Origin of the sequence: Methylosinus trichosporium OB3b, assembly GCF_002752655.1 — a bacterium.
Lineage (GTDB): Bacteria > Pseudomonadota > Alphaproteobacteria > Rhizobiales > Beijerinckiaceae > Methylosinus > Methylosinus trichosporium.
The window spans coordinates 114,955-170,223 of the sequence record NZ_CP023739.1 but is presented as its reverse complement, the minus strand read 5'-3'; the positions used below and the strand labels follow the sequence as shown (position 1 = coordinate 170,223).

Here is a 55,269-nt window from a genome sequence, read left to right as displayed (position 1 = left end):
GGAGGACCTAAACCGGGGTTTGCGATGGCGCTTGACGATTCCGACCTGATGAACGTGGTTCGCTCAGACGCATCCGAAGAACTCTATATGGTTTTCAGCCACATCGGCTTTCCGCGTGGAAAGTTCGCGCAGTCTACTTTGCTGTCGGGAGCGCGCGTCGATAGGCTTTATTTGAACACAATGGACAATGACTGGTATCAGCGCGATATCGATCAGACCGCGGACCGCCTCGCTGAGACCATCTCATCGCTCGGCCCTCGGCGGATCACATGCGCCGGATCGTCTATGGGCGCCTATGCGTCAATGTTGTTCGGATGTCGGCTCGGGGCGCAGCGTGTGATTGCCGTAGCGCCGGAAATCAAGATTGGCGAGCCGTGGCAGCGAAGCTTTTTGCTGAACAGAACTCGCGTTTACGATCCCCGCTACACCAATCTCCACGACACAATAGCCTCGGCGTCCGGTGTCGAAATTTATGTCGCCGCTTACGATCTGATCGATCTCGGCGGCTTCGACGAACGGCTTCTCGATTATGCGGGCGTAAGTGTGAAGTTTCTCTCGGGCGATCATAAGGTCTCCGAGCGCCTAGATTGGCGCCGACTGTATGCTGGCGACGGCGATATCGGCGTTCATCGACTGTCAGAACTTCCGTGCAACATGCATGACTACACGGAAGCGAAGCGCGCCTTACACGATGGTAGAATAGACGACGCTTCGAAACTGCTCCTATCACGCTGCGAATGGAGCGATTTCGCCCCCGATTTTTTTTTCGCTGCGCTCTACATGCCATCGACGAACATTGATGCTGCTATCGTTTTGCTGCAGCACGCTCTCAAACTAGACAGCAATAGCGCCCAATCGCTTCACCAGTTAGGACTCTGTTTGGCGGCGCGAGGGAGGCGCGACGAAGCGGTGGCCCGGTTCAGAGACGCGCTCGCCATTCACGAGGCCGCACCTGCAACCCATTTCCGTCTCGCCGAGACGCTGGCTGTGCTCGGACTAAAAGGAGCCGCCGGCGCCCACTTGGCACGAGCGTTGTCGCTCGATCCGAATAACCCGGCATATCAGGCGTTGGCGGGCAGACTTCGCGATAAGTCGCCCGCGGCCGTACCGTGAATGCACGATTGGTTCATATAGCGCGAGACTCTTCGACGTAGCTGCTTCCACTTTTCCGCAGCTTGATGCAGTCTAGCGATGAAGACAATGTGGCGTCGGCCCCGGTCGTCAGCAAAATGTTGCCTGTGCCATGCTTGACTGTGATAAGAGCGGCGCCAACACGGCAGCGATCGAACGCTACAATGCGGAGCATGAAGCGGACATCGAAATCCACCGCATCAAATATCTCAATAATATCGTTGAGCAGGACCATCGGGCGGTAAAGCGAGTGACGCGGCCGATGTTGGGTTTCAAATCATTTCGATCCGCTGTTGCGACACTCTCGGGGATCGAGCTCATGCATATGATCCGAAAGGACCAGTTGCGGACCAGGGGCAAATTGCGTCCAGCACAGCAATTCTACGCCCTCCCCGCGTGAGCTGAAACACTCTCATACGCTCGTCGCGTCCATAGTCAAAATTTGCGACGGAACCAGATGGTCTTCGGACTCTGCGGGCGTTTCTGGTTCGGTATTGCGCCAGGGAACTAAACGGCTCTCGCGGTAGTTTGCGGCCGGCGTTTCGGGCGGGCTGCGGGTAACGGGTGGTCGGCGAACTGTCTGAAGATCGCGGGGTTAGCAACCTCGCTTCAGACAGGAGCAGCGCATGACAAAGGAGCGCATCACCCCGCTTCGCCAGCGCATGATCGAAGACATGGCCATCCGGCATATGGCCTCGGAGACCCAGCGCAATTACATCCGTGCAGTCAAGACCTTGGCGGGCTTCCTGGGCCGATCGCCGGATACCGCCACGGCCGAAGACCTGCGTCTTTTCCAATTGCACTTGACCGAGACCCACGTCCGCCCGCCGACGATCAACACGACAGTCACCGCGTTGCGGTTCTTTTTCGGCGTGACGCTCGATCGGGCCGACGCCACCCGCCACCTGACCTTCGTTCACGAGCCGCGCAAGCTGCCGGTCGTCCTCAGCCCCGATGAGGTCGCGCGACTGCTGGAGGCGGCGCCCGGCGTCAAATACAAGGCCGCGCTCGGCGTCGCCTATGGCGCCGGCCTGCGCGTCTCCGAGGTGGTCTCGCTGAAAGTCTCGGACATCGACAGCACGCGCATGTTGCTCCGCGTCGAGCGAGGCAAGGGCGGCAAGGATCGCCACGCGATGCTCTCGCCGCGGCTGCTGGAGCTCTTGCGCGACTGGTGGCGCATCGCGCGCCCGCCGGTCTGGCTGTTCCCTGGGCAGGATCCGATCAATCCGATAACGACGCGCCAGCTCGATCGGGCCTGTCACGCGGCGGCCCAAACGGCCGAGATCGCCAAGCGCGTCACCCCCCATACGCTGCGGCACAGCTTTGCAACCCACCTGCTCGAGCAGAATATCGATATCAGGGTGATCCAGGTTCTGCTCGGCCACGCCAAGCTCGACACCACCGCGCTCTATACGCGCGTCGTCGCCAACACCATCCGCGACGTCATGAGCCCGCTGGATCGCCTGACCCCGCTGAGGACAAGAAACACCGAGCCGCCCGCATAGACGCCGGGGTTATGGCGCGATCCGGGTTGGAGGTCGCGGATATTTTCCGCGACCATGGCGCGGCGTGGCGCAGAGCCAACGCCGGTCATTTGAGCCTCGGCCAATCGAAGGTGATGTCGGCGATCGAGAGCTGCCGCACGGCGGCTCTCGGCGGGCATGTCGCGCGCTGCGAGGACTGCGCCCACGAAGTCATCGCGTACAATAGTTGTCGCAATCGGCACTGCCCGATGTGCCAGGGCGCGGCGGCGAAGAGATGGCTGGCCGAGCGCGAGGCCGAGCTGCTGCCCGTCCCCTACTACCATATGGTCTTTACTCTGCCGGCGGCGATCGGCGAGTAATTGCTCAGGCTCGCTCCGCGGTTGCACCGTGAGGCGGATTCTGTGCGGGGATGGAGCTGTTAATTTTTTGGCGGGCGGGACAGATTTCGGCTCGCGGCGCCCCCCTCATGATGGGACGGGCGACGCGAGCGGCATTCCGGCGAGGGTGAGGCGGATCGCCTCGAGGGCGTCGATGGCGCGGCGGCGTCCGGTCTCGATCACCGAGCGGATGTCGGCGTAGAGCTCGGCGCCCCAGCCGCTGCGAAAGCAATAGGTGACCTTGCGGAAGATGACGCAGGGCCGGATCGCCCGCTCGGAGCCGTTGTTGGTCGCCGGCAAATCGCGGTTGGTCAGGAACACGAACAGGAACCGCCGCGTCCGCTTGATCATCGCCGCGAGCTTGACGCCGGCAGGCTGCTTCGGCGCGCGCGCCATCAGGCGATCGAGCCGCGCCTCCAGCCGATATTTGTAGCTTTTCAGCGTCGCGTCCGACAGATCGGCGCGGCGCGCGCCGATCCCGCAAGCCTGCTCGAGCAGGCGGCGCAGATCGGGGCCGAGCACGTCGTCGCCACAATCGATCGCATATTGCACGTCGCGAATGAGATGCGCGAGGCAGACCTGATGATCCTTCATCGCCCATCCCATCTGGCCGGCGTAGCGATCCGAAACCCAATAGTCCGGCCTCACATCGCCGAGAAAATCGGAGACGACAGTCTGCGCGCGCGTGGGCTTTGCGACGAAGACGGCGCTCTCCTCGTGGTGGAACACCCACAGATACCAATTGGCCTTGCCGACGCGCAGGCCGGTCTCGTCCGATTGCGGCACGGTTCCCGCGAGCAGCCGCGCGCGGATCGCCTCGCGCTGCGCGGCGAAAGCCGTGCGAGAGGCGCGCAGCAACTCGACGATCGCGCCCTCGCTGACGTCGAGCCCGAACAGCGTGGAGAGCAGCGTCGACAGCCGCTCCAGCGCGATGTTCTGCGCAAAGCGCAGATAGAGGACGAGCGCGCGCAGATGTCGCCGAAGGGCGACCCCTTGGGCATGTCGGCGGGCGGTGCGGCCTTGAATTTTTTCGCGCAGCTCGGACAGGTCCCGCCGTGCAGATTGATGCGGGTCACGTCGGGCTCGATCGGCGGAATCTCGATATGATCATAGGCCTCGCAGACGCGCTGCGCCGCGCCCGATACGTCGGCGCCGCAATGCTGGCAGGCGCAGGCGGGCATGTCGCGCGTCTTCGTCGGGTTCGGGTGCAGCGGACGATGCGTGCCTTGATGCGATTTTCGCGTCTTGCCGGTCTTGTCGGTGGCCGGCGCCGAGGGCTTCTGGCCCTTGCTCGGCGGCGTGCTGGAATTGTCCGGGGTTTTCTTCGGCAGACCGAGCTTGGCTTCCAGCTCGGCCACGCGCTTCGTCAGACGCTCGATCACCTCCGCCTGCATCAAGATCAGGTGGATCAGAGCTTCCTTGTCGAGCGAATCAAGCGCGGAGCGATCCATTCGCAGCTTGAATCAAGTCGCGATTCCCGTGTCAATCACAAACCGGAAACGTCGCCGAATGCCGGGGCTGAGCAGTTACATCGGCGACATCGCCTATCAGAACAAGGCCGTGATTTACGACCTGCTGTTCAAGGCCTCCGCCGAGACGGCGATCGCCATCGCCGCCGACCCCAAACATCTGGGCGCGCGGATCGGCGTGACCTCCGTGCTGCATACATGGGGGTCCGCGCTCACCCACCATCCGCATGTTCACATGATCGTTCCGGGCGGCGGCGTTTCTTTGGACGGTAGGAGCTGGGTCGCGTGCCGGCCGGGCTTCTTCCTGCCGGTGCGCGTGCTGTCGCGGCTGTTCCGCCGGCTGTTTCTCGAAAAGCTCGTCGCAGCCCACGCCGCCGGGCGTCTACAATTTTTCGGCGCCTCGGCCGCGCTCGCCGACCGCGCCGCCTTCGCGCAATATCTGGCGCCGTCACGCGCCATCGAATGGGTGGTCTACAGCAAGCGTCCTTTCGGCGGCCCCGAGGCCGTGCTGGCCTATCTGTCGCGCTACACCCACCGCGTCGCCATCTCCAACAGCCGCCTGCTGGCCTGCAGCGACGACGGCGTCACCTTCAAATACAAGGATTACCGCGCCGAGGGCCGCGCTCGGCAAAAGGTCATGCGACTCTCGAACGGCGAGTTCATCCGCCGCTTCCTCATCCATGTCCTGCCGACGGGCTTCCATCGCATTCGCCATTACGGCCTGTTCGCCAGCGGCGTTCGCGTCCAAAACATCGCCCGCGCGCGCGAGCTGCTCGACGCCGCGGCGCCGCGTGAGCGTGACGACGAGCGCCGCGAGGAGGCCGCCGGGCCCGAGCCGAGAATCCTCGCAGATCCATGTCCATGCTGCGGCGGCCGCATGATCGTCGTCGAGACCTTCGAAGGCGGACGCGCTTCGCGCGGCTTTTCGTTCTCGAAGATCAGGATCGACAGCTCATGATCGCGATCATGTCACTCCCGGCCTCGCAACCGCGCTCCTTGTCGCCGCAGATCGCTCTGCGGCTGCGACGCCGCTCGCACAAATCTGCGCCGGGCGCCGTCCATCGCCGTCGTCGCCGCGAAAACTCCGATGCCATCGCCGACGAAGACAGTCCCTTCGCGCTGCTCCATCACTCGAGATCGGCCGTGACGATGGCGTCAGTCATTCCGACGCCTCGTCGATGCTCTCCGCCGACGCATAAATCCCCATAGCCCGCGGCGGCGACGGCGCCCTTCCGACTCGCGGTTTCCTTCCTTGGAGGTTTTCGAACGCCGGCCCCACGGCTGCGCAACGGCGCGTGTCCGCGAAGGGCCGGCATCCGAAAACCTTCACACGAGCGGACGTTCGGTGTGTGCGAGGGCATGTCCGCTTTCGATGGCCTTGAGGACATTAACGGCGTTGACGCGGAGCATTGTGTGCAGCAGGCGCGCATTCTCGGCACTGGGCGTCAAATTCCAGTTTACGGGATGATCAGGTAGGGCTGCCCCTTCGTGACCGTGTAGACGATAAGGTATTTGAGCGGCGAGGCGCTATCCGGGTTGCGGAAGATTGTATGTTGGGCTTCGGCTCTGTCCTGATAACTTTCGCCGGCGATAAAGCGCTGAAGCTCCTCGCCCGCGTATTGAGACTCAGCCACGCCTTCCAGGACGTAGTTGTGTGCAACCGAAGGGTGATGGTGCGTCGGGAGACCTACGCCCGCCGGAAAGGTCGTCAGAACCATTCGGAACTCTTCCCCCGCGGCATTGATATAATTCTGAAGCGTCGTGCGGATGATGCCGTCCGGCGAAACGGCGGTATTGCCCGCCGTGTTTAATTGGGCCAGCAGCGGGACGTCGGAAAACGCGAAGGCGGCGCCGGCCATAGCGCCGAGAAACAGGCGCCTTTTGATGTCGGCTTCGATCTTCGGCACTGCCATTTGTGCGGCGTGCGAGAGCTGGGATTGTGGCATTTGGGGCTCCCTTTCTGGCGCGCCAGCGGGATCGTGGGCCGCAGCGCTCGTAAATGGGGAGAGCTTCTTCGCAGTTTGTGGCGAAGAACAGTGACGGAATACGCGCAGATATTTGCTTTCCGGCCCTGGCGTTACCGGGGCGCATCAAGTTTACCTTGTACCTTGGCAATGCCCAACTTCGCGCAGACCTCATCCTCGGCGCTGAGCGGCGCGCCGCTGACCCCAATGGCGCCCACCGGCTGCCCCTGGGCCTTGATCAGCACGCCGATTGACATCCTGACCTCTGCCTCGCAGAACATGTTCATCCTCGCCTCATAGGAGACGGGGGCAATCGCGCACGCAAATTGCGCTTGAAAAAGGTCATAAGAATTTTCGATGCCGATTGACAGCGTGCTTCCGAGAAGGGTTGGACAACCGCCCCTGGACTATCTCATCCGCTGGCGCATGGTGCTCGCGGCTGAACGGCTCAAGCGGACGAACGACAGTGTCGGGGCGATCGGCTTTTCCATCGGCTATGAATCCGAAGCGGCCTTCAGCACGACCTTCCGGCGGATCGTCGGCTGTGCGCCGGGAAAGTTCCGACGAGACGACGCGCCCTGAATCTTCTCTGCCGCGCGCTGCGACTACCGACCGCTCACCGATCAACGGGTCGAAGTCGAACTTGCATGTCATTCCACGGCAGGAATCTCCGCCTCCCGCGCCAAAGCAGCTTGGACGGACGCCCGCGCGACGATCCGCAGCATGTAGCGCGCGGTCGCCGGCCAACGGCCGAGGTCGATCGAAAAGGCCTCCATCCAGCCGAGCACGGTGAAGAGATATGCGTCGGCGACCGTGAAGCCGTCGCCCATCAGATAATCCCGAGATGCGAGGTTCACCTCGATGAAGTCGAGGCGCCGGAATAGCCGATCCCGGAAGATCGCCAGCGCCTCCTCCGGCAAGGCTCGATTGAACAGCGGGCTCGATCCGGCATGGACCTCGCTGGTGATGAAGTTGAGCCATTCCTGGAGCCGAACCCGCGCCAGCGTACCAGCAGCCGGAGCCAATCCCGCTTCCGGCTTCAGGTCGGCCAGATACTGCACGATGGCCGGCCCTTCGGTCAGAACGCCGCCGGTATCGAGTTCGAGCGCCGCGACATAGCCCTTCAAATTGATGGCGAGGAAATCCTCCCCCGTTGATGTGCGCTTCGCCCGATTGTTCACGCGTACGAGCTCGTAGGGCAGTCCGAGCTCCTGAAGCACGATGTGCGGCGAGAGCGAACAGGTGTCGGGCGCGAAATAGAGCTTCATCGTTGGGGCCTCGCTGAGGGGGAAGATAGCCACCAACACTGACAGGCTCCACGACATAATAAAAATTACTCGAACATATTTCTGGTATAATCTTGGCTACTATGAACCTGACCCAGCTCCAGAGCCTGATCGCCGTCGCCGAAGCCGGCAGCTTCACCGCAGCCGCGGACAAGCTGGGCGTCACCCAATCGGGGATGAGCCAAGCCCTGGCCGCGCTCGAAGAGAGCCTGGGAGTGAAACTGCTGATCCGCCAGCCACGGGGTGTCGAATTGACCGCCTTCGGAGAGCGCGCGCTCGACCATGCGCGAACAGCCCTTTCGCATCTGGAGGCGATCGAAAGGGAGGCAATGGCGCTGATCGGTGAGGAGACCGGGGCCATCCGTCTGGCGGGTTTCCCGAGCGTCTTCGTCACGGTCCTTCCGCCCTTGCTTCGGCGTTTTCGCACGCTCCATCCGGGCATCGATCTCGTGCCGCTCGAAACCGACGACATGGAAGTGGAGGCTTGGCTCGCGGCGGGATCGATCGACCTCGGCGTCGTTCTCAACCCGTCTCCTGCCAGAAATGCCGTTCCACTCGGACGGGATGCCTGGGTTCCCATCCTCCCGGCGGCGCATCCCCTGTCACGGCGTAATTCGGTCTCATTGGCCGAACTGGCGGCAGCGCCCTTCGTTCTCGCCACCGGCGGGTGCCATACGAACGCCCGCTCGCTTGCCGAAGCGGCTGGATTGACGCTCCAGAACGTTGAGATCGAGGTGCGCGACTGGTCGAGCGCGATTGCCTTGGTTCGAGAGGGCGCCGGTGTCAGCCTCGTGCCGGAATCCACGTTGCCGGAACAGCACCGCGGCTTCCGGGTTTCGAAGCTCGCTTCGCCGCTGCATCGCGAGTTCGGACTCGTCGCTTCGCCAGTGCGATAGCTCTCCCGGGCCGGAAACCTGTTCGTCGAGGTGGTACGTCGCTCGAACGCGCCGACCTCGGCATAGCGCAAGACACTCGGACGGACCGACCGCCTGGCTCCAACCTCATGACGCGCCATCGACATCTTTCCTCCTCCCGAAGGTGAAGAAGCTGCGTGCGGCGAGCACCCAGACACCAATGGCGCAGTAGAGCATCACCTCACCGAAGCCGCCGGCCAGTGCGGCAGGACCGAGCACCTTCGACACTCCCGGAGCGGCTTGATCGAAAGCACCGACGTTTCCGGCGGCGATCTGCTCGGCGACGTGCCGAAGTTGTGTGGTGTCGAACGATCCGGACACCGCTCTTAGGCGCGGCAAAACACCGTCGACCAAGACAAAGCCCATCGAAATCCGCCGCATCAAATATCTCAATAATATCGTCGAACAGGGCCATTGAGCTGTGAAGCAGGTGACGCGGCCGATGTTGGGTTTCAAATCATTTCGATCCGCTGCTGCGACACTCTCAGGGATCGAGCTCATGCATATGATCTGAAAGGACCAGTTGCAGGGTGATTCGCGCGGGATCGCGGCGATCGGGAAAGCAGCGCGCCAGCCGCTCGGCGACGCCGAGCCGGCGCTCCGCCATGGCGAGCAGCATGACGCCGCCGTCCGAGGAGATGCGGCCGCCATCGAAAGCGGCTGTGACTTTCTTGCCCCGGACGGCTGGAAAGGAGAAGGCAGGAAACGTATCGTCTGTCATGGCGGGCGTCGCAAGTGCAGCGGGAAAGGGGTGGTGTCAGCAACCAAATCCTACGCCGTTTCAGTGAGCTATGCTACGCTCGTCAACCTTCCAAAGCGCCCTGAATAAGACGGGTTAGGCGTCATCAGAAGCTGGGTACGAATTGACGCCGCAGAATACCCCTGTGACCAAAGAGGTTTCGATCAAGGGCATGAGGATCATTTCGGCTGCTCAGTCTTACCTTCAGTATCCGCCGCTTCCAGGATGTGAATCAGATGGGATACTGCCGCCGCCGCTGGAGCACCGCCATGGCTCACGGCCTTTTCATGCAGTCGGTAGAGCCGATGCTTTAATTCATTCCGGTCAATAGCCTTCTTTTCGATAAGCAATTCACAAAGTTCTGAGATCACAGCGGTAATACCAGCAAACATGGACGCGATGTTTTTTTCCTCGCCTGCGGAATATTTGTTATTACTTTGCATCAGACAAGTCTCCTTCTCCGCGTGAAACGGACCGTGGTCCAGAGCAGCTTCGGATCAATCTGTATCATACTCGCAGGCCTTGAAATAGTTCATGCCTCGCGGAGGAAGATGTGCGTCGCATGTTTCGAGGGCGCGCATCAGGCCGGACACGGTTCGCTGGGCGATCTTGCGTAGATAGGCTTTCAGCTTTGAGTAGGCTTTTTCGACCGAATTGAGATCGGGGCTGTAGGGCGGCAGACATCGACGGTGTCCTGCGCCAGCCGCAACACGACCTTGCCGACGACGATCTAGCTAGTGGCGTGATTCAGCCGTTTTGAACGGGGAAGACCGTAGAGGCTTTTGAGCTTGATACGGGCGTCGGCGGTGGTGAACTGCCAGTCCGCCTTCGCCTGATGCGTGTTGCGGTCGGCGACCCAGGCGGCGACTTCGGCGCGCAGGCTCTCGATGTCGCGGATGCGGCGCGCGAGACATTGCGAGGACAGAACGCTGAGCTCGCTCTCGGCCATGTCGAGCCAGCTTCCGTGCTTGGGCGTGTGATGCCACTCGAAACGCTCGGTCAGCCGTCGGGCCTTCTCGGGCGCGAAAGCCTGATAGAGCGAGGCGGATTTGTGCGTGTTCAGATTGTCCTGCACCAGCACGATCTTCGTCGCCTGCGGAAACATCACGTCGGCGACATGCTCGAGCGCATGCGCATAATCGATCGCCGTGTGGCGCTCGGTCACGATCGCTTCGCGCTTTCCTTCGAGCGGCGCGAAAATCATGAAGATGCTGGCGGTTCCGTTGCGTTCATATTCACAGTCGACGCGCTGCGGCTGCCCGGGCTGCATCGACATGGGCGGCCGCGTCTCCTTCATCAGCTGCTTGGTCGCCTCATCGAGACAGACCACGGGCAGCAATGGATCATGCGGACGCCGATAGACTTCGAGCACGTCCTCCATAGCGGCGACGAAGGCCGCGTCCGCATGCGGAGGAATGACCCATTGCTCCTTGCGATGGGGCTGCAAGATGTTTTTTAAAACACGACCGATCGTGCTGTCGCTCGCCGCATCGACGATGGCGAGCTCGACCACTTTTCGTTCCAGCAGCCGCAATGACCAGCGCGCATAGCCTTCCGGCGGCGCCGAGCATGACAGCGCGATCAGCTTGGCTTCCTTCTCGCCGTCGAATATGCGCGGCACGGCGGGGCGCGAGCGCTGCTTGCGCGTCAAGACCGCATCGAAGCCTTCCTCCACCAGCTGCTTGCGCACACGGTAGACCATCGACACGCTCGCCTCCAGCTGCTCGATGATCTCGCCGTCGCTCATCCCTTCGCCGGCCTCGGACACGTCCGCCTTCCGCAGGATCCAAGCCTTCACCAAAGTCTTGGCCGAGTGCTTGTCCTTGCTCAACATGCTTTCGAGCTGCGCGCGCTCCTCGCCGCTCAGCCGCACGACATATTTCTTCTCGCCGGTCTCGTCCTGCGCCATCCTCGCCTCCTCGGGCCGAATCAATGGCGTAAGCGAATCAGAAACTCCGACTCGGGGGAACGCGAAGCCCTTTCAAATTGGCTGAAGCGGCGCACTAGTGCACTGACACGGACGTAGGATTCACAAATGCGGCTCGGCGTGCGAGTCTGGGCTGATGGCCCAGACTGTCAGCATCATCCTTCGGGACGAAGACCGCGAGCGACTGGACGCGATCGCTTCCGATCGCTCGCGTCCGCTCAAACATATCCAGCGCGCAAAGATCGTGCTCTTTTCCGGCGAGCGGCTCCCGGTTCTGGAGATCGCCCGGCGCGCCGCCGTCAGCCGTCAGCCGTCCGGCGGTCCGGCGCTGGCAGCAGCGTTATGCCGAGGAAGGCGTCGATGGCCTGTTGCGCGACAAGACCCGCAAGCCGGGCCGCACGCCGCTCGACGCGAAGCTCGTCGCCAGAGTTCTCGAATTGACCTGCTCGGAACCGCCCAGCGGCCACTCATTGGACGGGCCGCGCCATGGCGAAGATCATGGGGATTTCGCTGCGGGCGGTGCAGCGCTTCTGGGAGAAGCATCGCCTCCAGCAGCATCGCATCCGAACATTCAAGCGGTCGGCCGATCCACAATTCGCCGAGAAGGTCGAGGATGTCGTTGGCCTCTACATGGACCCGCCGGCTCACGCCGTCGTGGTCTCCATCGATGAGAAGAGCCAGATCCAGGCGCTCGACCGCACACAGCCCGGCCTGCCGCTCAAACCCGGAAAATGCGGGACCATGATCCACGATTACAAGAGAAACGGCACGACCACCCTGTTCGCCGCGCTCGATATTCTGCACGGAATCGTCATCGGCCGCTGCATGAAGCAGCATCGCCATCGGGAGTTCATCCGCTTCCTTTCCGCCGTCGAGCGCACCGTGCCGGCAGGCAAGGTCATCCATGCCACCCTCCACAATTACGCGACGCATAAACATCCCGCTGTGATGAAGTGGCTCGCCGATCATCCATGCTGGACCCTCCACTTCACGCCGACCTCCGCTTCGTGGCTGAACGCCGTCTTCGTGCGCCGCGCCCATGTCGGCAGGATTGACGACGAATAGCGGAAACCGTTCCTCGGCGCTCAACGCCCCGCGGTCCCGCGCCTTGGGTTTTTCCACCTCTACCGGCCCAATACCCGTCTGGATCGGGCGAACTGGGTCATGCCCATGCCGAACGACGCGCTGGCGACCGTCCGGCAGCTTCAGATCGCCGTGCGAGGCCAGGAAGGCCGCGAACTCCGCCTCCACGGCTTGCTTGATGAGCCGCCTCGCGCCAGAGCGCAGAATTTCCGTGAGCGAGCCGTCGATTTCGTCTTTCTGATGGAAGGCGACAGCATTATTCTCGGTCATGGCGTAACGCTCCTCCGGGAAGTTCGGGTCGGCCGGACACCAACGCCGCTCGCCTCACGCCGTCATCGCCCAAATTCCGCCATGGCCGATCAGCACCGGCGAGACATGCGATCCTACGCCGTAGCCCGATTCGGCCATCGGCTAGAATCGATTCTTCAAAAGCATGCAACCCAAAAGCTATTGTCAATCGGCTTCAAATGCGGTTCCCTTGTTGTGGTTCAGGAGCTGGGTTGACGGAGCAGGGAGCGGCCCTTAGGCATAGAGGGACAGCCGAAGACCAGCTTGCAAACCGCTGGTTTTCTATGTTCGGCCAAGTTAGGCAGGGTATCGATGAAGCTATCCGAATTGGAGCCGCAAATCGCCAGTCTCCCCGCAACATCGGCAAAGGCGGGCGCTCAACTATACCAGTTCGTGTTAGACAACCCGATCTACGACATAGTCGAAGTCGGGACCTTCCACGGAAAGTCGGCGTGCTATATGGCGGCGGCCCTGCAGGAGAAGGGTCGCGGCTCCGTCACCTCTCTTGACGTGCCCGTTTCGCTGACGTTCCAGCCGAACGCCGAAACCCTGTCGCAGAGCCTCGGCCTGTCCGACTATGTGAAGCCGATGCGCGCCCATTTCGGCAGCCATTGGCTTTTGCGTCATATGATTGCCAACTCCACCGTAGATGGAGCATGCACTCATCGATTCGACCTCGCTTTTATTGACGGGTACCATAGCTGGGAGCAAGCCGGTCTGGACTTCTTTCTGATCGACAAGCTCCTACGACCCGGCGGATGGATCATCTTCGACGATATGCGATGGTGTTTTCGCGATAGCCCGAGTTGGAGCCAGAGGTCCGCATCCTTCCCCGAGGATTATCGCGCGGCTCCTCATGTGCTCGACGTGTTCGATCTCCTGGTTCGGCAGCATCCGGGCTATGAGAATCTGCGCGACGACGGCAGATGGGGATGGGCCCAAAAGGCGCAGGCGCGGTAGCGCCTGGGGGCTCTGGTGCGAACGGCGTGAGCGGACCATAATCGCCCGGACGAGTGCGACCGGACGCTGCGGTGACGGGCGATGCTGAACATGAACGATCTTCGGGGAAATGATGGCCGAACGCCGCTTGTCTTTGGCCCATACGACCATCATGCGCTGGGTCCAGCGCTACGCTCCTGAGTTCGAAAAGCGGTGGAACCGCTTCGCGCGCAAGGGCGGCGGATCGTGGCGCGTGGATGAGGTCTACGTCAAGATCAAGGGTCGGTGGGCCTATCTCTACCGCGCCGTCGACAAGGCGGGAAAAACGGTGGACTTTTTGCTGCGCGCCGAGCGATTTATCGCCGCCGTTAAAGCTTTGTTTCGTCGTGCTTTTGCGAGCCAGGGACGCTTGCCTCAGGCTTTGCATCAGGCGGCGCGTGAACTTCTCGCTCAGCATCGAGGGGCCGCGCGGACTCGAATTCGATCTTCGAAACTTTTTGTTAATCTCGTTGAACAGGATCACCGATCCATAGGCCTCGTTTGGGTCCCATGCTCCGGTTCAAGGGAATCCGACATGCGTCCTTCACTATCGCCAGCGTGGACCTCATGCACCGGATCAGGAAGTGTCAATTCGCGCTCAGCAAATTTAGAGCCGCTGGGGCAAGTGCGCCCGAAATCTGGAGCGCGGTGCTCGCTGCTTGTTCCTAATCAAATAGCGAACCCCATCCCGCGGCCTTCCCCTAAATTTGCAGCTCAACCAGTAACAGCCTCTCCCCGCCTCTTCTCGCGCCGCGCCTGTCTCGTCGCGACGGGCGTCGCCAGCTTCAGCCAGATCGCTGCTCATTCTCAAGCGGCTGGCCCCGTATATCGCCGAGTTGTCGTCGACGACGCCTGGACCGGGGCCGATATCCGGTTCGATGCCGTCATCGTCGACGACATCGTTTATGTCGGCTACCTTAACGCGGAACGGTGCCTCACCCTCGCCGCCGTCGATTTGACGAATAACTTAGTGACTCGCACATCCCTCTCGGGTCCGCTGCCGGGATATGATGCGCATCGGGAAGTGAGGATCTTTGCCGATCGCTTCGGCGTGCTGCACATCTGCGGCGGGATGCACGCCGACCCGCTGATCTATGCGCGTCTTTCAATCGGCGCGCCACTCGGATCTCTGAGCATCGCCAATCGCATGACCGGCTCTGGCGAGGACGCGGTCACCTATCCGCGCTTCGCTACAATGCCGAACGGAGACGTCCTGTTCGGCTATCGCAACGGGCGCTCGGGGGCCGGCGAAACCCGCTTCAAGATTTTCGATGGAGCTTCTTGGCGCGATCCGTCCGACCGACCTGTGCTCGGCGAGCATCACGGCCGCCACCATTCGAGCGCCTATCCCTTCGATCCGCAATTCTCGCCCGACGGCCGACTGAGCCTCGCGTGGAACTGGCGCCGCAACGCCGATGTCGCGACCAATTACTTTATCGGCTTCGCCCAGACGAGCGACCTGCAGACATGGACCGATGTGAATGGCCGCAGTCTGGACCTGCCGATTTCCGAAACATCGACGGCGGTGGTCGATGCGGTGAACGAAGGAAGCGGCTTGATGGGGCCGCCGCGTCTCGGCTTCGATCCCGACGGCCGTCCGCTTTTGACTTATTTGAAATTCGATGAAAACGGCTCGACTGAATTATATCTCGCCGCGCCACAGGCGGGAGAATGGGGAATCGAGAAGCTGACCGCCTGGAATTACAAATGGGCGTTGTCGGGCTATGGAACGACGCGTCCGGAGATATCGACGAACCCGATCACGCCAAATCGGCGCGGCGGCTACGCGCTGCGCTATTACCATGTCGTGCACGGCCAAGGGGAGCTGGAGCTCGATTCGAACTTCGTGATCACCGGCGATCGCAAGCCGACGGCGCCTCGCTCCGCCGATCCTTTCCACGAGGAGGTCCCGAAGGGCTTCAGGCTCCGACAGAGCGCCATTCCTGGAGGCGAGAAGGGCCGCGCCCTGCTCCGATGGATCACCCAATTCGCCGACGGCGACGCCCGGCCGGACTGCACCGATGCGCGGCCACTGGGCTGCGCGCCGCCGAGCCGACCGATCGCGCTGCTGATCCGGGACTGAGCCGTCTTCACAGACGATCAGAGCTCGGCGACTCCGACGAGGCAGCATCCGAAAGTGCGGATGTCCTCGAGGCCGTGCTCGCTCGCGACATAGGGCGGAGTCGTCGTCACGCGCAACGGCGTCGGTTCTGTCAGCGGACCGAACTCGGCCGTGCGAAGGCGGCGGTCGGCGACGTCGAGGCGGGTCTCGCCGCCCGGCCATTGCAGCACCGAGGTCATCGGAAATTCGGCGGTCGCCGGCATCAGGAGACGCAACTGAATCCGCCGTCCGGGCGAGCTCGGCCGCAGCACGAAGCTGGCCTCCGGCATGCACCAGGTCTTCTCGAGCTCGGAGGGAAACACGCCCGACACGAAATCGATCAAATGATAGCTGTCCTTGAGAAAATGCCGGCTGCGGCGCTCACGGATCAGCCGCGTCTGGATATCGCCGAGCACTCTCGCGTAAATGTCGAGCAGGAACGCGCTGCGAAAGGCGGCGACCGCCGCGGGATCGAGCGCCTTACGGGGCTGCGCGCAATAGACCGCATCGGCCGCCGGCAAGCGCGCGCCTCCCCCATAGCGCGGAAGATCGTCGAACACGTCGCGCGCCGGCAGCCTCCGCTCCATGCGCACATCGGCGAAAAAGAATTCGAGCAAGGGGGTCAGCGTATCGGGGCTATATTCGACTAGATGGAAAGGGTTGCGAAACTCGAGAGCGTGAGGACCCTCGTCATGCGTCGGACTCATCAGCAGAAAGACGCCGTCCGGCTGCAGGATTTGGCGCACCCCGTCGATGAAGGCGACCGGATCCATCAAATGCTCGATGGTCTGGCCGGAGGTGACGAAGGCGAAGCTGTCGGGCGCGAAATGGTCCAGCAGTCTTTCGCAATCGCCCCAGAGAAACTGGACACTCGGATAGGTGCGCCGGCACAGGTGCAGACGCCCTTCGTCGAGGTCGAGGCCGACCGTCTCGGCGATGGCCTGCGACTGCGACAGATAGGCCGCGCCATAGCCGCTGCCGCAAGCGACGTCGAGATGCCGGCCGTGTCCACCGGTCGTCTCGAGCGCCCGGCGGAACCAGCGATATTGCAGGATGTGGATGAGTTCATTCAGACTCGCTGCGCGCTCGGGCGTATCCCAGGGGATAGCCCGGGCGTCGGCGAAGTGCATCGCTTCGCCATCGGAGACCGCAATGAACTCAGCCTCTTCCACCGCTTCCTTCCTTCTGATCGCCGCCGCGTCACGACCGGTCTGGTCGGGGCATGATCGTCACGCTACGCCGCCGGGCGCGAACGCTCCACCGAGCATCTCTCCCGGACGATCTCGGATCAGGCGTCGCAGCAGACGAGCCTGATGCCGAGCTCGCGGTTATCCGAGCCGAGGCTGAAAGCGCTCGGAATGAACAGACGCTCGACCCCGAAGGTCAGCTCGATGCGCTCGGCCCCTTGCGCTCCTGCTCGCTTTAGTTCCTCACGGCCGAGCATGATCGTGTGAACGCCCGTCTTGACGCCCTCGGAAAACACGCTGCGGCCGCCGGCCGAGACGGTGAGGCGTTGCGTCTCTCCGTCGGGCACGAACGCCTGCAAAGTGATCGTCAGCGGAGTGGCGGCGCGAGCGACATAGCTCGTCGGCAGCGCGACCTTCGCCTCCCGCCGGATCGACCAGACGCCGCCTTTCTCGGGCATTGCCCATCCCTCTCCGAGCAACGGCGCGCCCGCGCCGCCCTTGCAGAAGTCCACGCGCCCCTCGGGCGCGCCCTCGGCGTCTGAGCCCAGCGGAAAGGCGGCGCGCGGGTCTGCAAAACGCGCGAACAGCGAGGGGCGTCCCGCAAAGACGACGGGATGGAAGGCGCCGAACCGCCGCGCCGGACCCGAAACCAGCATCTGACGATAGGCGGAAGCGACCGCGCTTCGCGCGATGAAGCCCTTGTTGTCGCCATAGACGACCATTTCGAATGTGCCGGCCTTGGACCGAAGCCACTGCAGCACGCCGTCGATGACGCCAGGCCAGCGCGCATTGAACAGGTCGTCGACGATGATGATCCCGCATTCCGCGATCGTCGCGGCCGCGAGCTCGAGATCCGATATCGTATATTCGACCGTATGCGCGCCATCGACGCTGAAGATTGACACGTGCTGACCGCCGAGCGCGGAAATCACTTGTTGCGGCGACACCAATCGGCTGTCGTGGGCGATGATGGTCTGTCGATCCGCCGCGACGTTCAAGCGCGCCATGTTCGAGACGAACGCTTGGCGATTGCCCTTGCCCGAGCCGTCCGGATTGAGATGCTGCGCCTCGAAGACGTCGATAGCGACGCCGCGACTCGACGCTCCCATGGCGAGCGCGAGGCCGAGATAGAAGCGCCCGTGATGAACTCCGATCTCCGCAAAGGTGGCGGGCAGACCGGCGGCGCGCTGGAAGGCGATAAAGCCGGTGATCGCGGTGAGAATGCTGGGCTCCAGCCACCCCTCGACATCCCGATGCCCCCCGGCGCAATAAGCGCCGAACGTTCCGCTCGGCTGAGGGATTGCAAAGTCGGTCGGGTAATCCACCATTCCAGCGTCCTCGTGAACAGCGCGCGCAGCGCTCGCACGACCTCTATCCGGTCATCACGACCTGAGCAAGCGGTGCGGAATGTGGGACAGGGCTCCGAATTCGGGTTAACGGCGGTTAACGGATTGCGCGCGGGGTGATTTCCTGTGGGCGGAGTGATTCTGGAGCCGCCGTCATGAGCCTCGCCTTCGCCGTTTTCAAAGAGAAGTCGCGTCTGAAGGCGCTTCTCGACCATTTCTCGATCATCGACGACCCGCGCGAGCCCTGGCGCGTCGCGCATCCGCTTCGCGAGGTGCTGCTGCTGGCTCTGTCGCAAATTTTGTTTATGGACGCGACGAGCGTATGAGAGTGTTTCAGATCACGCGGCGAGGGCGTAGAACTGCTGTGCTGGACGCAATTTGCCCGTGGTCTGCAACTGGTCCTTTCGGATCATATGCATGAGCTCGATCCCCGAGAGTGTCGCAGCAGCGGATCGAAATGATTTGAAACCCAACATCGGCCGCGTTACTCGCTTCACCGCTCGATGGTCCTGTTCGACGATATTATTGAGATATTTGATGCGGCGGATTTCGATGTCGGCTCCATGCTCCGCATTGTAGCGTTCGATCGCTGCCGTGTTGGCGCCGCTCTTGTCGATCGTGATCTTCTCCGGCTCGCCATGCTGGCCGATCGCCTTGCGCAAAAAGCGCAGCGCGGCTTTGCAGTCCCTCTTGGCCGTCAGCAGGAAATCCACCGTCGCGCCTACCTTGTCGACCGCCCGATATAGATATTTCCAGCAGCCTTTGACTTTCACGTAGGTCTCATCGAGACGCCAGCTGGATCCGATCGCGCGCTTGCGAGCACGGAACTGATTTTCCAGCAAAGGCGCATACTTGACGACCCAGCGGTTGAGCGTGGAATGGTCGACTTCGACGCCGCGCTCTTCCATCATTTCTTCGAGCTGGCGATAGCTCATGGGATACGCCACATACCAGCGGACGCTCCACAGGATCACGTCGCGTTCAAAATGGCTGCCCTTGAAATCGATCATCGCACACGTCCGCCAGCTCCACTGCCACCGATCATAGCCCCAACCGACCCGCGGTAAAAAATTCGCGACAGAACCATTTGCGACAGAGCCGTTCTATGCCCTCGCGGCGTGAGCCGCGTCACTCTCACACGCTCATCGCGTCCATAAACAAAATTTGCGACAGAGCCAAAAGACGCGCAGTCACGAATAGGCGCGGTTCAGTCGCCGCGAAAGCCATTTGGGCTTCCGCGCGACGGTAAGATTCATGGGAAAGCTCCTTCCCCTCGTCAGACGTCATCGAGCGGTCAGCCGTTCCTCAGCACACGTTCCAGGAACACCCGCGTCTGTGCGCCTTCGCGATCCAACGTGTAATTCGCCGACAGTCCTTTGCCATTCGTCCGCAGCCGCTCATAGAGCGGCTCGTCGTCGATGATGCGGCAGATCGAGGTCACGATCTCGCCGACGTCGAACGGATTGATCAGCAGTGCATTGTGCATGTGCTTTGCATAGGAGGTGATGCCGCCGTTCTTGGTGAGAACCGGCGCGACGCCGCAGGCGATGGCCTCGAGGCCGGGGCGCCCGAAGCCCTGAAACGTCGACGCGTCGAGCAGCACTTTCGCACGATTGAGCATTCTCGCGACGCTAGATGCGCTCTCCAAGAGGCCATAGCTCGTGATGCTGGGCGGCAGCTCGCCCGGTTTGAAATTCGAGCCATAGACGCCGAGCGCTATATCGGGACGAATTTCGGCCAATATCCTGAAGGCTTTGAGCGCGGTCGGCCAGTTTCGCCGGGCCGAGGAGGGCCTCGCCATGGTGAGGACGAGGTTTTCGCGCGGCTGCCGATAGTCGGCGAAGATATCCGTGTTGAGGCCGATCGGAATGATCTCGGTGTCGCCGCCATAGGCGTCGAGCTTCTCCTTCAGCCAGCTGGTCTTGCAGATGCGGTCGCTGATCAATTTATAGGTCGCCTCGGCCAGCCGGGCCCGCATCGGATCATCGGTATGAAAATCGGGCTCGTAATCCTGCACGAAATAGGCGGCCCGCTTCGCCTTGCCGACATTGGTCAATTTGATCGCCGAATAGGCGGTCGTCCAATGAGTCGCGACGACGACATCGACCTGCGGACAATTCTGGATCAGCTCGGCCTCGTTCTCGAAGAAGAGTGGATTGAAGTAGCAGGCGCAATAGCGCAGGACCGATTTGTCCCCTGCCTTCGTCACCGCGATATTCGCGCGCACGCCCTGCATGACGAGGCGGTTCACCACCTGAATGACGGAGATGATCCCTCCGTAATGCGCCAATGACGGCAAGATATAGAGAACAGACAATCCGTCTGCGGCGGCGCTTCGCGCATAGACGTTATCGACGGCGCTGTCAGTGCAAGCGAGCTCGTTCTTGAGCCCGCGCAGAGGGTCATTGAATTTGAACCATTTTTCGAGAGCCGAAAATTGCTCACCCCATCGGCTGCGGAAAATGCGTTCGTTCTTCTCCATGTTCATGTTGCGGGCGTCGGCCCCGAATGAGGACCAGCCGTGATGAAAGACGAACAGCCCCGGCGCGCAGACGACGCGCAAGCCGGCGTCCAAAACCTTCATGCAGAAATCGGTTTCTTCCCAATAGCCGGGATCATAGACCGGATCGAACGAGCCCAGGCGCAGCAGCGCCTCGCCGCGAACCGCAAAACAGAAGCCCGACGCGTTCTGGATATCGCGGACGCTGAGACCATTGGCCCGCCACAGTCTGTCCGCCAGCGAAAACACCGTATGCCCGGACGGAAACGGAATGCGTGTCCAATTGGCCCAGACGGACACCGGGTTGATGACTGCGATTTTAGGGTCGGACTGGAACAGAGCTCTGACGATATCGAAAAAATTCTCGAAGATGATCGTGTCCGAGTTCTGGCAGATCACGATATCCGCCTTCGACAGCTCCAACCCTTGATTGATCGCCTTCAGATAGCCTTCGTTCTGCTCCTTGTGAATGATCGTGCAGCGAATCGTGCCGGCGTGTTCGGCGTCGAGCCATTCGCCCACATGCGGATGGCTCGCGTCATTGACGACGATCACATTGACGAGGTCGTCACGGTGGGCGACGACGCTCTTGATGCACTCGCGCACCTGATCGAGAGCATTGTATACGGGTATAATGATGTCGATGGACAGCGGACGCCCGGGCGCGCCGCCGATCGGAGCGGGCGTTTGCTGAACCGCATTCTCATTTTCGGCATCCATGCCCGTTTGCTCCACCTTCAACCCTCCGTCCATGGATGCGGCGCATGGCTCTCGCACGCAGCCTCGTCGACGCGTCGCCATACAATGGCCCTTCGACAGCGCCCGGAGGCCCTGCGGCGAAGCGCCAGCCCGAGCCTATTTGCCCGTGGTCGACCTCAGACTCTCGAACAAGCTCGCATAGCGTTCCTGAAGACGAAACGGGTGCCACTCCTCCGCCAAGCTTCTGTTCATGAATTCCATATGTTGGGTGAGAGAACTCGCGCACATCCGGTTCATCGTGTGGACCAGTCCCTCGACATCGTTGTTCGGGAACACGAAGCCGTTCTCTTCGTCCACGAAGATTTTGCCGAGCCCGGTCTCGGTCGGCACGATGATCGGCTTGCCGAAGCTGATGGCCGTCGCGCAGGCGCCCGAGGCCCAAACGGCCTTATGAGTGAAGACGCAGGCGTCGGCGGCGGCGATGTAGAGAGCGAGCTCTTCATCGTTGAGGAGTCGATCCACCAGCATGAGGTCCGACAATGCGGACGCCTCCCGAAACTCGGCGTCGTGGAGTTTCCACTGACCGGTGATCATGAGGAAGGCGTTCGCGTATCGACTATCGTCCCGGAATCGCCGCCAGGCGCGCAGCAGGAGTCCGATGTTCTTATACGGCTTTATCTCGCCGAAGTGGTGGAAGATGAGAGCGTCTTGCGGCAGCTTCAGGATCTTGCGGGCCACCTGCTTGTCGATGAACGTGTTGAAGTGATGAGTGAGGCCGTGATGCGGCGTGACGTGAATCGGAACCGTCGGGCAGAACTGCCGGATCCAGGGCACGGCGTGCTCGGCATGAGTCACGATGAGGCTCAATATTTCGTCGAGCTTGAAATAGAGCTCATAGTCGGCGTCCAAATGGCGGGCGTCATAAGGTATCTGATTATGCCAGGTATGAACGACCGTGTTGCCAGACTGCCGCATGGCGGACAGGTTTTTGACCAGGCCGACCATGCGGGTTTTTGTCGAGAGGTCGTTTCCCGACACGTGGTAGAAGGGCTCGAGCTGATGAAACCAGAACATCAGGCCTTTGCGCTTCTTTGAAAAATCCGCCATCGCATCGACGTCGGTCGCAAATCGGAAGTCCCATCCCGCTTCCTTGAAAGCGGTAGGCAGCTGCGAATAATAAGGATTGCGCGGCTTTTGCGGGGTCATCTGCACGATGACCGGCGAATTCGCCGTCGCAGCGACGAGCGTGTCCCTCGGCGCGTCGTATTTGCCATTGCCCAACGAGGCTATGCCGTTGCCGCCTTCGGTGAAAAATGAAGTGGACAGGGCTTTTTCCGGATGGGCGGCGAGATAATAGCGCTTTTGAAATTTGGAGCTGGGATTGCCGGCGCCGGTGCGGACATAGTGCTCAAGCGCGGATATTTTTCCGTCCCAAATCTGTGGAAATTGCAGAGCATAATAGTGAGTGTCGAACTGCGGATGTGGATTCGATCGTTCTCTTATATCTGCTGCGAGATAGGCGGCGAGCGGAGCGATGTTTCGCTTTTGGGGAGCGTTCGGCTGATCGGCGAAAAAGGCCGGGTCGAACAAGGGATGCGGGGACTGCCCCCATAACGCCGCGTCGCGCAGATAGGCCAGGAGCGGGCATTCGTTCGCGCTGTCGATTCGTTCGGGACGAAACAGAGGCGACGGCGGAATAGTCCAAGCGTTTTCGTCGGTGAGATAGCAAAGCAGCACGTCCGCGACCTTGCGCGAGCGCGGCGGAATGTTCAGCGCCTTCGCCACATCCATCGTCGAAAACAGGCGATGCGGATCGATGCGAAAATCGTCGCTGGTCGTCAATATCTCGATGGCGCTTCGCGACTCCACTGGAACATCGTACAATAATCGATACTGGAGATTGACGTAATCTTCGTCGATCAGGGGGTGCGGGCTCGATCGGTCCGGCCGCGTCGAATAATCGACGAGGAGATTGCGTAGGCCCGGGAGTCGTTGTCGTCCATCGGCGTCGAGCTGCGTCTCGTACCAGGACGGTGAAAACAGCGGATGCGGAGCGAAGCCCGTATAGCCGGACCGGTCATAGAGAGACCAGGTCGCGGCTTGGATCTCCTGGCGGGAGAGATCTTTCAATTCGCTCGGATCGATGCCGATCTGCGCCAAATAATGCAGACCGTCGAAAATTGCGGGGACGTCGGCGGCCTCGGGTGCGCCGGAGACCTGCGCCTCGACCTTGATTGCGTCCGGTGCGTCTTCGGCCGCCACGCGCACAGTGCAGGAGAAGCGTATCTCGCCGATTCCACGAAACGATTCGAAGTCCAGGACGATGGCGTGTCCGCACAGGCTGTCTTCTGCGCGCGGAAACGAAATGGTGGCGCGGCGGGAGAGAACCAGATTGCGGATGGTCGCCCGTCGCTCGCAGGTGGGGCTGTCGATCGGATGTCCGGCGACATCGACGGGGAGGACGCCGATCTCCGCGTTCACGACGCCCGACGACGTCTCCGCATGATGCGACAGCTCCAGGGTCACGTCGGCGGCGCGCCAGCTCGTCGCGGCCGCGAGCTGCTCGATGGGGATCAGCACCCGCCCGCGGAAATCATCGCCCGGGAGCGGGAAAACGCCGGAAAGCGCGAAGGCGCCGGAGGCCTCGTCGGAAGTCGCCTGCATATTCGACAGGCCGGCAGCGCCCGGAATGTCGAGATAGGCGCAAACGAGATCGGACTCTTGCGCTCGGCAGTATCGCGCCGGCGCACAGGTGTAGTTGCCGGGAGAGGAATCGAATCTCAATGACACAGGGCTGATATAGAAAGGCGGCGTGAAGGGCGGAAACTCAAGCACGATCACGCTCGGAATATCGTCGGGAATGGCGTTCACATCGAGCGCGACAGCGACTTTTTTCCGTACCTCTCCAGTCCAGGTTTGATTTTTCTCGAAATCGACGAGCTTCGTAAAGAACTGCTTCCGCTCCCGATTCACCATGATCGATATATTGACCAAGGAGAGCGAATCGGCGTCACGCAGAGGCCCGATGTAGAAGCTCACTTCGACGACGGCCGCATCCGAGCCGGATACTGTGATCAAATCTTTCAAATCAACGGGAAGCTGGAGCCGCGTATAGTGCGTCGTGCTCGACAGGTCGAGCGACAGATAGGTGCTCTTGATCGGAGCGAACCCTCGTTCCGTCGGCTTGATGACGACGCTCTTGCTGTCGATTTTTTCTCTAAAAAAGATGCTGTAAGTGTTGTCGATCGATTTATAATGGCCCGTTGAGCCTTCTTCGGCTTGCGCGACACGCTGGCTGATCCGGAACGGATAAGTGACCACTTTCATCGACCTTCTGCATCATTACTGGGTCTCCGGCCTGACTAAAGCTTATGAGTTTGCCTGTCAACGCAGGCTTTTGGCCACTCGGGAGGGACGGCGTCTCTCTTGCGCGCATTCGGCGAGCCGCGCTGCGCTGCGATCGATCGCGTCCCACATTCCAGGGCTCCGAATCCGGGTTAACGGGCTGAGGCTCCCAAGGCGATGGCGAGATAATCCTCCTGCCAGCTCGCGATTTTTCTGCGGAGCTTGATGCTGGTGCGTGTGGGCTTTGTGGCCTTTCGTTGCGGCTTCATGGGCTTGCTCTCGGGCTCTGGCGCCGTGCGGATCATGTTGACCGCGAAATGCCTGACGACGGCCATGTTCCGCGCGCCATGGCCTTTGCGCAAGCGGGATTGGTCCTCGGCGAAGACGACGTCGAGAACCCAGTGCAGCTGGTTCTCTATGCCCCAATGGCCGCGCACGGCCTCGCCCGCCCGCTTCGCCGGGAGAAGGGCCGAGGAGATGTAGTAGCGCGTCTCGAAGCGGCCGCGGTCGGAAAGCTCGGCCTGCGATTTGACGCGAATGATCGTCGCGGCGTTCGGCAGACGCAACTCGCCCGGAAAGCGGCGCTCGCCGTTCAGCCAATCGACCTCGGTGATGACGCTCACGCTGCGCTGCTCGATGCGGCCATGGCCCTTGTCGAAATCGACGCATGTGTCGATCCGCGTCGCGGCGGAAAAAGCGCTCTCGATCTCGGCGCGCAGGGTCGGCTGATTGGCTTTGACGGCCAGCAGATAATCGGCGCCCTTGTCCACGATCGCCTGGGCGATCCTGGCGTTGGTGGCGATGGCGTCGATGGAGACGAGCGCGCCCTTCAGCGAGCCGCCTTCGGAAAGGCGATCGAGCAGGACGGGAATGGCCGATAGTGGTTCTGTCGCGAATTTTTTACCGCGGGTCGGTTGGGGCTATGATCGGTGGCAGTGGAGCTGGCGGACGTGTGCGATGATCGATTTCAAGGGCAGCCATTTTGAACGCGACGTGATCCTGTGGAGCGTCCGCTGGTATGTGGCGTATCCCATGAGCTATCGCCAGCTCGAAGAAATGATGGAAGAGCGCGGCGTCGAAGTCGACCATTCCACGCTCAACCGCTGGGTCGTCAAGTATGCGCCTTTGCTGGAAAATCAGTTCCGTGCTCGCAAGCGCGCGATCGGATCCAGCTGGCGTCTCGATGAGACCTACGTGAAAGTCAAAGGCTGCTGGAAATATCTATATCGGGCGGTCGACAAGGTAGGCGCGACGGTGGATTTCCTGCTGACGGCCAAGAGGGACTGCAAAGGCGCGCTGCGCTTTTTGCGCAAGGCGATCGGCCAGCATGGCGAGCCGGAGAAGATCACGATCGACAAGAGCGGCGCCAACACGGCAGCGATCGAACGCTACAATGCGGAGCATGGAGCCGACATCGAAATCCGCCGCATCAAATATCTCAATAATATCGTCGAACAGGACCATCGAGCGGTGAAGCGAGTAACGCGGCCGATGTTGGGTTTCAAATCATTTCGATCCGCTGCTGCGACACTCTCGGGGATCGAGCTCATGCATATGATCCGAAAGGACCAGTTGCAGACCACGGGCAAATTGCGTCCAGCACAGCAGTTCTACGCCCTCGCCGCGTGATCTGAAACACTCTCATACGCTCGTCGCGTCCATAAACAAAATTTGCGACAGAGCCAGAAACTGTGACCGGCGACGAAAGTCTCCCGAGCGTGGTCAGGTTGCGGCGGCGCGAGCAAGGGCGAGCACAGCGTCAGGGTAGACACCCAGGGCGCGGCGCCGGCGACGAGATCGAAGCCCCCGCGTCGTGGCAGGTCGAGTTTTCGACGCAAGCGCTGCAAGGGTTTCATCCATAGCTGAATGAAAGCGCCGAAAACCTTGCCGATGATGCGGTTGTATGCCCGCGCGAGCGCGGTCTTCGGCGTCGATATGAATGACCCGCCGACCGGTGACGAGGGGGTGAGAAATGCGGGTTAGCGCCCATGGCCGCCTTTGACCGTCGCGGCAATCGAAATCTTGCCGACGGCCTATCATGTCCGGATCAGCGTCGCCGGCGATTCCTCCAGTACCCGAACTCGTCCTCATGAATCTCGACATCCAGCTCCGCTACGCGGGCTTGCAGCCTGCTCTGCACATCCGCGACCGCCTTGTTGTAGATAATTGGACCGATCTCCTCGACGAGGAATCGGAGCAGGCCCTCTGCTGCTAGATTTCCGATCTCATTGTCCATGTTCTCTTCGAAGTAGCGTCGAATCGACAAGACCGCTTCCTTCGTAGACTCTTTCGGTATCTCGATCGCCACCGCGCGTTCCTTTCACGCATAGAGCTTCGCTACTTCCGAGCCGATCGACGCGTCGCCCCGGTCGACACCGTTTGGCGTGTAAGACTCGGCGATGACAGGTGCCTTTCTCACATCGCGCGAGAAAACGTCCGGCCCGTCGATTGGAGACCCGTCCTCGGCTGCCGGACGCTCTGAGCGCCAGAATCACCAATCCGCCGATTGATGTCCATCCCCGTCGGCGAAGTTGGCGGCGTCCTCGTCCGTCTGCCGCTCGTCGTCGGGGAGGTCGACGTAGGCTGGCGAGGTCGAAGGCCTCCAGAAATTTCCGCGTCGTGACATAGGCAAAAGGCGCGCCGGGCTCGGGCGCGCGCAACGCCCCGTCGATGAGTTGGAGACCCTTCAGCCGGCTGATGACATCGCGGCTGATCTCTCGGCCGGCGAGCCGCGAGAGCTTCGCCCGGGTCACGGGCTGCAGGAGGCGATGGCGGTCAGGGCCAGCAATTCGGTGGGCGTCAATTCGGGCGCGCCGCTGTCGCGCAGCACGCCCGCGGCTGCCACGCGGATCGGGCCGGCGAAACGCGAGAACGTGCGAAACTGCCCGCCGCCGGCGACGAGGACGATGTCGTAGGGGGCCCCGCGCAGCTCGTTGAGATTGGACCCCTGCCCGACCAGCCGTGCCAGGGTCTCGCGCGGCGCCGGATCGCGCGCGGAAAAAATTGCCGCCTCGACACGGCCCATCTATTCGCGCCAGCGCCCCGGCTCGGGCAGGTCGGCGAGATCCGCGTCGAAAGACACATCCGGGCGGCTTTCTGGGATCGGGTCCCTGGTGTCCTCCGAGTCGGTAAGGGCGAAAAGCCGGGCGGCCCGACAATTCGCGCACGGTGCCGAGTTGGAAGAGCCGATCGAACACCCGGCGCGGAGCGCGGTCCGAGAGCCGCGCCGACCGCGCCGCGCGGGCCAGCGAAACGGCGTCGTCGGCGAGCAGCAGCTCGACGACGCGGCCGGCGCCCTTGGCGTGGAGTTTCGGCGGGACCGCCAACAGCCTGTTCAGCGGCGAGCGCCAACGCGTCCCGCGCCGCCAACGCGACGGTGCCGGCCAGCGCGTCCGGCCAATCCGGATCGCTCGGCCGCGGGCGTCGGCTCGGAGCGCTACGCAGCTCCGGCCGCATACGCGTTGCGGCGGCGGCGACCGGCCGCTCATCAGGCGAGGATTTCCGCCTCGGAGCGCCGTGTCGTCGGCACCTTCGCGCCAGCACGACGCCAGCCGTCGCCGCCGCGGCGAGTGGCTGATCGTGACCCGCGAGAGCGCTTTGGAGCGCGCCGGCGAGCGCCGGCCACCAGAGATTGGGGGGCAATCGACGATCGCGGCGGCGGCCGCGAGTGCGGCGGCGTCCAACGTCGCCGGTCGGCCCTGCGACGGCGCGCCATAATCGGCGAACGCGGTCGGCTGAGCTGGTCCCGTCCGCGCCGGAGGCGTGGGGCTCGGCGTCGCGCAAGGCGGCTTCGTCCTCGCGCGAGCGCAACGACGTCGCCGACGCGTTACGCCTGCGGGCGTAACGCGTCGGCGAAGCTGACATCCCTCGCCGGCCTCACATCGATCCCGAACGGCTGCAGCGAGCTCTGCGGGTCTCTATACCGCCGGCCTAGAACATTTCCGCAGCGTGATCGCCGGGCTACCGCGCGTCGATCTCGATGGCGTCACGCAATCGGTCATCGCCAAGTGTCGCCTTGCCTTTCTCCGTGATCGGATCAAGGCTGCGTGCGTGGTAGCACTGGAAAAAGTGCAGCGCGAGAATGGCTCATCGCGCTTCGCGGTCTCTGCGCAGTCAATTGCCGGCCCCCTACCAGACTGAAGTCGTCGTCTAATCGACCCTCCGTGTCTGGCACCATGCATTCTCGCCCCGCGACGATTGGAAGTGGTGTCATGGGGGCCCGTTAAGAGAGTCTCCCATCTGCCACCGCATCGGCCATTTTGTCACAGACGGCGGAATTCAAACTGCAAAGGGTTTGCAGGGAAGGTTGGTGATGGCCAGCCGCTGCTAAAGAATGAGTCGGCTGTTGGCCGCGGCCAACTCAACGTGCAGTTTCGCCTTAGAATCCCGACGACGTCCGTTAATTTCCGTTTACGATAAATTTATTGCTCTCCTAGGCGAATCGTGGCTTTCTGATACGGAAGAAATCTGATTTGGCGCCTGCAACCGTATCGAGAGAAGAAGCCGTGGACACGGACGTTCGCCGTTCCAACATTGTCCCTCCGCAAGGGGAGACGTCGGATATCCGTATTTCCGCGCAGGCAAGACTGCTGTCGGAGCAACTTCAGTCTCTCGGAGCTCGCCTCTTTCCACCGGACAGCCACAAGTCCTTACGTTCCTTCTCATCGGGTGAGGCAGCGAAGTTGTTGCGCGTCTCCGACGGATATTTGCGGCAGCTCTCGCTAGACGGGATTGGACCAATTCCCGAAACCAGCTCGTCGGGTCGGCGCTCTTACACCTTGGTTCAAATCAACGAACTCCGTCGCCATATCGCTTCGGCGAAGCCACGGGAGGCTCAGGTGGTTTTGCCACGGCGGCGCCCCGGCGAAAAGATGCAGACGATCGCCTGTACAAACTTCAAGGGCGGTTCCGCAAAGACGACGACGTGTCTGTATTTGGCGCAGTATCTCGCATTGTCGGGCTTTCGCGTTTTGGCCGTCGACCTCGATCCGCAAGCGTCCCTGTCGACGATGCTCGGTCTCCAGCCGGAGTTCGACCTGAAAGAAGGCGACACAATTTACGGTGCAATTAGATACGACGACCAACGTCGGCCAGTACGCGACTGCATCCTCAAGACCTACTTCGACGGCCTCGATTTGATACCTGGCAATCTGGAGCTCATGGAGTTCGAGCATGAGACACCGCAAGCGCTGTCCTTAGGCCAGCATCCGGCCGGAGGCATGTTTTTCCAGAGACTGGGACGCGCGCTTGCGGAGATTGAGACCGACTATGACGTTGTGGTCGTCGATTGTCCGCCGCAGTTGGGCTACCTCACCCTTGGAGCTTTGTGCGCCGCCACTGCCCTTTTGATCACAATTCATCCGCAGATGGTGGACGTGGCTTCCATGTCCCAATTCCTTCTCATGGCCTCGGATCTGATGGCGGTGGTTCGCAAGGCGGGGGGCGATCTTCGACATGACTTCATTCGTTATGTGATTACCAGACACGAACCGCACGACGGACCTCAGTCGCAGGTCGTGGCCTTACTTCGCGGACTGTTCGGCGATGAGGTCTTGGCCGCAACAGTTTGGAAATCGACAGCGATCGCCGACGCAGGACTGACCAAGCAGTCTCTCTACGAGCTTGATCGAGGTGCCGTTGGCCGCGCCACCTATGACCGCGCGCTCGAATCTCTCGAGGCGGTCAACAGCGAAATTCTTGGCCTCATCCTCCGCGCTTGGGGAAGGATCACATGACCCGCCGCAATGTGCTCAAGTCAATTTTCGAAGAACAGTTGGCCGCGGCCAACCCGGGGACTAAGGCCGAAGCGCAGGGTCGAGACCGCGTTCTGGCTGGGCCCGTGCGCACGATGAGCCTCACGCTAGATAAGATCGAAGAGGAGTCCCGGGTTCTTCAAGAAGCGCTGGCGACTGGAGCCTCTGTGGTCGATCTCGACCCGCAGCTCGTGGATGTTTCGTTCATTCGAGATCGCTTCCCCTCGGCCGATGATCCCGCGTTCGCCGCGCTAAAAGAATCGATGCGCAGCCATGGGCAAGAAGTCCCAATATTAGTGCGACCGCACCCAGGACAGGGCGGCCGATATCAGGCGGCATATGGGCATCGAAGAATAGCGGCGGCGCGCGAACTCGGTCTGAAGGTCAAAGCTGTCGTTCGCAGCCTGGACGACCAACAACTCGTTCTTGCCCAGGGGATCGAAAATTCCGTTCGGAGGGATCTCTCTTTCATCGAGAGGGCGATTTTTGCTAAAACTCTGGAGGATAGCGGTTACGACAGACCAGTCATTATGGCCGCCTTGTCGACCGACAAGACCGAACTTTCGAAAATGATCTCCGTGGCGCGCGCGGTCCCCGAGGATTTGGCCAAGGCCATCGGTTCGGCGCCAAAGGCGGGGCGTCGCCGATGGCTGCAGTTGGCCGATCTACTGCAGAGTGAGGATGCGGTTCGCCGTGTTGAACTCGTACTCGCAGATCCCGACATGACTCGCGACTCCGACGCGAGGTTCATCCGAGCACTCAGCGCGGCCAGTGAGAGAGAGGCCGCACGCTCGACCACGCGGATCTGGAAAAACTCGGCGGGCACGCCGCTCGCGCGCATCAGCCGTGACAAAAAGACGACCGTCGTGCGCTTTGACGAAAAAGCGGAACCCGATTTCGCAGGTTTCGTATTAGAGCGTCTCGACGCTCTCTACGAGGAATTCCGCTCGCGTCAAAGTTGAGCGGGAGTTGAGTTCGTTCCCCGATTTACAAAGGAGTCCATCGCAAAAGAAAAAGGCCCCCGAAACGTCGTCCCGGAAGCCCTTCTCATAGTGTCGCAACTGAGAGAATCCCACTTCCGCGAATCGCTGTCAAGAGTCGGCGCCGTTTTGGCGAGCAGATTTCTTTTGCCTGAACGAGGCAAGGGATCATGCAGATGCAACCAACGACGCCCTTTGGGCGGCGGCCGCTGTCGCTCGCCATGGTGGCAAGTCAGACGGCGACTGAGAATTTCACCACCAAGCCAGGCGCATCCGAAACCGTCGTCCACAAATGGCGGCTGTTTCGGGCGCTCACCGAAGCCAAAGAGCCGCTCGGCATCACCGAGCGCGCGCTATCGGTATTGCACGCGCTTTTGAGTTTCCATCAGGAGACCGCTCTCTCTTTGCCCGAGTGCGATTCGAGGGCCGGCGAAGCGGCCCCCGGCATCGTCGTATTCCCTTCCAACAGGGAGCTGTCGCTTCGCGCCCACGGCATGGCGCCAGCAACGCTGCGGCGGCATCTCGCCTGCCTTGTCGACGCAGGCTTGATCATCCGCCGAGACTCCCCGAACGGAAAACGCTTCGCCCGAAAAGGGCAGGGCGGATCCATAGAGGACGCGTTCGGCTTCGACCTCGCGCCGCTCGTCGCGCGCTCCAGCGAGATCGAAAATCTCGCTGAGGAGGTCCGGGCCGAGAACCGCGCGATCGCGCTGCTGCGCGAAAGGATCACGCTCACCCGTCGCGACATCGTCAAAATGATCGACACCGGATTGGAGGAGGGGGTCTCAGGCGACTGGGACGGCGCGCATCAGCAATATGCGGCACTCTCGGGTCGCTACGGGCGGGGGCTTTCCCGCGCCGATCTGGAGGCTTTGGCCGGCGATCTTGCCAGGCTGGCGGCCGAAATCCACAAGCCATTGGAAGCTCACGTAAAAGTTCGAAATATGAGCGGCAATGAGTCTCAAACTGAGCGGCACATACAAAATCAAACCACAAACTCTTTCGATCTTGAACCGCGCCTTCAAGAAGGCAGGGCCAATCCGTCCGAGCCAAATCTCGAAACAAGCAGGGGACCGATCGAGCGAGCGCCTGAAATATCCTCGGATCGATCTGTGACAGCCGATCCCAAGCCAGCGCTTCGGACCTATCCTCTCGGCATGGTGCTGGAGGCCTGTCCAGACATCGTCGATTACGGCAATGGCGGCGAAATTTCCTCATGGCGGGACTTGGCGACAGCCGCGGCGACGGTGCGCTCGGCCCTCGGCGTTTCGCCAGACGCCTGGTCGCAGGCCGTGGACGTCCTGGGCGAGCATGACGCTTCGATCGTCATCGCCGCCATCCTGCAACGCGGTGAGGAGATCAGGAGCGCCGGCGGCTATCTCCGCGTCCTGACGGAAAAGGCGAGGGCAGGGGAGTTCTCGCTCGGGCCGGTGCTGATGGCGCTGTTGCGCGGCAAGGCCGCAAAGGCGGCGCGCCAACGCAAGAGGACGGGATGACGTGGGGGATGGGTTTTCGGACGCGCGGCAGTCCGCTCGCTCACGGAGTTTCGGCGGCGAACAATTGGAGTTTTTCGGCGCGATCGAGCAGGCTTTTGACGGAGGAAGGCGCCCAGCGCGCTCCTCCGCGCGGCGTGCGCTCATACATGGCTTCGAGCTGCGCGCCGATTTGCGCGAGCGTCAGATCGGGATTGGCCCGCTTGATCCCGGCGACGAGCGTGACGAGCCGTTCGCTGCTGATTTTTCGGCTGGCGGCTTGATGGAGGAGCCTGGGCTCGATCAAGCCCTCGGCGACGAAGCATTTGACCGCGCGCTTCAGGCGCTCGGCGGTCCATTGGGGCAGGGGAGCGTCGGTGGCGCTCTCGCGCTTGGCGTTGAGCACGCGCACGACATCCTGCCAGCGATGATCCGGGCGCATTTGCCGGACGACCGGCAGCCAATGTTCGGCCGTTCGATTGACGCGCTCGAAATAGTTCGCCGCCTTGGCGTCGACGATGCGCTGGATGGCGTCGCGATCGCCGGCGCGGAGCTTTGGATTGCCGCCGACGCGGCCGCGCTTCTTGGCGGCGCGCAAGCCGTCCTTGGTGCGCTCCTGGATCAGGGCGCGCTCCAACTCCGCCACGGCGCCCAGAACCTGCAGGGCGAAACGGCCTTGTGGGGTCGTGGTGTCGATCGGATCGGCGAGCGATTTGAAATGCGCGCCCTTGGCGTCGAGCTCGGCGATCACGGACAGGAGATGCGACAGCGAACGGGCCAATCGGTCGAGCCGCGCGACGACCAGAACGTCGCCGCGGCGCACGCGCGAAAGGGCCTTGGCCAGTTCCGGCCGCGAGGCTTTCGCCCCCGACATATGCTCGCGAAAAATCTCGACGCAGCCGGCCGCCTTCAGCACATCCGTCTGGGCGTCCGTGACCTGCTCCTCGGTCGAGACGCGGGCGTAGCCGATCAGGGGCACCGATCAATCTCCCCAAGGCCCGCCGACCGGCCATTTTCCTGGAGTGGTCCGTTCGTCGGCGGCGGACTGAAGGACCGGCATCAGAAATGAGGCGATCGACGGGATAATTTGGGTCAGGGGCTCCGGCGCCATCGCGATCTCGGTGCGCCGAAGGAAGGCCCGCCACTGTGTTTGCTTGACCGGATCCGCAGCGAACGCCTCTGAAAGTCCGAATGGAATTTCGGTCGGCAGCATCGTTCCGCGGCGCTCGAATGTCGCCCGTATCGCTTTGGTCAGCACCAGCCCATCGAAGGCGAAGGTCCGACTGATCGCCCAGAGATCGTAGAAATCCTTCATCCTGCTGTTGGCCACGCCGAGCGATACGAGAGCCTCGAGCTTTTCCGCGACGACTGTCTCTGGCGGGTAGGCCTTGAGTTTCGGCGCCGGCATTCCGATCAGCGATGGATATTCGATCTCCTGCGGGGCAGGGGTGATGGCGTCGCCGAATCCGATGTCCACTTGGATCGGGAGCCGAGCATTGGCGATCGAGGCGTCGAACATGATCCGAACGCCTGCATATTCGTCTTGTGGTCGCGTCGGCTCGGCGCGCAAAGTGTCGGATCGGAAGGCGACGCCGTCTTCGACGACTTCGACCTGAATGATTGCTCGAAAGACGGAGATCAATTGTTCGATCTCGGGGTTGCCTGTCCCGAAAAGATCGAGGTCTCCAGTCGCGCGATAAGGCGTCGGCCCCCACAGGCTGAAGAGCATGGCGCCCTTCAGGACGAACCGTTCTCGATGTTGTGAAGCGCTCAGCCGGTAAAGGAGCCTTTCGATCGCGTAGCGGGTCAGGATCAGCTGAACATTCTCGCCGGCGGCCCGCGCACGCTGGGTCAGCCGGTCTCGCACGGAGGCGGGGACATTCTTGAGCGGCTCTCGTGTCACGAGAGCGCCTCCAGATAAGGCCGCATGACATTCTGGACGCGATCGATGGCGGCGTAACGCCAGATTTCGTCGCGCGTGGCCCGCTTTTTCGTCAGGCAGTCCCGAAGCGCCTCGATAGCCACGTCGAGACCGATTTTGCCGCGATATTTGAAACAGTCGGCCACGGTTTTCGCAGGCGATGTGATGGGGACGACCACCCGATCGACGAGCTGCTGCTCGACTCCGGCTTTCAGCGCCTCACCACTGGCGCGCAGAATCTTCAGTGTGACGGGCGATCGCCTCGGCGCCCATGCCTTTGAAGGCAGGAGCATCCAGACCTGGGACGGGAGCTGGGTCGTCAGTTCATGGAACTGGAGAGCCGAAAGCAGTCCAATGACCCCGCTGGGAACAGATTTGGCAGCCTCGGCGAGACTGTGATGCGCGCTGATTTGGCTGTTGGCGAGCGCGTAGAGGCCCCTTCCGGGTTGCGTGAGTAGTCCCTCGTCCCGGAGGCGTTGAAGGTAGATGCGCGGAACTCCTGCCGCTTCGAAATCCCGCGAACGAGCTATCCCGCGGTCGCGAGCGACGGCGAGGGCGAGCTCCTTCAGGCTTTTGGCCTGGATCGTGGGCGATTGTTGCATTAATCAGGTTTATATCATGAAACACCTATATTACGCAACAAACATTCCAGAACTAGAATGCGCTTCCGAAGGCCGAAGTTCGCCGCTCCCGCGCAGGGGCGAACTGGAGAAACGCCCGAAAAACTGCCTTTGTCGCCGATTTGCGGGCCGAAAACTCGCCTTCAGGGCCATTCCGAGGCTTGCTTTCGGCGGCCGCGGCCACGCATTTGTCGGTTTTGCTTAAAAAGTTCAATTTGAAGCCGTAAGTCAAAATCATGTGGCGGCTTTTGACTTAGCACTTCAATGCCAACCCCTTTCTCTCTGTTGAAACTAGACGACTTTTCCGGCCTTCACAGCCCGGCGGCCTTGGTGAGGTTGACCTTGAACCGGTCGCGTTTACGCTGGTATCGGCGGGTCATCTCGGCGCTGGCGTGGCCAAGGTGCTTTTGCACATGGGCTTCTTCGATTTGCGCCGACGAGGCGAGGCCCGCGCGCAGACTGTGGCCGCCGAAGGCGCACTTGCGTTCGCCTTCTGTGAGATCGCCCCGGATTCCCGCCTTCATCGCGGTTTTTTGCACGAGACGGGCGACGTGCTTGTCGGTCAACCGCTCGGAAGCGACGCCGCCGTTCTTGCGCGCGATGGGCCGAAACAATGGGCCGTTTGCGATACGACCCAGGCGCATCCAGGTTTCGAGCAAAGCGACCGGGCAGGTTTCGGGACGGGAGCCTCGGCCGATCTCGACCTCGCGCCAGCCGGTCTTGCCGTTGATTGTCAACAGCGCGCCGCCGTCCAGAAACTCGACCCAGCCGGTTCCATCCTCGGTCTGCTCGGGGCCGCAGTCGAGGCCGACGATCTCGGAGCGGCGCAGGCCGCCTGCGAAGCCAAGGGCCAGGATGGCGCGGTCGCGCAGGCCGCGCAGGTCCATGTCGAGAGTGGCCAACATGGCGAGCAACTCGTCGGCGAAGATCGCCGCCTTTTGCACGGGCGGGCGGCCGTGGCGGCGGCGGATACCGGCGAGAACAGTCGATATGTGGCGGTCGCGGGAGTCGAGCGGCCCGCCGAGTTGGCGGTAATGCCAACAAATCCCAGAGAGGCGGCGCTCCAGCGTGACGACGCTGACGCCGGCGTCGGCGCAGGCGGCGAGGTAGAGCCCGACCGTCTGCGGGTCGGGCGGCGACTGCGGCAAGCCTTGGCGGCGCAGCCAGGACGAAAAGTGCCGCCAGTCGGCGTCATAGGCGCGCTGCGTATTGTTGGCCCGCGCAGCGCGTGCGTAGCCTTTGGCCGTCTCGGCGAGGGCGGCGAGAGGATCGCTGCGTGTGGGAGGGGAGGGCGGAGAGGCGTCGTCGGACGTTGTTCCGTCTTTGTTCGCATTTTCCCGACGCCTCGGAGAGACTTCGAGGGGGTCGTTTTCGGCAATTTTATCGGGCATTGCTGGGGTTCCGAATCGCGTCCGATAAGATAAGGTTATCGGACATTCCATTCATCCGACAAGCGCGGCGGATTTGGCGCTGAACCACGTGACAAAGCGCCGCCTTGGGTTATGCTAAGGCCATGGTTCGATTCGATCCCCCAGACCCCTTCGACGACGAAATCCCCGCCGCCGACTCGCGCGGCGCGGCGCCGGTCGCCTTGCCGCGGCGGCGCTCGCGCCGGCGCGCCGCGCCCAGTTCCGCGCCGGCCAACCCGCTGTTACGGCAAATGTTTCCGTCCTGGGCGCGGCCGTCGACAACTGGCGTTGTAGGCGCCGACGCGGGCTTCGAGGCGGCGTTCCGCGCCGGCGCCGGCCTCGCTTTGCTCGACGCGATCGTGCGCGAAAATCCGCCGTTCGCCGGGGCGCTGCGCCAGCGCCTGGCCTTGCGCGCCGCGACCGCCCGCGCCGCCCTGGCGCGCCATCGCGAGGATTCTTCCGCGCTGCGCGACGCCGAGCATCTTTCGCCCAACGCCGGCGGGAACGCGCCCACCAGTCCGGCCGGCCGCGTCCATCGGCTGTGGCGCGGTTTCGCCGCGCGCCCGGCGGGGTTCGACCAACAAATCCTGCGCGGGGCCGCCGATCTGCTCGAACTGCCGCGGGACCTCGATTTCGAGGCGCTCGCCGAGGCGCTGCGCCATCTCTTTGAAGACGAAAAAAATCCGTTGGCGGCGGCGGCGCGCGCCGGTTCGACGACGACGCGAATGCTGGACGGCGCGCCGCGCCTCGAGGCCGAGATTTTGGCGCTGTGGCTGAGCGATCTGATGCTGGCGCGAAAGCTCGGTTGGGACGCGCCGGTTCCACTCCTCGCGACGGCGATCGCGCGGCCGTCGTCGCGGTCGGCGGGCCGCCGGCCGCGCGCGGGCGACGCCGATTGGCCGCTCCATTGCGCCACGGCCGTCGCGCTCGCCGCGCGGGAGGCTCATGGGCTCGCCGCCGATCTTTCTCGGCGATCGGCGAAGCTGTTGAGCGTCGCGCCAAAGCTGAGGGCGAAAGGGGCGGGGCGAGTGATCGAAATGCTGCTCGCCGACGACGCGGTTTCTCCGGCGACCGCGGCGAAAGCCGCGAGGCTGTCGGATCGCGCCAGCCGGCGTCTATTCGATCGGCTGGTCGAGCTCGGCGCCGCGCGCGAATTGTCGGGGCGGCCCAGTTTTCGGCTCTACGGCTTATAGGGATCAGCGATGAGCCGTCCCAAAAGACGTGAGCAAGAACCGCTGTTCGATCCCGAGCTGGCCGACCTGCCGGAAGGCGCCCGTTGGCGCGAATGGCTGGGCCGCGTCGAGGCGGCGATCTTCGCCGCGCTCGATCCCGTGCCGCGCGAAGCGCTCGCCAAGATCGTCGGGAAGAATTGCAATCTCGACGATCTCCTCGCCGACATTCGCGACGAATTGCGCCCGCGTCCCTATGAACTGGTCCAGGTCGCCGGCGGCTGGCAGCTTCGCACGAAATCGCGCTACGCCGGCGCCATTCGCGCGCTGGGCAACGGCGCCAGGGACGCCGGGCCGCCAGAACTGACGCCGACCGAACTGCTCACCGTCACCGCGATCGCCTACCTGCAGCCGGCCACCCGCGCGGAACTGTCGCGCCTCATCGGCAAGGAGGTCAGCCGGGACATCATTGGCCGGCTCAAGAGTCTGGACCTCATCGCCGCCGGTCCGCGCGCGCCGGAACCCGGCGCGCCCTATGCCTATGTCACGACGCGCAAATTCCTGGAGGTGTTCGGATTGGCCAGTCTGCGCGATCTGCCCGACATCGAAAGTCTCGAGGATGCCGGTTTGTTGCAACGACCAGAGCCAGAAATCGAGATAGATGGGGCGCTGGGAATTCAGGAAGGGGATTCTGACCGCATTGACGAGGCAGTAATTTATTGGAACGAGTCGTCAGACACCGAATGAGCGTGCGTATTGATTGGCGTGCGAGCTTTCGTTAACCATGGTGGCGATGCGCCGCGAGCTCCTGTGGGAGCGCCCTGCGCGTCAACCCGCCGTGCTCGATCCATTTTGTCGTCGAGCGAGCTGCCCGCTCGATAAGTTCTTTCGACGCCGAAAAATCGTATCGGGACACCTCGAGTGGGCAAAGCATCGGCGCGAGATGCAACTGGATGGTTTCGGGGACTAGCGTCATTTCATGCTTGAGCTGCCATGTTATCATCAACGTGATTGCATGCAGGGCCTTGGCCACCACCCCTTTTGGCGATTCTTTCAGCGCGGAGGCATAACCTGTCGGCAACACGATGATTCGTGACGCTCCGAGTTCGGCTGCGATCCGGATGGGCGTATTGGCCGCGATTGCGCCGTCCGTTAGCGGCCGGCCGTCGATATAGACGGGCGGAAATACGCCCGGGATCGCCGTGCTCGCGAGAATCGCCTCAACCGCCGGACCGCTGGAGAGACAGACGCTCAGCCCCTGCAGATCGGTCGCCACGACATGCAGGGGAATCGCCGCCTCCTCGAGACGAGCATAGGACAGATGCGTCTCGATCAGACGGCGCAATCGGCTGGGATTGATGATATTGTCTGGATACCTGAGCAGGCCGAAGGCGCTCGCCGAGCTGAACGGAAAAATGTCCGCGCGTCGCAGACCAGACCAGATCCGCTCCAGACTCGCCACGCCTTCGGCGTTTGGCGCGCTGGCGAAATAACTTGCATTGATCGCCCCGACTGAGGCGCCGACCACGAAATCCGGATGCAATCCAGAAGATAGCAGGGCACGCAACATGCCGACCTGGATCGCGCCGAGGCTTCCTCCGCCCGCGAAGACAAATGCCGTTTTCCCCGCGGTTACAGTCATGACAGAAGTTCCCTTCAATTCGCGATTGACGCGCCCGAAACGTTCGCCCTGGTCGTGAAAGTTTTGGGATTGAGAGGGAACAAAGTCTAACTCTTGTCTTGCAACAGTCCAATCCTGGCCATCACACGATTGGACAGTTCTTTGCATCGTGCACCATCGAAGGGGAACACGTCGGAGAGCGCAATCAGGAAGTTTTTCTCAAGCTCCTGGCGTATCAACGCGCGGGCGCGGTGCAGTCTTGTTTTGACAGTTGCTTCTGGAATTCCGAGCTGTTGCGCGACTTCCGCGCCGCGCATTTCTTCAACGCTGCGCAAGACGAAAACCGTGCGAAAGTCAGGTGGTAGTGTATCGATCGCCCGCTCGAGCAAATGCCGAACCTGGGTCCTTGACATTGAGCTTTCCGGATTGGCCCCGCAGCTGGGCAGCATGATCACGCTCGACATTTGATGCTCGTTTGTCTCGTCCAATTCTACGGTTGGCCTTGTGCGCCGTTTTCGGCCAAGCGCCTCGTTCAGGACAATGCGGACCAACCAAGTGGAGATCGCGGATTCGTTGCGAAAATCCGCGATATGGGCATAGGCGCGCGTCCAAGCCTCCTGAACAATATCCTCGGCCTCGCCATTATCGCCTGTCATGGCCCTCGCGGTACGATAGAGTTTGCGGTTGTAGCGCCGCATAAGCTCGGCAAAAGCTCCAGCATCGCCTGTCGCCACACGCGCGATGATGTCGACATCCGCCAGCTTCGTCCAGTCTGCGTCCGCGATCCTTGTCTGATTTTTTTTCATTGCAGCCCAACTGGCATCCATTCCGACTACTATCAGATGCGGCAGAAACAGAGAGGTTCCCGCAATTTATCGGGAACCTTTGGATTGTCCCTGCATCTATTGAGGCGCCATCACCCGCATAGGCGGGAAGTTGATGTCAAGGAGACACCACCATGTTCCGCAAACCGCGTCTTCTGCTCGCCGTCGCAATGAGCTTCGCAGCGTCTGGGGCAATGGCTCAGACTGCAGCCAAACCAACCGATCCGCAAATTGCGCACATCGCGTATACCGCAGGGCAACTCGACATCGCTGCCGCAGAGCTCGCACTGAAAACATCACAGAACAAAGCCGTCAAGGACTTTGCCGAGGAAATGGTCCGCGATCACACTGCAGTCAACAAGCAGGCGCTCGCCTTGGTCGAAAAGCTAAAGGTTAAGCCGGAAGACAATGACACCAGCAAATCCCTGACGGAAGGCGCCGCCAAGAAGCGCGAGGAGTTGTCGAAGCTGAGCGGAGCCGCCTTTGACAAGACGTACGCGCAGAACGAGGTCGCCTATCACCAAACCGTCAATGGGGCGCTTGCAACCGTGCTCATTCCCGACGCCCAAAACGGTGAATTGAAGAGCCTGCTTGAAACCGGTCTCAAGCTGTTTAAGGAACATCAGCAGCACGCTGAGCATCTCGTCGACCAGCTGAAGTAGCGTTTCGATGGGCGTTCGATCCCTTATGGCGGCGAGTGGGGCGCTGATGCTCAGCTTTCTCGCTTTCACACCGTTGTCGCGTGGCGCCGAGCCGCAGGTTTACGTAATCGAAATCAACAAATTGGCGTTTGGGTCTGCCCCGGCAGGCCTGCACGTGAATGACATTATCGAGTGGCGAAATTCGGACATTTTTCGCCACACGGCAACCGCCGACGATGGGAGTTTCGACATAGACCTCCTACCAGGGGCCAAAGGCCAAACGGTTTTGAAGCGGCCAGGTGTGATCGACTACACCTGCCGCTTCCATCCGGGCATGAAAGGTCGACTCGTAGTTGGTCCCTAAACCTCAAGGGGCGCTGCAATCTTGCAGCGCTCCCGCTATTTTGGGTTGCGTTCCGTTCGTGCGACGCGGTCAATATAGCGCCAGCGTGATGGCGCAAGGTGGCGAGTTCATCTTGGCGCGGTCATGGACTCTTTGCCCCAAAAACCGACCAGCCCATCCGCTTGGCGAGCATCTCCAGCGCGCACCGCCCATTTTCTGGGTTTCGGCGGGGGCTCTGGGCCGAACGGCGCCGGGATCATTCTTCAAACGTAACGCTTTAGCCCCGGCTTGCTTATCGGCGAGTCGAGCCAACATAACTCACGAGTTCCCTTTCGTCAGGGGAACAAACTCCAATCACGGAGAAAACCTATGACCACTCGTAGATTTACGGCGCTCTGGGCGATCGCATCGTTCTTCCTGAGCGGCGCTGCGCTCGCACAACAGCAGTCTGGCGATACGTCCGGCCCTGCTGTAGGCAGAAACGTCTTGCCGAGCACCGCCGTTGAAAAGCAATATGAAGACCCATCGAATATCAGCGAACAGGGTAAGCAACTCGGTACGAGCTCAAGGGCGGCCGGCTCACCTGGCATCGAAGGCAAACCCGGCGCGCAAAGCGGCCAAGGTCGCGAGCATCGGGCTCCTGGATCTTAGACTAGTACAGCGCTTCCGTGGATCGACTCATATCATGGCGTGACATTGATTTTGTAGGTCCAGGTATGAACGACGGGATCGCGATTGATGTCGTCGATTGCTGCGATGATCCGATCTTTCAGCTCCTTTTTGCACGTGACACGGATATGACGAAGCGTTGATCGTGCGAGCTTTGAGAAGAAATTCTCGACGAGATTGAGCCATGAACCATGCTTGGGCGTGAACACGAAGGTGAAACGCCCCTCTGGTTGCGCGTCGAGCCAAGCCTTGGTTTCCTTCGAGATGTGCGCGGAATGATTGTCGAGGATCAGCTTGATCGCCGTTGACGACGGATAGGCGGCGTCGAGCTTTTGCAGAAAGCTTCTACCGCCAACGAGTCGACCAGCATCTCGAAATTGGCCTTAACGCGCTGGAGAAGCTGAAGGCGCAGGAACGCGAGCGGCGGCATTCGCGCAAGCTGCGCAGCTTCTCCGAAGTCGCGCTTCAATGAATGGCGCTTTGGGCCTGTGTGATTCTGCGCCGTTGGATTTCGGGATTCATGTGCAGAAAGTTGGAAGGAGAGAAGATGTCGAGGATCTACGGCGAGGCGAATTCGACGACATTCTCATGCTGCTTGGTGACGCCCGCGATCTCGGTGGTCGCGTTGTGCCACCACTGCTGATTGAGCAAGAAGCTTTGATAGAAAAGATTGTATGGCCAACGTCGCCATGCTTCGTTCGCGAACCTTTTGTCTTGTGGCAGCGGATCAATGCAGGACGCGTCGTCCCCGTACAGGGCGCAACGCGACGCGTAATTGGTGAGCCGCCGCCATTTACGCATCCATCTTCGAATTCAAGTGGTTTCATTTTTCCGATTACGCGCCAATCGCCGCGTTCCGCACGGGGTTTGAAGAATTGCGGGCGCTCGCCCGTGTCCATCGTTGCGCTATCATGCGCGCCGAAGCCGTGTGGTGGCGCTGCCACCGCCGCATCATTACGGAGTGCCTGCCGGCGGAGAAGCTCCCCGTGGCCACATCATGGAGCCCATTAGGACAGACCCCGCAAAGCTCACGGTCGTCGCGCGATCGCCGCACGGTGGGATTCTCGTTTATCCGGCGGCGGAAGACGAGGAGGCCGAGACACCAGGCTGACCTGATTCTCATTCATTCAAATCGTGTATCGCCTACAACGCCATCACGGGCTGTCCGCCCCTCGCCTGGGCATGCAGCGCCCATACCCAGATACCCCTTGACCGTGGCGATCACCAAGGGTGTTGCGCCGAATATAATGAACACCAGGTCGCCCGGCAGGCGCAGCCACTCGATCAGGCGTGCTGTGTCGCTGCCGGTGTAGGCTAGGCTGCGGGCATGCCAGTAACCGTGCTGGGTCACGTCCCGTAACTGCAGCACGCCGCCGGGGAAAAGGTTCATTGCCACCATCATGGCGAGGCCAATATTGGTACCCCAGAAGGCGACCTTTACGCATTTCTCGATGCCGGCCCAACGCGATTCGTCGATGGTCTGGCGCAATACGAAAACCATCAGCGCGATCGCGAGCATACCAAACACGCCCATCAGCGCGGCGTGACCGTGGTTGGGCGTGAGCAAGGTGCCGACCTCATAATAGCTGATGATCGGTAGGTTGATCAAGAAGCCGAAAACACCGGCGCCGACGAAGTTCCAGAAACCCACCGCCATGAGGAAATAGAAAGTCCACTTGTGCGGCACTGCGACGGACTTGCCACAGATTTCGCATTCACTCCGAGTGACGCGGACGAAGTCCCACGCGTCCAAGGTCAGGAGCGTCAGCGGCACCACCTCCAGCGCCGAGAACATGGCCGACAGCGCCATGTTGAAATTGGTTTGGCCGGTGAAATACCAGTGATGCCCTGTGCCAACGATGCCACCGAGGAAGTACAGGATGGCGTCGAGGTAGATTACGCGCAGCGCGGTGTTGCGGCTGGTCAGGCCGAGTTGGAAAAACACCAGCGCAACGACAGTGGTGGCGAAAAACTCGAAAAAGCCCTCCACCCACAGATGGATGATCCAGAAGCGCCAAGTATCAACCACCGTGTAGTTGGTCTTGGCACCGTAGAATAGCGCTGGGATATAGAACACCGGGATCGCCAACGCCGCCAGCAGAAACGCCCGCGCCAATGGGCGCGCCGCCACGTCAGCCACCGCGCGCGGCCGCGCCAGCCACCACAACAACGCGAACCACACCAGCAGACCGGCCACCAGCAGGTACTGCCACAGCCGACCGATCTCCAAATATTCCCAGCCTTGGTCGCCCAGCCAGAACCACCACCGCCCGAGCAGCCCAGACATGCCCAACCACTCGCCCAACAGGCTGCCGCCGATCACCACGACGAAGGCGGCGAACAGTACGTGCACCCAGCCGGCCAACCAGCGCGGCTCGTCGGCGCGCAGCGAGCGGGCAAGGAACAACGCGGCGGCGACGTAAGCGGTGGCGATCCAGAAGATTCCCGTCTGCAAATGCCAAGTGCGCATCAGGTTGCTAGGGAAGATTTGTTCCAGCGGGATGCCATAGAAGCTGCCGGGATCGGCGCGGTAATGGGAGGTGGCGCCGCCGACTAGCGTTTGCGCCAGAAACAGCAGCGCCACGATGATAAAGAACTTGACCAGCGCGCGCTGGCCCGCGCTGGCTTGCCCCGGCAGCAGATGCGGGTGCACATGCCGGCCGCGACTGATCCAGCCGAGATAGTCGAATTTGCCGAAGGCCAGCAGCACCACGGCGATACCGCCGAGTAGCATCATCAGGCTCAGCGCGCTCCACAGTAGCGCTCCCGCAGTCGGTTGATTGCCGACGGTGGGATCATAAGGAAAGTTGTTGGTATAGGAGTAGTCCGCGCCCGGACGATCGGCGACCGAGGCCCAGGCCGCCCATGTGATGAAAGCGGTGAGCTGGTGCAGTTCCGCTGGGTCTGTGATCAGGTCGCGCTTGAGGCCGCCGTTGCGGGACGGATGACGAAAGTAGTCAGTCCATTGGCCGATCTCTAAGCGAAAGGCCTCGGCCTCCGGCGCGGTCAGACGCAGCGTCTCCGTGGTGGCGTCGTAGCGGTTGGTCTTCAGCGCCACCGCCACTTCGCTGCGGACGCCGGCCAGCTGTGCCCGCGTCAACGCGGCCAGCGGCTTGCCGTATTGCTGCTGCGCCAGCGCGGCTGCGGTGTGCTCGCCGATCCGATGCAATGTCTCGGCCGCGTAGTCCGGCCCGAGGTAGGCGCCGTGGCCCCAGACGGTGCCGTTGTCCATCAGGCCGTACTTGAGAAACACCGCTTGACCGTCACCGACGTCCGCTCCGGTAAACAGCACGGCATCGTCAGCCCCAATCACTCGCGCAGGTATCGGCGGCGCGTTGTGATAGGCCAGCACGGTGACGGCGATCAGCCCCGAAAAGCCCAGCACCATCACGATCAGCACCGCGCGCACCCACCAAGGCGAGAGCGCTGGATCTTCTAAGTCCGTCGATTGATCTATGGTGGTCATGGAATCTCGCCTGGTGCCGGTTGCTGATGCGCTTCTAAAGCAAAATGAGAGTTCCCCCGGCTTTGCCGGGGTGGCAGTCGGAGTTTGACGTTTACCGCAGTCCACCGACGAAACTTCTCACCGTGAGCCGCCAAGCACACGAAGAGGAAGTTCCGCGATGGACGAGTATGAGAGCTTAAGTCACACGAAATGGGACTGCAAATGCCACGTTGTGTTCATTCCCAAACGCCGCCGCAAGACGCTGTATGGTGAGCTTCGCGGTCATCTTGGGGAAGTGTTCAGGAAACTGGCTGTGCAGAAGGAGAGCCGGATCGAGGAGGGGCATTTGATGCTCGATCATGTGCATGTGATGATCGCGATCCCTCCGAAACACGCGGTTTCTCAGTGTCGGTCCGAAGAGAAGTTGAACCGGATGGATCGCTTGTGATTCAGTGAGGCTACCTGATTCTTGAGGGGCCGCTGATGTGGACGAATGAAAATCGTGCGCGTTACGATCGTAGCAAATTGCGCTATCCGAGTGACGTGACGGATGACGAATGGGCGCACGTCGAACCGTTGATTCCACCCGCCAGACGGGGCGGCGGGAAGCGCAGGGTCGACATTCGCGATGTCGTGAACGGCCTGATGTATGTTCTCTCGACCGGTTGCCAGTGGCGCGCCATCCCGAAGGATTTGCCGCCGAAGAGCACGGTCTATGGCTATTTCGATCTGTGGACCTACGATGGAACGCTCGATTGCATCCATCATGCCCTTTACGTGAAATGTCGCGAAGCGGCGGGGCGCGAGGCGAGTCCGACCGCCGCAGTCATCGACAGCCAGAGCGTGAAAAGCACGGAAAAAGGGGGCGTCGCATTGATCCGCACGGCTACGATGCCGGAAAGAAGATCAAGGGCAAGAAGCGGCATATTCTCGTCGATACAATAGGCCTGCTGCTTCACGCGCTCGTTCACCCGGCCGACATTCAAGATCGCGATGGCGGCGTTCTCGTTCTGCGCACGATGTTCGGAAAGTTCCCGTTTCTGCAAAAGCTGTTCGCGGACGGCGGCTATCAGGGACCGCAATTTCGCGAGGCACAGAAGCAAGCTTTGCCTGACGTCGTCACCGAGATCATCAAGCGCTCCGACGCGGCCGAAGGCTTCGAGGTTCTGCCCCGACGTTGGGTCGTCGAAAGAACCTTTTCGTGGCTCGGTCGGTGCAGGAGGTTGGCCAAGGATTTCGAAAACCTCAATCGAAAGGCGCTGGCGTTTCTTCACCTCGCCTCCATCCGCCTCATGCTCAGAAAACTCTGTAATCCATCATAAAGTTCACGGACAGACTCTCAGGTGGTAGGATACATCAAGGGCAAAAGCGCCATCCATATGGCGCGGGTGTATGGCGAGAGAAAACGAAGTTTCGTTGGGCAGCACTTTTGGGCCAGAGGATATTTCGTTTCGACCGTGGGGCGCGACGAGGAAGTGATCCGGGAATATATCCGCAACCAGGAAAACGAAGACGCGCGCTTGGAACAGTTGAACCGGCTTTGTCACGTTGTCGGGGCTTGCTGTCTCTCGCTCATTTCGGTAGCCGTTGGCCATGGCAAAGCTAAATTACAGCGGCTACCGGTTTCCGCCCGTGATCATTCAACAGGCGATCTGGCTGTATGTCAGGTTCACTTTGAGCTTCCGAGACGTGGAGGATCTGTTGGCTGAACGCGGGATCATCGTGTCCTATGAGACCGTGCGTCGTTGGGTCAACCACTTTGGACCGAAGATCGCTGCCAGTCTGCGCAAACGTCGACCAAGGCCCCATAGCACTTGGCATTTGGATGAGGTCTATCTCAAGATCGATGGACGCTTGGTTTATCTCTGGCGCGCCGTCGATAGCGAAGGAGAGGTTCTGGATGTTTTGGTTCAGACCAAGCGGAATAAGGCCGCTGCGCTGAAATTGATGCGCAAGCTGCTGAAGAAGAATGGCTTGATGCCCGACAAAATCGTCACCGATGACCTGCGGTCTTATAGCGCCGCAGCTCGTGAACTCGGGATCGCGGATCGCCACGAGCGCGGGCGATGGCGCAACAATCGGGCGGAGAATTCGCATCAGCCAACCCGACGAAGAGAAAGGAAAATGCAGGGGTTCAAGAGTGTGGGATCCGCGCAAAGATTTCTCTCAACGCATGCCGCCGCCTACAACACGTTCAACGTCCAACGCCATTTCATTTCAGCACGAACACACCGGGCTTTTCGAGCCTCGGCCACAGACACGTGGCGCGCGGCCGCCGCTGCTGCGTGAGCATCGTCGCCAACGAGATCCTTCGCGCCTATCATTCGACAACGTGACAACGCCCTCCAGAATCGTAATCTGCATTTGCTCTTCCCCCACTCTCCAATTCGCCGGCGACAACAGCGCGGCTGGTCGAAGGGACGGGCCGCCCTATAAATCTGTTGGGAGACATCCTGCGCCTGATCGCGGAACGAGGTCCGGCGCATGGTCTGCGCCAGCGTCGGGTATTCGATTGTGAGGTATGCAAGCGGAACGCAGGGGGGAGTTGCATCGTGACCGCGAGAAGATCCGTGCGTTTCGGCGCAGGATGAGCCGGGCACATGAAGACCGATCCATCCATTTACAAGAGCGACGACTCTGTGGCGTGGAGAGAATCCGATGGAGAAAAGATTGGATATGGCGCGGCGCTCGCCTGGGGAATGTCGATTCAGACAGAGCCCCTCGACATGACCGAGGTCCAGGAGCTCGCAATGTTCGTCGAACGGGCGCGTTTTGGCGATTTGAGCGCGGCGGCGGCCGAACAGCTAAAGATCCGCGTGCTCGACACGATCGGCGTGGCTATCGGCGCACTCCGCTCCGCCCCGATCGTCGCGATCCGCACATTAACCACAGAGCTCGGCGGCCAGTCACTTTCGACGCTCATCGGCGGCGGCAAGACAGCGCCCGATCGGGCGGCCTTCTATAATGGCGCGCTTAGCCGCTATCTCGATTTCATGGACAGCTACCTCGCTCATGGCGAAACCTGTCACCCTTCCGACAATCTCGGCGCGGTGCTGGCGGCGGCCGAGATGAAACGCGCGAGCGGCGCCGAATTCCTGACGGCGCTCGCCGTCGCCTATCAGGTCCAAACGCGCTTAAGCGACGTGGCTCCCGTGCGCGACAGGGGATTCGACCATACGACGCAAGGCGCCTATGCGGCGGCGGCGGGCGTCGCCAAAGCGTTGCGTTTGCCGCGCGAACAGATCGCTAACGCCATCGCCATCAGTGGGACCGCCAACAATGCGTTGCGCGTCACTCGCACCGGCGCGCTCTCGCAATGGAAGGGGCTCGCCTATCCGAACATGGCTATGGCGGCGACCCACGCGGCGCTCTTGGCCGCGCATGGAATCACCGGACCGGAAGCGGTGTTCGAGGGGAACAAGGGTTTCATGGAGACGATCAGCGGGCCCTTTGAGATCGACTGGTTGAAGGAAGATTTGGAGCGCGTCAAACTTACGATCTTGAAGAAGCATAACGCCGAGATTCACTCGCAGTCGGCGATCGACGCGGCGCTCGACATCCGCGCCCGCCCGAACTTTCGCGCTGGGGCGGTGCGCGCGGTGCGGCTTGAAACCTTCGCGGTCGCGCATCAAATCATCGGCGGTGGCGAGGAGGGCGACAAGCGCATCGTCCGAACCAAGGAGGAGGCTGATCACAGTCTGCCCTATATGCTCGCTGCCGCGCTCATCGACGGGAGGGTGCAGCCCGAGCAATATGCGCAAGAACGCATCCAAGCGGCGGACGTGCAGGACCTCTTGCGCAAGGTGACGGTTGTTCCCGTCGCCGCCCTGTCGGCGCTTTTTCCGCAGCGGCTTCCAGCCAGGCTCGAAGTGGAGCTCGATGACGGGGAAATCCTGAGGGCGTCGCGCGAGGACTACCATGGCTTCCACACCAATCCGTTCGACTGGACGGCGGCGCGCGCGAAGTTCGATTCTGTGACCCGCGCGTTCACCACGGCGGACGAACGTGCCGCCATGGCTGATGTGATCGCGAATCTTCATGAGCGTCCTGTTGTTGATCTCGCGGCGTTGCTCGGGGGCCTTGGCGCATATGAGACGGCTGCGTGAGCCTCGTTTTCTGCAAAGGGAGAGGAACCATGAGCGAGACTACGTTTTCCTTCATTCCCCGGGCGGCACGGTCCATGAAACCGCGCAAGACCGGGCTTACCGAGATTCGTGGCCCCTATTACAGCGCCTATGGCCCTCGGCACCTCGCGGATGTACTGGAAACCGTCGGCGCCTGGGTGGACGGCGTCAAATACGCGGGGGGATCATTCGCCCTCATGCCGCCGCAGGCGGTGATGGCGATCAACAAGGTGGCGCACGATCACGACGTTTATGTCTCGACCGGCGGCTGGATCGAGAATGTCCTGCGTTTCGGCCCGGAAGCCGTCACCCACTACATTGAAGAGGTCAAGACGCTTGGCTTCGACGTCGTCGAAATTTCCGCAGGTTTTATCAGTCTGCCGACCGACAGCATGCTGCGCCTCGTGAAGATGGTGAAAAAGGCCGGGCTGAAGGCCAAGCCCGAATTGGGGATTCAGTTTGGCTCCGGCGGCGCCACCGCGGCCAAGGAGCTCGAAGCCGAAGGAACCAAGGATGTCGGCTGGTTGATCGCGCAAGGCGAACGCGTTCTCGACGCCGGCGCGGACATCATCATGATCGAGAGCGAAGGGATCACGGAGAGCGTGAATAGCTGGCGCACCGACGTCGCAGCCGCCATCATCGACAAGCTTGGGCTCGATAAGGTGATGTTCGAAGCCGCCGATCCCCCGGTGTTCGAGTGGTATGTCAAGAATTACGGCAACGAGGTCAATCTCTTCGTCGACCACAGCCAGATCGTGCAGCTCGAGGCGCTACGCTCCGGAATATGGGGGACGAAGAGCACCTGGGGGCGCATCCAAAACCTCGCCGATTGATTTCGCCTTTCTAGCGTCGCCGCCTCAATATCACCGGTAGGCGCCCATGTGCGTGACTGACGGAGCAATTGCCAAGGTGGGCTTCGGATCAGGATAAGTGGCTAATGTTTTTTCACAAGGGTTCTTGCGCCGGCGGCCATCGAATCGCGGGAAGAGCAGGCGGTCGCCTGTGAACCAACGTGTGGACCCCAAAGAAAAGAGAATCTGGACCCCGCGGACCAAGGAACTGAAGTTTATCAACTGAGTTTAACGTAACCGGTGCGACAGATGCACCACTCATGCGGCGGCTTTTTGAACCTCGGCTTCGCGCGCGGCTTTCCAGTTCCATGCGAAGAGTTCATGAAGCTGGTTGCTCTTCGTGACGCCGGAGACAATGCGTTCGACGACATCCGTCAGCCATGTCTCGGGATCGACGTCGTTTAATTTTGCCGTGTTAAGTAGCGACGATATGATTGCCCATGTCTCGCCGCCGCCCGCGTCTCCGCAGAACAGACTATTCTTTTTTCCGATTGCAATCGGACGGATCGAACGCTCGACAATGTTGGAGTCTGGCTCCAATCGCCCGTCTTCAAGGAAAAGCGTGAGGCCCGCCCAGTGGCCAAGCGTGTAATCGATTGTTTCGCGTAACGGAGAGATTCTCGATATGCCGTCCTTCACCGCGACGAGCCGCGCGTGCAACGCTTCCATGATCGGCTTCGTTTCAGCTTGTCGCACGGCGCGGCGATTGTCGGCGCTGGTTCCCCGAACGCGCTTCTCGATGGCGTAGACCTCGGCCAGCCGCTCGATCACCTCCCGCGCGAACGGCGATTGCGTCGATTTGTGGATGGCGACAAACTTGCGCCGCGCGTGCGCGACACAAAACGCCAGGCGGATTTTGCCGTTCGTCGCCTTTCCCTTGCCGCCGGCCAACGACTTGTAGGCGGCGTAGCCGTCGACTTGCAGCACGCCCGAGAAGCCGCGGAGCTGTTCGGCGATCTCCTTCTTGCCGCGTCCTTCCGCGAACACATAGACGACCGCAGGCGGCGCGGGCCCCTTCCAGGCGCGATCGTCCGTCGCATGGGCCCAGAACTGGCAGGTTTTCGTTTGTTTGCGCCCGGGTTCGATGACTGGCATGGGCGTCTCGTCGCAGAACAGCCGGGGATAGGTGTGCATGTGGGCGAGTTGCAGGAGATAGAGACCCTTCAGCATCCACGCCAATTGCTTCATCCAGCGCGCCAGCGTCGAGCGATCGAGATCAACGCCGAGCCCGGCAAGGATTTGCATTTGCCGGTAGAGCGTCGATTGCCATCCGTATTTGGCGACGGCGATGTGGCAGACGAGCGCTGTCGTCACCATGCCGCCCTCGATCAATCGCGCGGGGGCTTTCGCCTGAACGACCTTTTCCTCGCAATTCCGGCAGGCGTATTTGGGACGGATCGTGCGCAGAACCCGCACCACCGCTGGAACCCGATCGAGCGCCTCGCTCGCCTCCTCGCCGATGCGATGCAGCTTGCCCGCGCAACAGGGACAGACGGTCGTGTCCGGTTCGATCGTCACCTCGTGGCGCGGCAGGTTCGCGGGCAAGGCTCCGATGTTTCGTTTTGATTTTGCGCGTGGACGCCGCGCGCGCTCGTTCGTCGATGCCGCGTCGTCGTTGGCGGGCGGCGGCGCAATGCTGGCAGCATCTTCCAGATCGAGGGGAAGTTGTTCGGCGAGGATGACGGACAACCGCTCCGACCGCGCACCAAAAATAAGCCCTTTCAAATTGGCGACCATCGCGCGCAAAGACTCGTTTTCCGCGTCGAGCCCGAGCGCCAGTTCGGCCAGTAAGGCGGGGTCAGAGGGAAGGTTTTCAGGGCGCAGCGCCATAAGCTCAAGCTAGCGCAAAATACTCTAAAATGCCAGTAAAATAAGGCGTTTCACGCAACAATTGTCGGGCGCTTCACGACCTTTGGAACCACCCGCGACCATTCCGAAAGCCCCTCGACAAGCATGGCCAACTGCGTCGCGCTGACGCGCATGACGCCATCCTTGACGGGAGGCCAGGCGAAATGCCCTTCCTCGAGCCACTTCGTCGCCAGAATCATGCCCGTGCCGTCGAACATCAAAATCTTCAATCGATCGCGGCGCTTCGAGCGAAACACGAAAATATCGCCGCAATACGGATTGCCCAAACCCTCCGCGACCAAGGCGACGAGGCCATGCACGCCTCGCCTGAAATCGATTGGCTGCGTGGACACGAACACGCGCGTCTCCGAGGCGAACGAAATCATCGCGCCGTACGCAACGCCGATATCACCGCATCAAGCGTGGCGCGGTCAACGCCCTTGGGAACCCGGATCGTCGCGCCGCCAATTTCGATTTTGATCGCGCCCGAAGTCGCCGGCCTCGAGACGGAAGCGGCGCTCTTTTCGCGATGCGTCGCGTCGCTTTCCACGAGCACCGTGGCGAACAGCTCGCGTTTCGTCGAGGGCGAGGCGGCCAACGCTCGCGCCTGTCGTCGCCAGATGTTTAGCAGGCCGCGACTCACGCCATTGCGTCGCGCGACCTCCGAAATATTCGCCTTGGGTCGCAGGCTTTCCCCAACGATCCGGTCCTTTTCCTCCGGCGTCCAATCCCGTCGGCGGCGGTGTCCGGTGATCACCTCGACCCGACGATAAGTCCTGTCATCATGCATGGCATCAACCATGGCATTAGCCATCCGAGCACTCCGTTGAGTTTTTGATCTCGCGCGGGAGTGTCGCTCATCCACGACAAATTACGAGGTGGGTCGGTCGCGCCGGTTACAGTTTAACCTACGCTTGAATGGAGGTTCCCCACCAGGAGATGGAGCATCATCCGAATGGCGGCCCTTTTTCGACCAAGAGCGAAGTTGATCGCTACATTAGGTGTGTTTCATTTCGGCCGCTTAGGGGCTGCATTTCTGCATCTGAGCCTGCCATGGAAATGGTTGGTTAGCTGGCGGTAGCGATTTTCACCAGAGCCAATGCGCCGGCGATGCCCATCGTGAATGTGAATCCGGTATTCGCCATGAGAAGCAAGGCTTTCGCTGTGGGTTTGTGCACGTAATCTTCGATGATGACCTGCATGCCGATCCGCATGTGAATGCAGAAGTTCAGGATTGTTAGGAGAAGTAATGTCGCGACCGCCGGGTGGCCAAGGCGCGCTAACGCTGCGTCGCGATCAATTCCAACGCTCGAAAGGACGATCAGAACAGCGGCAATGGTCAACGGGAGGCCAAGCAACGAAGTGACGCGCTGGCGCCAGAAATCGACGGTCCCGCTCCTGGCCGAACCCAGTCCACGCGCTCGAGCAAGTGAGGTTCGCAGGTTTAACATCGTCCAATCTTTCACATCAGATATCCGATAACCCAGAGAACAACAGTCCCAGACAAGGATCCCAGGATCGTGGCCAGCGAGAGATATTCTCGCCAGGGATAGCTGTGCGCCCAACCCATGTCCCAGATAATGTGGCGCATGCCACCGAGCGCATGGTGCAAGATCGCCCACGTGAAGCCAAACAGAAAAATGAGGCCGGGAACCGAACTCATGAATCGTTGCTGCAAAACGTAAGCGCTCGGACTGACGGCGGTGGCGGCGAGCCACCAGACGAACAGGGCAGCGCCGAAATAAAGCGTCGCTCCGGTGATGCGATGGAAAATGGACATCGTCATCGACAGCGTGGGTCGATAAACCTGCAGATCCGGTGACCTCGGTCGCTTCCTGATACGTTCGGGACTGTCGGTCATGTGAAACACCTTACGCTGGTTGTGAGTCATTGCGCGCTGCAGACCGCCTCGCCAGTGCGATACGCTTCCGCAGCCATGTCGTTTCACTCAATGTCGGCGTTGGACAAGCATCGCCTTGATCTTGGCGATCGCTTTGGCTGGCTGAAGCCCCTTTGGACATGTTTTGGTGCAGTTCATAATCGTATGGCAGCGATAGAGTCGGAAAGGGTCTTCGAGCCTGTCAAGCCGCTCCCCCGTCGCTTCATCCCGGCTGTCGATCAGCCAGCGATAGGCATGGAGCAATACCGCCGGCCCCAAATACCGATCTCCGTTCCACCAATAGCTGGGACAGCCGCCGGTGCAGCAGAAACAAAGGATGCACTCGTAATAGCCGTCGAGTTCGGCACGGTCCTCTGGGCTCTGCAAGCGCTCTTGCTCCGGCTCCGGTGTTTTAGTCTCGAGCCATGGCTCGATCAGTTGGTGCTGCGCGAGCAGGTAACTTTGGTCGACGACTAGATCCTTGATCACCGGCAGATGGTTTAGCGGAAAGATCCGTATTATGCCCGGGATGTCGTCGATTGGCTGCGTGCACGCGAGCCAGTTCCTCCCGTCAATGCTCATCGCGCAGGAACCGCAAACGCCTTCGCGGCACGATCGGCGAAATGTCAGTGTGGGATCAATCTCATTCTTGATCTTGATGAGAGCGTCGAGAACCATCGAACCGCAATCGTCACGATCGATATAATAGGTGTCGAGACGCGGGCCACCTGCGCCGTCAGGGTCGAAGCGATAGACTTGAAACGTCCGAACGCGTGTGCCGGGCTTTGGGGCTCCCCAGGTTCTGCCGGCAGCAATTTTGGATATGGCTTCGAGGCCGAAGTTAAGAGGCAAGAAAGATCTCATCGCCACTCCCTGAGCTCG

At 61.3% G+C, this 55,269-nt stretch carries 50 protein-coding genes and 14 pseudogenes (1 of these 64 only partly in view); 30 read left to right on the top strand and 34 right to left on the bottom strand.

The features are described 5' to 3' along the window. The 4 genes and pseudogenes from CQW49_RS23270 to CQW49_RS23255 all read left to right on the top strand — a co-directional run. Positions 1 to 1,113 carry the 3' portion of a tetratricopeptide repeat protein gene (locus CQW49_RS23270; protein ID WP_099832072.1) on the top strand. 6 nt of this gene lie to the left of the window's left edge, so the window shows 1,113 of its 1,119 coding nt (coding positions 7–1,119); its start codon lies beyond the left edge, outside the window; it ends in the stop codon at positions 1,111 to 1,113. Between the two features lie 142 nt (positions 1,114 to 1,255). Further along, a pseudogene (locus CQW49_RS23265) lies at positions 1,256 to 1,531 on the top strand (DDE-type integrase/transposase/recombinase); the annotation flags it as partial. A gap of 226 nt (positions 1,532 to 1,757) precedes the next feature. After that, positions 1,758 to 2,636, top strand: a complete 879-nt coding sequence (locus CQW49_RS23260; RefSeq protein ID WP_099832071.1) for a tyrosine-type recombinase/integrase — start codon at positions 1,758 to 1,760, stop codon at positions 2,634 to 2,636. Between the two features lie 11 nt (positions 2,637 to 2,647). Beyond that, positions 2,648 to 2,965: pseudogene (locus CQW49_RS23255) on the top strand (IS91 family transposase); the annotation flags it as partial. A gap of 114 nt (positions 2,966 to 3,079) precedes the next feature. On the opposite strand, the gene tnpC (CQW49_RS23250) reads toward CQW49_RS23255, so the two are convergent. Beyond that, entirely contained in the window at positions 3,080 to 4,018 is a 939-nt protein-coding gene (gene tnpC / locus CQW49_RS23250) for an IS66 family transposase (RefSeq protein WP_274541245.1), read from the bottom strand. 504 nt (positions 4,019 to 4,522) lie between these two features. Between tnpC (CQW49_RS23250) and CQW49_RS23245 the strand changes: the two are divergent. Next, positions 4,523 to 5,419, top strand: a pseudogene (locus CQW49_RS23245) (IS91 family transposase); the annotation flags it as partial. A 499-nt stretch (positions 5,420 to 5,918) separates the two neighbouring features. Here the strand turns inward: CQW49_RS23245 and CQW49_RS23235 are convergent. Together CQW49_RS23235 and CQW49_RS23230 are read right to left on the bottom strand one after the other, a co-directional pair. After that, positions 5,919 to 6,407: a cupin domain-containing protein gene (locus CQW49_RS23235; RefSeq protein WP_115840155.1), complete on the bottom strand. Its 489-nt coding sequence runs from the start codon at positions 6,405 to 6,407 to the stop codon at positions 5,919 to 5,921. Positions 6,408 to 6,538: 131 nt separating this feature from the next. Continuing rightward, the gene (locus tag CQW49_RS23230) at positions 6,539 to 6,712 is read right to left on the bottom strand and encodes a heme-binding protein (protein ID WP_099832067.1); all 174 of its coding nucleotides are present in this window, start codon (positions 6,710 to 6,712) and stop codon (positions 6,539 to 6,541) included. Between the two features lie 70 nt (positions 6,713 to 6,782). Here CQW49_RS23230 and CQW49_RS23225 point away from each other — a divergent pair, with 70 nt between their 5' ends. Beyond that, positions 6,783 to 7,007 carry a helix-turn-helix transcriptional regulator gene (locus tag CQW49_RS23225; protein ID WP_244593427.1) on the top strand — a complete coding sequence of 75 codons (225 nt, stop codon included), beginning with the start codon at positions 6,783 to 6,785 and terminating at the stop codon, positions 7,005 to 7,007. A 68-nt stretch (positions 7,008 to 7,075) separates the two neighbouring features. Here the strand turns inward: CQW49_RS23225 and gstA are convergent, their stop codons facing one another. Next, positions 7,076 to 7,693, bottom strand: a complete 618-nt coding sequence (gene gstA / locus CQW49_RS23220) for a glutathione transferase GstA (protein WP_099832065.1) — start codon at positions 7,691 to 7,693, stop codon at positions 7,076 to 7,078. A gap of 101 nt (positions 7,694 to 7,794) precedes the next feature. Here gstA and CQW49_RS23215 point away from each other — a divergent pair, with 101 nt between their 5' ends. Continuing rightward, complete coding sequence (locus tag CQW49_RS23215; RefSeq protein ID WP_099832064.1) at positions 7,795 to 8,607, top strand: LysR family transcriptional regulator; 813 nt, start codon at positions 7,795 to 7,797, stop codon at positions 8,605 to 8,607. A 105-nt stretch (positions 8,608 to 8,712) separates the two neighbouring features. Here the strand turns inward: CQW49_RS23215 and CQW49_RS25905 are convergent, their stop codons facing one another. Then, the gene (locus tag CQW49_RS25905) at positions 8,713 to 8,946 is read right to left on the bottom strand and encodes a hypothetical protein (protein ID WP_244593426.1); all 234 of its coding nucleotides are present in this window, start codon (positions 8,944 to 8,946) and stop codon (positions 8,713 to 8,715) included. Positions 8,947 to 8,989: 43 nt separating this feature from the next. Here CQW49_RS25905 and CQW49_RS25900 point away from each other — a divergent pair. Then, positions 8,990 to 9,139: pseudogene (locus CQW49_RS25900) on the top strand (DDE-type integrase/transposase/recombinase); the annotation flags it as partial. Positions 9,140 to 9,145: 6 nt separating this feature from the next. Here CQW49_RS25900 and CQW49_RS23205 read toward each other — a convergent pair. From CQW49_RS23205 to CQW49_RS23195, 3 genes and pseudogenes are all read right to left on the bottom strand, one after another. Continuing rightward, positions 9,146 to 9,346: pseudogene (locus CQW49_RS23205) on the bottom strand (transposase); the annotation flags it as partial. 197 nt (positions 9,347 to 9,543) lie between these two features. Continuing rightward, entirely contained in the window at positions 9,544 to 9,807 is a 264-nt protein-coding gene (locus CQW49_RS24895; RefSeq protein WP_157926128.1) for a hypothetical protein, read from the bottom strand. Positions 9,808 to 10,094: 287 nt separating this feature from the next. After that, positions 10,095 to 11,273, bottom strand: coding sequence for an IS630 family transposase (locus CQW49_RS23195; protein WP_099832063.1), 1,179 nt, complete (start codon positions 11,271 to 11,273; stop codon positions 10,095 to 10,097). Between the two features lie 154 nt (positions 11,274 to 11,427). On the opposite strand from CQW49_RS23195, the pseudogene CQW49_RS23190 reads away from it, so the two are divergent. Further along, a pseudogene (locus CQW49_RS23190) lies at positions 11,428 to 12,314 on the top strand (IS630 family transposase); the annotation flags it as partial. Here CQW49_RS23190 and CQW49_RS25890 read toward each other — a convergent pair. After that, positions 12,311 to 12,644, bottom strand: a pseudogene (locus tag CQW49_RS25890) (IS256 family transposase); the annotation flags it as partial. The pseudogenes CQW49_RS23190 and CQW49_RS25890 overlap by 4 nt on opposite strands. Before the next feature lie 330 nt (positions 12,645 to 12,974). Between CQW49_RS25890 and CQW49_RS23185 the strand changes: the two are divergent. The 3 genes and pseudogenes from CQW49_RS23185 to CQW49_RS23175 all read left to right on the top strand — a co-directional run bounded on the left by CQW49_RS23185 (position 12,975) and on the right by CQW49_RS23175 (position 15,723). Continuing rightward, the gene (locus CQW49_RS23185) at positions 12,975 to 13,622 is read left to right on the top strand and encodes a class I SAM-dependent methyltransferase (protein ID WP_099832062.1); all 648 of its coding nucleotides are present in this window, start codon (positions 12,975 to 12,977) and stop codon (positions 13,620 to 13,622) included. Between the two features lie 106 nt (positions 13,623 to 13,728). After that, a pseudogene (locus CQW49_RS26430) lies at positions 13,729 to 14,309 on the top strand (IS6 family transposase); the annotation flags it as partial. Then, complete coding sequence (locus CQW49_RS23175; protein WP_157926126.1) at positions 14,266 to 15,723, top strand: BNR repeat-containing protein; 1,458 nt, start codon at positions 14,266 to 14,268, stop codon at positions 15,721 to 15,723. The pseudogene CQW49_RS26430 and the gene CQW49_RS23175, both read left to right, overlap by 44 nt. Positions 15,724 to 15,740: 17 nt before the next feature. On the opposite strand, the gene CQW49_RS23170 is transcribed toward CQW49_RS23175, so the two are convergent. Together CQW49_RS23170 and CQW49_RS23165 are read right to left on the bottom strand one after the other, a co-directional pair. Then, complete coding sequence (locus CQW49_RS23170) at positions 15,741 to 16,913, bottom strand: class I SAM-dependent methyltransferase (protein ID WP_099832060.1); 1,173 nt, start codon at positions 16,911 to 16,913, stop codon at positions 15,741 to 15,743. A 116-nt stretch (positions 16,914 to 17,029) separates the two neighbouring features. After that, positions 17,030 to 18,256 carry a class I SAM-dependent methyltransferase gene (locus CQW49_RS23165; RefSeq protein WP_099832059.1) on the bottom strand — a complete coding sequence of 409 codons (1,227 nt, stop codon included), beginning with the start codon at positions 18,254 to 18,256 and terminating at the stop codon, positions 17,030 to 17,032. A 173-nt stretch (positions 18,257 to 18,429) separates the two neighbouring features. Between CQW49_RS23165 and CQW49_RS23160 the strand changes: the two are divergent. Next, positions 18,430 to 18,564 (top strand): annotated as a pseudogene (locus CQW49_RS23160) (ISAs1 family transposase); the annotation flags it as partial. Between the two features lie 48 nt (positions 18,565 to 18,612). Here CQW49_RS23160 and CQW49_RS23155 read toward each other — a convergent pair. The 4 genes and pseudogenes from CQW49_RS23155 to CQW49_RS23140 form a co-directional block, all read right to left on the bottom strand. Beyond that, positions 18,613 to 19,284: an IS6 family transposase gene (locus CQW49_RS23155; RefSeq protein WP_099832058.1), complete on the bottom strand. Its 672-nt coding sequence runs from the start codon at positions 19,282 to 19,284 to the stop codon at positions 18,613 to 18,615. A gap of 284 nt (positions 19,285 to 19,568) precedes the next feature. After that, positions 19,569 to 21,494, bottom strand: a complete 1,926-nt coding sequence (locus tag CQW49_RS23150) for a glycosyltransferase (protein ID WP_198586455.1) — start codon at positions 21,492 to 21,494, stop codon at positions 19,569 to 19,571. 135 nt (positions 21,495 to 21,629) lie between these two features. Beyond that, entirely contained in the window at positions 21,630 to 24,800 is a 3,171-nt protein-coding gene (locus tag CQW49_RS23145) for a glycosyltransferase (RefSeq protein ID WP_099832056.1), read from the bottom strand. Between the two features lie 170 nt (positions 24,801 to 24,970). Then, positions 24,971 to 25,699, bottom strand: a pseudogene (locus tag CQW49_RS23140) (ISAs1 family transposase); the annotation flags it as partial. A gap of 76 nt (positions 25,700 to 25,775) precedes the next feature. Here CQW49_RS23140 and CQW49_RS23135 point away from each other — a divergent pair. Continuing rightward, the gene (locus tag CQW49_RS23135; RefSeq protein ID WP_099832054.1) at positions 25,776 to 26,447 is read left to right on the top strand and encodes an IS6 family transposase; all 672 of its coding nucleotides are present in this window, start codon (positions 25,776 to 25,778) and stop codon (positions 26,445 to 26,447) included. A 418-nt stretch (positions 26,448 to 26,865) separates the two neighbouring features. Here CQW49_RS23135 and CQW49_RS23130 read toward each other — a convergent pair whose 3' ends face one another. From CQW49_RS23130 to CQW49_RS25880, 4 genes and pseudogenes are all read right to left on the bottom strand, one after another. Continuing rightward, positions 26,866 to 27,126 carry a DUF2164 domain-containing protein gene (locus tag CQW49_RS23130; RefSeq protein ID WP_099832053.1) on the bottom strand — a complete coding sequence of 87 codons (261 nt, stop codon included), beginning with the start codon at positions 27,124 to 27,126 and terminating at the stop codon, positions 26,866 to 26,868. Further along, a complete protein-coding gene (locus tag CQW49_RS26425) occupies positions 27,044 to 27,571 on the bottom strand; it encodes an SMC-Scp complex subunit ScpB (RefSeq protein ID WP_420845636.1) in 528 nt (175 codons plus the stop codon). Before CQW49_RS26425 ends, CQW49_RS23130 begins: the two co-directional genes overlap by 83 nt. Continuing rightward, entirely contained in the window at positions 27,568 to 27,843 is a 276-nt protein-coding gene (locus CQW49_RS25885; RefSeq protein WP_099832052.1) for an SMC-Scp complex subunit ScpB, read from the bottom strand. Before CQW49_RS25885 ends, CQW49_RS26425 begins: the two co-directional genes overlap by 4 nt. Positions 27,844 to 27,958: 115 nt before the next feature. Next, positions 27,959 to 28,306, bottom strand: a pseudogene (locus tag CQW49_RS25880) (DUF1403 family protein); the annotation flags it as partial. Positions 28,307 to 29,323: 1,017 nt separating this feature from the next. On the opposite strand from CQW49_RS25880, the gene repA reads away from it, so the two are divergent. From repA to repC, 3 genes are all read left to right on the top strand, one after another. Then, on the top strand, positions 29,324 to 30,553 hold the full coding sequence (gene repA / locus CQW49_RS23115; RefSeq protein ID WP_420845633.1) for a plasmid partitioning protein RepA: 1,230 nt from the start codon (positions 29,324 to 29,326) through the stop codon (positions 30,551 to 30,553). Next, positions 30,550 to 31,533, top strand: coding sequence for a plasmid partitioning protein RepB (gene repB, locus CQW49_RS23110; protein WP_099832051.1), 984 nt, complete (start codon positions 30,550 to 30,552; stop codon positions 31,531 to 31,533). Before repA ends, repB begins: the two co-directional genes overlap by 4 nt. Positions 31,534 to 31,721: 188 nt before the next feature. Next, positions 31,722 to 33,047 carry a plasmid replication protein RepC gene (repC, locus tag CQW49_RS23105; protein WP_099832050.1) on the top strand — a complete coding sequence of 442 codons (1,326 nt, stop codon included), beginning with the start codon at positions 31,722 to 31,724 and terminating at the stop codon, positions 33,045 to 33,047. 40 nt (positions 33,048 to 33,087) lie between these two features. Here repC and CQW49_RS23100 read toward each other — a convergent pair whose 3' ends face one another. From CQW49_RS23100 to CQW49_RS23085, 4 genes are all read right to left on the bottom strand, one after another. Then, positions 33,088 to 34,002, bottom strand: coding sequence for a recombinase family protein (locus CQW49_RS23100; protein ID WP_099832049.1), 915 nt, complete (start codon positions 34,000 to 34,002; stop codon positions 33,088 to 33,090). 3 nt (positions 34,003 to 34,005) lie between these two features. Then, positions 34,006 to 34,926: a nucleotidyl transferase AbiEii/AbiGii toxin family protein gene (locus tag CQW49_RS23095; RefSeq protein WP_099832048.1), complete on the bottom strand. Its 921-nt coding sequence runs from the start codon at positions 34,924 to 34,926 to the stop codon at positions 34,006 to 34,008. Next, the gene (locus tag CQW49_RS23090; protein ID WP_099832047.1) at positions 34,923 to 35,546 is read right to left on the bottom strand and encodes a type IV toxin-antitoxin system AbiEi family antitoxin domain-containing protein; all 624 of its coding nucleotides are present in this window, start codon (positions 35,544 to 35,546) and stop codon (positions 34,923 to 34,925) included. Before CQW49_RS23090 ends, CQW49_RS23095 begins: the two co-directional genes overlap by 4 nt. A gap of 329 nt (positions 35,547 to 35,875) precedes the next feature. Beyond that, a complete protein-coding gene (locus tag CQW49_RS23085) occupies positions 35,876 to 37,006 on the bottom strand; it encodes a tyrosine-type recombinase/integrase (protein WP_244593424.1) in 1,131 nt (376 codons plus the stop codon). A 71-nt stretch (positions 37,007 to 37,077) separates the two neighbouring features. Here CQW49_RS23085 and CQW49_RS23080 point away from each other — a divergent pair, with 71 nt between their 5' ends. Together CQW49_RS23080 and scpB are read left to right on the top strand one after the other, a co-directional pair. Continuing rightward, positions 37,078 to 38,166: a DUF1403 family protein gene (locus tag CQW49_RS23080; RefSeq protein WP_099832045.1), complete on the top strand. Its 1,089-nt coding sequence runs from the start codon at positions 37,078 to 37,080 to the stop codon at positions 38,164 to 38,166. A gap of 9 nt (positions 38,167 to 38,175) precedes the next feature. Continuing rightward, positions 38,176 to 38,889: an SMC-Scp complex subunit ScpB gene (gene scpB, locus CQW49_RS23075; RefSeq protein WP_099832044.1), complete on the top strand. Its 714-nt coding sequence runs from the start codon at positions 38,176 to 38,178 to the stop codon at positions 38,887 to 38,889. A gap of 31 nt (positions 38,890 to 38,920) precedes the next feature. Here the strand turns inward: scpB and CQW49_RS23070 are convergent, their stop codons facing one another. After that, positions 38,921 to 39,784 (bottom strand): patatin-like phospholipase family protein, encoded by an 864-nt coding sequence (locus CQW49_RS23070; RefSeq protein WP_099832043.1) that lies wholly within the window; start codon positions 39,782 to 39,784, stop codon positions 38,921 to 38,923. An 86-nt stretch (positions 39,785 to 39,870) separates the two neighbouring features. Beyond that, complete coding sequence (locus CQW49_RS23065) at positions 39,871 to 40,590, bottom strand: RNA polymerase sigma factor (RefSeq protein WP_244593423.1); 720 nt, start codon at positions 40,588 to 40,590, stop codon at positions 39,871 to 39,873. A 131-nt stretch (positions 40,591 to 40,721) separates the two neighbouring features. On the opposite strand from CQW49_RS23065, the gene CQW49_RS23060 reads away from it, so the two are divergent. From CQW49_RS23060 to CQW49_RS24880, 3 genes are all read left to right on the top strand, one after another. Further along, on the top strand, positions 40,722 to 41,249 hold the full coding sequence (locus tag CQW49_RS23060) for a DUF4142 domain-containing protein (RefSeq protein ID WP_099832041.1): 528 nt from the start codon (positions 40,722 to 40,724) through the stop codon (positions 41,247 to 41,249). A gap of 46 nt (positions 41,250 to 41,295) precedes the next feature. After that, a complete protein-coding gene (locus CQW49_RS23055) occupies positions 41,296 to 41,592 on the top strand; it encodes a cupredoxin domain-containing protein (RefSeq protein ID WP_244593422.1) in 297 nt (98 codons plus the stop codon). A 348-nt stretch (positions 41,593 to 41,940) separates the two neighbouring features. Next, a complete protein-coding gene (locus CQW49_RS24880; protein ID WP_157926124.1) occupies positions 41,941 to 42,222 on the top strand; it encodes a hypothetical protein in 282 nt (93 codons plus the stop codon). A 32-nt stretch (positions 42,223 to 42,254) separates the two neighbouring features. On the opposite strand, the gene CQW49_RS23050 is transcribed toward CQW49_RS24880, so the two are convergent. After that, the gene (locus tag CQW49_RS23050) at positions 42,255 to 42,530 is read right to left on the bottom strand and encodes a transposase (protein WP_420845635.1); all 276 of its coding nucleotides are present in this window, start codon (positions 42,528 to 42,530) and stop codon (positions 42,255 to 42,257) included. A 14-nt stretch (positions 42,531 to 42,544) separates the two neighbouring features. Here CQW49_RS23050 and CQW49_RS24875 point away from each other — a divergent pair, with 14 nt between their 5' ends. After that, positions 42,545 to 42,712: a hypothetical protein gene (locus CQW49_RS24875; RefSeq protein WP_157926123.1), complete on the top strand. Its 168-nt coding sequence runs from the start codon at positions 42,545 to 42,547 to the stop codon at positions 42,710 to 42,712. An 86-nt stretch (positions 42,713 to 42,798) separates the two neighbouring features. Here the strand turns inward: CQW49_RS24875 and CQW49_RS23045 are convergent, their stop codons facing one another. Beyond that, positions 42,799 to 43,041 (bottom strand): hypothetical protein, encoded by a 243-nt coding sequence (locus CQW49_RS23045; RefSeq protein ID WP_099832039.1) that lies wholly within the window; start codon positions 43,039 to 43,041, stop codon positions 42,799 to 42,801. Between CQW49_RS23045 and CQW49_RS26150 the strand changes: the two are divergent. Continuing rightward, a pseudogene (locus CQW49_RS26150) lies at positions 43,032 to 43,196 on the top strand (DUF488 family protein); the annotation flags it as partial. The gene CQW49_RS23045 and the pseudogene CQW49_RS26150 overlap by 10 nt on opposite strands. A gap of 167 nt (positions 43,197 to 43,363) precedes the next feature. Here the strand turns inward: CQW49_RS26150 and CQW49_RS23035 are convergent. Further along, positions 43,364 to 45,706, bottom strand: coding sequence for a nitric-oxide reductase large subunit (locus tag CQW49_RS23035; RefSeq protein ID WP_244593421.1), 2,343 nt, complete (start codon positions 45,704 to 45,706; stop codon positions 43,364 to 43,366). A gap of 157 nt (positions 45,707 to 45,863) precedes the next feature. Between CQW49_RS23035 and tnpA (CQW49_RS23030) the strand changes: the two are divergent. The 6 genes and pseudogenes from tnpA (CQW49_RS23030) to CQW49_RS23005 form a co-directional block, all read left to right on the top strand. Continuing rightward, positions 45,864 to 46,091: pseudogene (gene tnpA, locus CQW49_RS23030) on the top strand (IS200/IS605 family transposase); the annotation flags it as partial. A gap of 77 nt (positions 46,092 to 46,168) precedes the next feature. Next, a protein-coding gene (locus CQW49_RS23025; RefSeq protein WP_099832038.1) for an IS5 family transposase occupies positions 46,169 to 47,007 on the top strand; the annotation gives its coding sequence in 2 pieces (ribosomal slippage) (positions 46,169 to 46,556 and positions 46,556 to 47,007; 840 coding nt in all). A gap of 15 nt (positions 47,008 to 47,022) precedes the next feature. Beyond that, a pseudogene (locus CQW49_RS23020) lies at positions 47,023 to 47,220 on the top strand (transposase); the annotation flags it as partial. Positions 47,221 to 47,278: 58 nt separating this feature from the next. Next, the gene (locus CQW49_RS23015) at positions 47,279 to 47,974 is read left to right on the top strand and encodes an IS6 family transposase (RefSeq protein WP_099832037.1); all 696 of its coding nucleotides are present in this window, start codon (positions 47,279 to 47,281) and stop codon (positions 47,972 to 47,974) included. 437 nt (positions 47,975 to 48,411) lie between these two features. After that, positions 48,412 to 49,791, top strand: a complete 1,380-nt coding sequence (locus CQW49_RS23010) for an MmgE/PrpD family protein (RefSeq protein WP_099832113.1) — start codon at positions 48,412 to 48,414, stop codon at positions 49,789 to 49,791. A 29-nt stretch (positions 49,792 to 49,820) separates the two neighbouring features. Further along, positions 49,821 to 50,642 (top strand): phosphosulfolactate synthase, encoded by an 822-nt coding sequence (locus tag CQW49_RS23005; protein WP_099832036.1) that lies wholly within the window; start codon positions 49,821 to 49,823, stop codon positions 50,640 to 50,642. A 276-nt stretch (positions 50,643 to 50,918) separates the two neighbouring features. On the opposite strand, the gene tnpC (CQW49_RS23000) is transcribed toward CQW49_RS23005, so the two are convergent. The 6 genes from tnpC (CQW49_RS23000) to CQW49_RS22975 all read right to left on the bottom strand — a co-directional run bounded on the left by tnpC (CQW49_RS23000) (position 50,919) and on the right by CQW49_RS22975 (position 55,251). Continuing rightward, positions 50,919 to 52,490 carry an IS66 family transposase gene (gene tnpC / locus CQW49_RS23000; protein WP_099832030.1) on the bottom strand — a complete coding sequence of 524 codons (1,572 nt, stop codon included), beginning with the start codon at positions 52,488 to 52,490 and terminating at the stop codon, positions 50,919 to 50,921. Positions 52,491 to 52,540: 50 nt separating this feature from the next. Then, positions 52,541 to 52,894, bottom strand: a complete 354-nt coding sequence (gene tnpB, locus CQW49_RS22995) for an IS66 family insertion sequence element accessory protein TnpB (protein ID WP_099832031.1) — start codon at positions 52,892 to 52,894, stop codon at positions 52,541 to 52,543. Continuing rightward, positions 52,891 to 53,322, bottom strand: a complete 432-nt coding sequence (gene tnpA, locus CQW49_RS22990) for an IS66-like element accessory protein TnpA (protein ID WP_099832032.1) — start codon at positions 53,320 to 53,322, stop codon at positions 52,891 to 52,893. Before tnpA (CQW49_RS22990) ends, tnpB begins: the two co-directional genes overlap by 4 nt. 253 nt (positions 53,323 to 53,575) lie before the next feature. Beyond that, entirely contained in the window at positions 53,576 to 53,974 is a 399-nt protein-coding gene (gene sdhD, locus CQW49_RS22985; protein ID WP_244593420.1) for a succinate dehydrogenase, hydrophobic membrane anchor protein, read from the bottom strand. Then, positions 53,971 to 54,369, bottom strand: coding sequence for a succinate dehydrogenase, cytochrome b556 subunit (gene sdhC / locus CQW49_RS22980; RefSeq protein WP_099832112.1), 399 nt, complete (start codon positions 54,367 to 54,369; stop codon positions 53,971 to 53,973). The genes sdhD and sdhC overlap by 4 nt, the downstream gene beginning before the upstream one ends. 87 nt (positions 54,370 to 54,456) lie before the next feature. Then, positions 54,457 to 55,251: a succinate dehydrogenase iron-sulfur subunit gene (locus CQW49_RS22975; protein ID WP_099832034.1), complete on the bottom strand. Its 795-nt coding sequence runs from the start codon at positions 55,249 to 55,251 to the stop codon at positions 54,457 to 54,459. Positions 55,252 to 55,269 lie beyond the last annotated feature (18 nt).

Coding starts and splice junctions, on each gene's coding strand:
- CQW49_RS24895 (WP_157926128.1), bottom strand. CDS start 9,807: ATGCAAAGTAATAACAAATATTCCGCAGGCGAGGAAAAAAACATCGCG.
- CQW49_RS22975 (WP_099832034.1), bottom strand. CDS start 55,251: ATGAGATCTTTCTTGCCTCTTAACTTCGGCCTCGAAGCCATATCCAAA.
- CQW49_RS23235 (WP_115840155.1), bottom strand. CDS start 6,407: ATGCCACAATCCCAGCTCTCGCACGCCGCACAAATGGCAGTGCCGAAG.
- CQW49_RS24880 (WP_157926124.1), top strand. CDS start 41,941: ATGACCACTCGTAGATTTACGGCGCTCTGGGCGATCGCATCGTTCTTC.
- CQW49_RS23215 (WP_099832064.1), top strand. CDS start 7,795: ATGAACCTGACCCAGCTCCAGAGCCTGATCGCCGTCGCCGAAGCCGGC.
- tnpC (WP_099832030.1), bottom strand. CDS start 52,490: ATGGCGCTGCGCCCTGAAAACCTTCCCTCTGACCCCGCCTTACTGGCC.
- CQW49_RS23035 (WP_244593421.1), bottom strand. CDS start 45,706: ATGACCACCATAGATCAATCGACGGACTTAGAAGATCCAGCGCTCTCG.
- CQW49_RS23085 (WP_244593424.1), bottom strand. CDS start 37,006: ATGGAATGTCCGATAACCTTATCTTATCGGACGCGATTCGGAACCCCA.
- CQW49_RS23090 (WP_099832047.1), bottom strand. CDS start 35,546: ATGCAACAATCGCCCACGATCCAGGCCAAAAGCCTGAAGGAGCTCGCC.
- CQW49_RS23145 (WP_099832056.1), bottom strand. CDS start 24,800: ATGAAAGTGGTCACTTATCCGTTCCGGATCAGCCAGCGTGTCGCGCAA.
- CQW49_RS23045 (WP_099832039.1), bottom strand. CDS start 43,041: ATGCGTAAATGGCGGCGGCTCACCAATTACGCGTCGCGTTGCGCCCTG.
- sdhC (WP_099832112.1), bottom strand. CDS start 54,369: ATGACCGACAGTCCCGAACGTATCAGGAAGCGACCGAGGTCACCGGAT.
- tnpA (WP_099832032.1), bottom strand. CDS start 53,322: ATGGCTAATGCCATGGTTGATGCCATGCATGATGACAGGACTTATCGT.
- CQW49_RS23195 (WP_099832063.1), bottom strand. CDS start 11,273: ATGGCGCAGGACGAGACCGGCGAGAAGAAATATGTCGTGCGGCTGAGC.
- CQW49_RS23165 (WP_099832059.1), bottom strand. CDS start 18,256: ATGGTGGATTACCCGACCGACTTTGCAATCCCTCAGCCGAGCGGAACG.
- repB (WP_099832051.1), top strand. CDS start 30,550: ATGACCCGCCGCAATGTGCTCAAGTCAATTTTCGAAGAACAGTTGGCC.
- CQW49_RS23260 (WP_099832071.1), top strand. CDS start 1,758: ATGACAAAGGAGCGCATCACCCCGCTTCGCCAGCGCATGATCGAAGAC.
- CQW49_RS23005 (WP_099832036.1), top strand. CDS start 49,821: ATGAGCGAGACTACGTTTTCCTTCATTCCCCGGGCGGCACGGTCCATG.
- CQW49_RS23015 (WP_099832037.1), top strand. CDS start 47,279: ATGGCAAAGCTAAATTACAGCGGCTACCGGTTTCCGCCCGTGATCATT.
- CQW49_RS23070 (WP_099832043.1), bottom strand. CDS start 39,784: ATGACTGTAACCGCGGGGAAAACGGCATTTGTCTTCGCGGGCGGAGGA.
- CQW49_RS23065 (WP_244593423.1), bottom strand. CDS start 40,590: ATGGATGCCAGTTGGGCTGCAATGAAAAAAAATCAGACAAGGATCGCG.
- repC (WP_099832050.1), top strand. CDS start 31,722: ATGCAGATGCAACCAACGACGCCCTTTGGGCGGCGGCCGCTGTCGCTC.
- gstA (WP_099832065.1), bottom strand. CDS start 7,693: ATGAAGCTCTATTTCGCGCCCGACACCTGTTCGCTCTCGCCGCACATC.
- CQW49_RS23150 (WP_198586455.1), bottom strand. CDS start 21,494: ATGGATGCCGAAAATGAGAATGCGGTTCAGCAAACGCCCGCTCCGATC.
- CQW49_RS25885 (WP_099832052.1), bottom strand. CDS start 27,843: ATGGGCCGTGTCGAGGCGGCAATTTTTTCCGCGCGCGATCCGGCGCCG.
- CQW49_RS23185 (WP_099832062.1), top strand. CDS start 12,975: ATGAAGCTATCCGAATTGGAGCCGCAAATCGCCAGTCTCCCCGCAACA.
- CQW49_RS23010 (WP_099832113.1), top strand. CDS start 48,412: ATGACCGAGGTCCAGGAGCTCGCAATGTTCGTCGAACGGGCGCGTTTT.
- CQW49_RS23055 (WP_244593422.1), top strand. CDS start 41,296: ATGCTCAGCTTTCTCGCTTTCACACCGTTGTCGCGTGGCGCCGAGCCG.
- CQW49_RS23080 (WP_099832045.1), top strand. CDS start 37,078: ATGGTTCGATTCGATCCCCCAGACCCCTTCGACGACGAAATCCCCGCC.
- CQW49_RS23135 (WP_099832054.1), top strand. CDS start 25,776: ATGATCGATTTCAAGGGCAGCCATTTTGAACGCGACGTGATCCTGTGG.
- scpB (WP_099832044.1), top strand. CDS start 38,176: ATGAGCCGTCCCAAAAGACGTGAGCAAGAACCGCTGTTCGATCCCGAG.
- CQW49_RS23155 (WP_099832058.1), bottom strand. CDS start 19,284: ATGATCGATTTCAAGGGCAGCCATTTTGAACGCGACGTGATCCTGTGG.
- CQW49_RS23060 (WP_099832041.1), top strand. CDS start 40,722: ATGTTCCGCAAACCGCGTCTTCTGCTCGCCGTCGCAATGAGCTTCGCA.
- CQW49_RS23230 (WP_099832067.1), bottom strand. CDS start 6,712: ATGAACATGTTCTGCGAGGCAGAGGTCAGGATGTCAATCGGCGTGCTG.
- CQW49_RS23225 (WP_244593427.1), top strand. CDS start 6,783: ATGCCGATTGACAGCGTGCTTCCGAGAAGGGTTGGACAACCGCCCCTG.
- tnpB (WP_099832031.1), bottom strand. CDS start 52,894: ATGATTTCGTTCGCCTCGGAGACGCGCGTGTTCGTGTCCACGCAGCCA.